Source organism: Kribbella sp. NPDC049227, assembly GCF_043197265.1.
Lineage (GTDB): Bacteria > Actinomycetota > Actinomycetes > Propionibacteriales > Kribbellaceae > Kribbella.
In genome coordinates, this window is sequence record NZ_JBICST010000001.1 from 1,059,613 (window position 1) to 1,116,809 (window position 57,197).

51 protein-coding genes (2 of these 51 only partly in view) are annotated in these 57,197 nt (G+C 68.9%); 23 read left to right on the forward strand and 28 right to left on the reverse strand.

The window, feature by feature from the left end; translation table 11 throughout:
• Together ACGFH6_RS05365 and ACGFH6_RS05370 are read right to left on the reverse strand one after the other, a co-directional pair.
• Nucleotides 1-1,678 carry the 5' end (the start) of a S8 family serine peptidase gene (locus ACGFH6_RS05365; RefSeq protein ID WP_393380680.1) on the reverse strand. The gene continues 2,042 nt to the left of window position 1, outside the view, so 1,678 of the gene's 3,720 nt are visible here — the first part of the coding sequence; it begins with the start codon at nucleotides 1,676-1,678; its stop codon lies beyond the left edge, outside the window.
• Between the two features lie 323 nt (nucleotides 1,679-2,001).
• Entirely contained in the window at nucleotides 2,002-2,964 is a 963-nt protein-coding gene (locus ACGFH6_RS05370; RefSeq protein WP_393380682.1) for an LLM class F420-dependent oxidoreductase, read from the reverse strand.
• Nucleotides 2,965-3,073: 109 nt separating this feature from the next.
• Between ACGFH6_RS05370 and ACGFH6_RS05375 the strand changes: the two genes are divergently transcribed.
• Nucleotides 3,074-3,739 carry a hypothetical protein gene (locus ACGFH6_RS05375; protein WP_393380684.1) on the forward strand — a complete coding sequence of 222 codons (666 nt, stop codon included), beginning with the start codon at nucleotides 3,074-3,076 and terminating at the stop codon, nucleotides 3,737-3,739.
• Between the two features lie 95 nt (nucleotides 3,740-3,834).
• Entirely contained in the window at nucleotides 3,835-6,981 is a 3,147-nt protein-coding gene (locus ACGFH6_RS05380; protein ID WP_393380686.1) for a glycoside hydrolase family 3 N-terminal domain-containing protein, read from the forward strand.
• On the opposite strand, the gene ACGFH6_RS05385 is transcribed toward ACGFH6_RS05380, so the two are convergent.
• From ACGFH6_RS05385 to ACGFH6_RS05400, 4 genes are all read right to left on the reverse strand, one after another.
• A complete protein-coding gene (locus ACGFH6_RS05385; protein WP_393380688.1) occupies nucleotides 6,971-7,618 on the reverse strand; it encodes a hypothetical protein in 648 nt (215 codons plus the stop codon). The genes ACGFH6_RS05380 and ACGFH6_RS05385 overlap by 11 nt on opposite strands.
• A gap of 70 nt (nucleotides 7,619-7,688) precedes the next feature.
• Nucleotides 7,689-9,833 (reverse strand): MMPL family transporter, encoded by a 2,145-nt coding sequence (locus ACGFH6_RS05390; protein WP_393380690.1) that lies wholly within the window; start codon nucleotides 9,831-9,833, stop codon nucleotides 7,689-7,691.
• A gap of 97 nt (nucleotides 9,834-9,930) precedes the next feature.
• On the reverse strand, nucleotides 9,931-10,860 hold the full coding sequence (locus ACGFH6_RS05395) for a GlxA family transcriptional regulator (RefSeq protein ID WP_393380692.1): 930 nt from the start codon (nucleotides 10,858-10,860) through the stop codon (nucleotides 9,931-9,933).
• 7 nt (nucleotides 10,861-10,867) lie between these two features.
• Entirely contained in the window at nucleotides 10,868-11,467 is a 600-nt protein-coding gene (locus ACGFH6_RS05400) for a cysteine hydrolase family protein (protein ID WP_393380693.1), read from the reverse strand.
• Nucleotides 11,468-11,691: 224 nt separating this feature from the next.
• Between ACGFH6_RS05400 and ACGFH6_RS05405 the strand changes: the two genes are divergently transcribed.
• The 5 genes from ACGFH6_RS05405 (at nucleotide 11,692) to ACGFH6_RS05425 (ending at nucleotide 18,339) form a co-directional block, all read left to right on the forward strand.
• Nucleotides 11,692-12,924 (forward strand): aldose epimerase family protein, encoded by a 1,233-nt coding sequence (locus ACGFH6_RS05405; protein WP_393380694.1) that lies wholly within the window; start codon nucleotides 11,692-11,694, stop codon nucleotides 12,922-12,924.
• Between the two features lie 184 nt (nucleotides 12,925-13,108).
• A complete protein-coding gene (locus ACGFH6_RS05410; RefSeq protein WP_393380696.1) occupies nucleotides 13,109-14,758 on the forward strand; it encodes a sensor histidine kinase in 1,650 nt (549 codons plus the stop codon).
• A complete protein-coding gene (locus ACGFH6_RS05415; protein WP_393380698.1) occupies nucleotides 14,749-15,393 on the forward strand; it encodes a response regulator in 645 nt (214 codons plus the stop codon). The genes ACGFH6_RS05410 and ACGFH6_RS05415 overlap by 10 nt, the downstream gene beginning before the upstream one ends.
• 196 nt (nucleotides 15,394-15,589) lie before the next feature.
• The gene (locus ACGFH6_RS05420; RefSeq protein WP_393380700.1) at nucleotides 15,590-16,390 is read left to right on the forward strand and encodes a CPBP family intramembrane glutamic endopeptidase; all 801 of its coding nucleotides are present in this window, start codon (nucleotides 15,590-15,592) and stop codon (nucleotides 16,388-16,390) included.
• A complete protein-coding gene (locus ACGFH6_RS05425; protein WP_393380702.1) occupies nucleotides 16,387-18,339 on the forward strand; it encodes a cytochrome P450 in 1,953 nt (650 codons plus the stop codon). The genes ACGFH6_RS05420 and ACGFH6_RS05425 overlap by 4 nt, the downstream gene beginning before the upstream one ends.
• A gap of 33 nt (nucleotides 18,340-18,372) precedes the next feature.
• Here the strand turns inward: ACGFH6_RS05425 and ACGFH6_RS05430 are convergent, their stop codons facing one another.
• Nucleotides 18,373-19,830 (reverse strand): hypothetical protein, encoded by a 1,458-nt coding sequence (locus ACGFH6_RS05430; RefSeq protein WP_393380704.1) that lies wholly within the window; start codon nucleotides 19,828-19,830, stop codon nucleotides 18,373-18,375.
• Between the two features lie 216 nt (nucleotides 19,831-20,046).
• Here ACGFH6_RS05430 and ACGFH6_RS05435 point away from each other — a divergent pair, with 216 nt between their 5' ends.
• Together ACGFH6_RS05435 and ACGFH6_RS05440 are read left to right on the forward strand one after the other, a co-directional pair.
• Nucleotides 20,047-20,967 carry a phosphotransferase enzyme family protein gene (locus ACGFH6_RS05435; protein ID WP_393380706.1) on the forward strand — a complete coding sequence of 307 codons (921 nt, stop codon included), beginning with the start codon at nucleotides 20,047-20,049 and terminating at the stop codon, nucleotides 20,965-20,967.
• 62 nt (nucleotides 20,968-21,029) lie between these two features.
• A complete protein-coding gene (locus tag ACGFH6_RS05440; RefSeq protein WP_393380707.1) occupies nucleotides 21,030-22,442 on the forward strand; it encodes a sensor histidine kinase in 1,413 nt (470 codons plus the stop codon).
• Nucleotides 22,443-22,449: 7 nt separating this feature from the next.
• On the opposite strand, the gene ACGFH6_RS05445 is transcribed toward ACGFH6_RS05440, so the two are convergent.
• Nucleotides 22,450-23,016, reverse strand: a complete 567-nt coding sequence (locus tag ACGFH6_RS05445) for a TetR/AcrR family transcriptional regulator (RefSeq protein WP_393380709.1) — start codon at nucleotides 23,014-23,016, stop codon at nucleotides 22,450-22,452.
• A gap of 78 nt (nucleotides 23,017-23,094) precedes the next feature.
• On the opposite strand from ACGFH6_RS05445, the gene ACGFH6_RS05450 reads away from it, so the two are divergent.
• Complete coding sequence (locus ACGFH6_RS05450) at nucleotides 23,095-23,856, forward strand: SDR family oxidoreductase (RefSeq protein ID WP_393380711.1); 762 nt, start codon at nucleotides 23,095-23,097, stop codon at nucleotides 23,854-23,856.
• A gap of 58 nt (nucleotides 23,857-23,914) precedes the next feature.
• On the opposite strand, the gene ACGFH6_RS05455 is transcribed toward ACGFH6_RS05450, so the two are convergent.
• Genes ACGFH6_RS05455 through ACGFH6_RS05470 form a run of 4 tightly spaced genes read right to left on the reverse strand, consistent with a single transcriptional unit; the run spans nucleotide 23,915 to nucleotide 28,264 of the window.
• Entirely contained in the window at nucleotides 23,915-25,054 is a 1,140-nt protein-coding gene (locus tag ACGFH6_RS05455; protein WP_393380713.1) for a Gfo/Idh/MocA family protein, read from the reverse strand.
• A 25-nt stretch (nucleotides 25,055-25,079) separates the two neighbouring features.
• Nucleotides 25,080-26,408 (reverse strand): ABC transporter substrate-binding protein, encoded by a 1,329-nt coding sequence (locus ACGFH6_RS05460; protein ID WP_393380715.1) that lies wholly within the window; start codon nucleotides 26,406-26,408, stop codon nucleotides 25,080-25,082.
• 22 nt (nucleotides 26,409-26,430) lie between these two features.
• Complete coding sequence (locus ACGFH6_RS05465) at nucleotides 26,431-27,315, reverse strand: carbohydrate ABC transporter permease (protein ID WP_393380717.1); 885 nt, start codon at nucleotides 27,313-27,315, stop codon at nucleotides 26,431-26,433.
• Nucleotides 27,305-28,264, reverse strand: a complete 960-nt coding sequence (locus ACGFH6_RS05470) for a carbohydrate ABC transporter permease (RefSeq protein ID WP_393380719.1) — start codon at nucleotides 28,262-28,264, stop codon at nucleotides 27,305-27,307. Before ACGFH6_RS05470 ends, ACGFH6_RS05465 begins: the two co-directional genes overlap by 11 nt.
• 214 nt (nucleotides 28,265-28,478) lie before the next feature.
• On the opposite strand from ACGFH6_RS05470, the gene ACGFH6_RS05475 reads away from it, so the two are divergent.
• Nucleotides 28,479-30,245, forward strand: a complete 1,767-nt coding sequence (locus ACGFH6_RS05475; RefSeq protein ID WP_393380721.1) for a hypothetical protein — start codon at nucleotides 28,479-28,481, stop codon at nucleotides 30,243-30,245.
• Here the strand turns inward: ACGFH6_RS05475 and ACGFH6_RS05480 are convergent.
• A complete protein-coding gene (locus tag ACGFH6_RS05480; protein ID WP_393380723.1) occupies nucleotides 30,242-31,186 on the reverse strand; it encodes a glycoside hydrolase family 26 protein in 945 nt (314 codons plus the stop codon). The two genes, ACGFH6_RS05475 and ACGFH6_RS05480, sit on opposite strands and share 4 nt — an antisense overlap.
• Complete coding sequence (locus tag ACGFH6_RS05485; protein WP_393380725.1) at nucleotides 31,183-33,357, reverse strand: glycosyl hydrolase family 28-related protein; 2,175 nt, start codon at nucleotides 33,355-33,357, stop codon at nucleotides 31,183-31,185. The genes ACGFH6_RS05480 and ACGFH6_RS05485 overlap by 4 nt, the downstream gene beginning before the upstream one ends.
• A gap of 170 nt (nucleotides 33,358-33,527) precedes the next feature.
• On the opposite strand from ACGFH6_RS05485, the gene ACGFH6_RS05490 reads away from it, so the two are divergent.
• The 6 genes from ACGFH6_RS05490 (at nucleotide 33,528) to ACGFH6_RS05515 (ending at nucleotide 40,089) form a co-directional block, all read left to right on the forward strand.
• Nucleotides 33,528-34,553: a LacI family DNA-binding transcriptional regulator gene (locus ACGFH6_RS05490; protein ID WP_393380727.1), complete on the forward strand. Its 1,026-nt coding sequence runs from the start codon at nucleotides 33,528-33,530 to the stop codon at nucleotides 34,551-34,553.
• Nucleotides 34,553-36,148 carry an FAD-dependent oxidoreductase gene (locus tag ACGFH6_RS05495; protein WP_393380729.1) on the forward strand — a complete coding sequence of 532 codons (1,596 nt, stop codon included), beginning with the start codon at nucleotides 34,553-34,555 and terminating at the stop codon, nucleotides 36,146-36,148. Before ACGFH6_RS05490 ends, ACGFH6_RS05495 begins: the two co-directional genes overlap by 1 nt.
• A 27-nt stretch (nucleotides 36,149-36,175) precedes the next feature.
• A complete protein-coding gene (locus ACGFH6_RS05500) occupies nucleotides 36,176-37,423 on the forward strand; it encodes an ABC transporter substrate-binding protein (protein WP_393380731.1) in 1,248 nt (415 codons plus the stop codon).
• Nucleotides 37,420-38,358, forward strand: a complete 939-nt coding sequence (locus tag ACGFH6_RS05505) for a carbohydrate ABC transporter permease (protein WP_393380733.1) — start codon at nucleotides 37,420-37,422, stop codon at nucleotides 38,356-38,358. Before ACGFH6_RS05500 ends, ACGFH6_RS05505 begins: the two co-directional genes overlap by 4 nt.
• Nucleotides 38,348-39,178: a carbohydrate ABC transporter permease gene (locus ACGFH6_RS05510; protein ID WP_393380735.1), complete on the forward strand. Its 831-nt coding sequence runs from the start codon at nucleotides 38,348-38,350 to the stop codon at nucleotides 39,176-39,178. Before ACGFH6_RS05505 ends, ACGFH6_RS05510 begins: the two co-directional genes overlap by 11 nt.
• A 71-nt stretch (nucleotides 39,179-39,249) precedes the next feature.
• Nucleotides 39,250-40,089, forward strand: a complete 840-nt coding sequence (locus ACGFH6_RS05515) for an alpha/beta hydrolase (protein ID WP_393380737.1) — start codon at nucleotides 39,250-39,252, stop codon at nucleotides 40,087-40,089.
• An 82-nt stretch (nucleotides 40,090-40,171) separates the two neighbouring features.
• On the opposite strand, the gene hemB is transcribed toward ACGFH6_RS05515, so the two are convergent.
• From hemB to ACGFH6_RS05550, 7 genes are all read right to left on the reverse strand, one after another.
• On the reverse strand, nucleotides 40,172-41,158 hold the full coding sequence (hemB, locus tag ACGFH6_RS05520) for a porphobilinogen synthase (protein WP_393380739.1): 987 nt from the start codon (nucleotides 41,156-41,158) through the stop codon (nucleotides 40,172-40,174).
• Nucleotides 41,159-41,162: 4 nt separating this feature from the next.
• Nucleotides 41,163-42,833 (reverse strand): uroporphyrinogen-III synthase, encoded by a 1,671-nt coding sequence (locus ACGFH6_RS05525; RefSeq protein ID WP_393380740.1) that lies wholly within the window; start codon nucleotides 42,831-42,833, stop codon nucleotides 41,163-41,165.
• Between the two features lie 89 nt (nucleotides 42,834-42,922).
• Nucleotides 42,923-43,804, reverse strand: a complete 882-nt coding sequence (hemC, locus tag ACGFH6_RS05530) for a hydroxymethylbilane synthase (protein WP_393380742.1) — start codon at nucleotides 43,802-43,804, stop codon at nucleotides 42,923-42,925.
• Nucleotides 43,801-45,084: a glutamyl-tRNA reductase gene (locus tag ACGFH6_RS05535; RefSeq protein WP_393380744.1), complete on the reverse strand. Its 1,284-nt coding sequence runs from the start codon at nucleotides 45,082-45,084 to the stop codon at nucleotides 43,801-43,803. Before ACGFH6_RS05535 ends, hemC begins: the two co-directional genes overlap by 4 nt.
• Entirely contained in the window at nucleotides 45,081-45,833 is a 753-nt protein-coding gene (locus tag ACGFH6_RS05540) for a redox-sensing transcriptional repressor Rex (protein ID WP_393380746.1), read from the reverse strand. The genes ACGFH6_RS05535 and ACGFH6_RS05540 overlap by 4 nt, the downstream gene beginning before the upstream one ends.
• Nucleotides 45,834-45,942: 109 nt before the next feature.
• Nucleotides 45,943-46,179: a glutaredoxin family protein gene (locus ACGFH6_RS05545; RefSeq protein WP_393380748.1), complete on the reverse strand. Its 237-nt coding sequence runs from the start codon at nucleotides 46,177-46,179 to the stop codon at nucleotides 45,943-45,945.
• Complete coding sequence (locus ACGFH6_RS05550; RefSeq protein WP_393380750.1) at nucleotides 46,176-47,627, reverse strand: class I adenylate-forming enzyme family protein; 1,452 nt, start codon at nucleotides 47,625-47,627, stop codon at nucleotides 46,176-46,178. The genes ACGFH6_RS05545 and ACGFH6_RS05550 overlap by 4 nt, the downstream gene beginning before the upstream one ends.
• Before the next feature lie 366 nt (nucleotides 47,628-47,993).
• Between ACGFH6_RS05550 and ACGFH6_RS05555 the strand changes: the two genes are divergently transcribed.
• The gene (locus ACGFH6_RS05555; protein ID WP_238162892.1) at nucleotides 47,994-48,566 is read left to right on the forward strand and encodes a sigma-70 family RNA polymerase sigma factor; all 573 of its coding nucleotides are present in this window, start codon (nucleotides 47,994-47,996) and stop codon (nucleotides 48,564-48,566) included.
• Between the two features lie 209 nt (nucleotides 48,567-48,775).
• Complete coding sequence (locus ACGFH6_RS05560; RefSeq protein ID WP_393380752.1) at nucleotides 48,776-49,858, forward strand: DUF5667 domain-containing protein; 1,083 nt, start codon at nucleotides 48,776-48,778, stop codon at nucleotides 49,856-49,858.
• Nucleotides 49,859-49,924: 66 nt separating this feature from the next.
• Here the strand turns inward: ACGFH6_RS05560 and ACGFH6_RS05565 are convergent, their stop codons facing one another.
• From ACGFH6_RS05565 to ACGFH6_RS05575, 3 genes are all read right to left on the reverse strand, one after another.
• Entirely contained in the window at nucleotides 49,925-51,013 is a 1,089-nt protein-coding gene (locus ACGFH6_RS05565; RefSeq protein WP_393380753.1) for a lysophospholipid acyltransferase family protein, read from the reverse strand.
• Nucleotides 51,006-51,998 (reverse strand): NAD-dependent epimerase/dehydratase family protein, encoded by a 993-nt coding sequence (locus tag ACGFH6_RS05570; RefSeq protein ID WP_393381158.1) that lies wholly within the window; start codon nucleotides 51,996-51,998, stop codon nucleotides 51,006-51,008. The genes ACGFH6_RS05565 and ACGFH6_RS05570 overlap by 8 nt, the downstream gene beginning before the upstream one ends.
• An 82-nt stretch (nucleotides 51,999-52,080) precedes the next feature.
• Entirely contained in the window at nucleotides 52,081-52,182 is a 102-nt protein-coding gene (locus ACGFH6_RS05575) for a 30S ribosomal protein bS22 (protein WP_008356322.1), read from the reverse strand.
• Nucleotides 52,183-52,293: 111 nt separating this feature from the next.
• Here ACGFH6_RS05575 and ACGFH6_RS05580 point away from each other — a divergent pair, with 111 nt between their 5' ends.
• On the forward strand, nucleotides 52,294-52,965 hold the full coding sequence (locus tag ACGFH6_RS05580; protein WP_393380755.1) for a class I SAM-dependent methyltransferase: 672 nt from the start codon (nucleotides 52,294-52,296) through the stop codon (nucleotides 52,963-52,965).
• Nucleotides 52,966-53,002: 37 nt separating this feature from the next.
• Nucleotides 53,003-53,485 carry a GNAT family N-acetyltransferase gene (locus ACGFH6_RS05585; protein WP_393380757.1) on the forward strand — a complete coding sequence of 161 codons (483 nt, stop codon included), beginning with the start codon at nucleotides 53,003-53,005 and terminating at the stop codon, nucleotides 53,483-53,485.
• Here ACGFH6_RS05585 and ACGFH6_RS05590 read toward each other — a convergent pair.
• The 3 genes from ACGFH6_RS05590 to ACGFH6_RS05600 all read right to left on the reverse strand — a co-directional run bounded on the left by ACGFH6_RS05590 (nucleotide 53,482) and on the right by ACGFH6_RS05600 (nucleotide 55,002).
• Nucleotides 53,482-53,652: a hypothetical protein gene (locus ACGFH6_RS05590; protein WP_393380758.1), complete on the reverse strand. Its 171-nt coding sequence runs from the start codon at nucleotides 53,650-53,652 to the stop codon at nucleotides 53,482-53,484. The two genes, ACGFH6_RS05585 and ACGFH6_RS05590, sit on opposite strands and share 4 nt — an antisense overlap.
• A gap of 94 nt (nucleotides 53,653-53,746) precedes the next feature.
• Entirely contained in the window at nucleotides 53,747-54,601 is an 855-nt protein-coding gene (locus tag ACGFH6_RS05595) for an LLM class flavin-dependent oxidoreductase (RefSeq protein ID WP_393380760.1), read from the reverse strand.
• Nucleotides 54,598-55,002 (reverse strand): nuclear transport factor 2 family protein, encoded by a 405-nt coding sequence (locus tag ACGFH6_RS05600; protein WP_393380762.1) that lies wholly within the window; start codon nucleotides 55,000-55,002, stop codon nucleotides 54,598-54,600. Before ACGFH6_RS05600 ends, ACGFH6_RS05595 begins: the two co-directional genes overlap by 4 nt.
• Before the next feature lie 67 nt (nucleotides 55,003-55,069).
• Between ACGFH6_RS05600 and ACGFH6_RS05605 the strand changes: the two genes are divergently transcribed.
• Nucleotides 55,070-55,687, forward strand: a complete 618-nt coding sequence (locus ACGFH6_RS05605; RefSeq protein WP_393380764.1) for a TetR/AcrR family transcriptional regulator — start codon at nucleotides 55,070-55,072, stop codon at nucleotides 55,685-55,687.
• 16 nt (nucleotides 55,688-55,703) lie between these two features.
• Complete coding sequence (locus ACGFH6_RS05610; protein WP_393380766.1) at nucleotides 55,704-55,925, forward strand: hypothetical protein; 222 nt, start codon at nucleotides 55,704-55,706, stop codon at nucleotides 55,923-55,925.
• Here the strand turns inward: ACGFH6_RS05610 and ACGFH6_RS05615 are convergent.
• A protein-coding gene (locus tag ACGFH6_RS05615) for a BTAD domain-containing putative transcriptional regulator (RefSeq protein WP_393380768.1) crosses the window boundary here: on the reverse strand, nucleotides 55,922-57,197 show its 3' portion. 611 nt of this gene lie beyond the right edge of the window; the window shows 1,276 of its 1,887 coding nt (coding positions 612-1,887); its start codon lies beyond the right edge, outside the window — the gene reads right to left on this strand; the stop codon is at nucleotides 55,922-55,924. The two genes, ACGFH6_RS05610 and ACGFH6_RS05615, sit on opposite strands and share 4 nt — an antisense overlap.

The following is a 57,197-nucleotide window of genomic DNA, read 5'->3' on the forward strand; positions in this document are numbered from 1 at the left end:
TGACTGCCGCGTTCACCTTGCCGGGCGACTGCGCGCCGACGCTCAGGTCCAGCGTCACGGTCCGGGTGGAGTTGTTGCGGTAAGCAACCGTACGGCTGACCGGTGCCGGGGCGGTCGTACCGCTCCAGGAGAGATCACCGAAGAACAGGCTGGCCGCGTCCGGGAGGATCACCGGGTCGAGGGCGTTCGGGATGTCGATCCGGCCGAGGCCCTGCTGGGCGGGGGTCGCGTCCTTGGACGGCACCGCTGTCGCGGCGAGCACGGCCTTCAGCTGCTGACCGGACCAGTCCGGGTGCCGCTGGGCCAGGATCGCTGCGGCACCGGCCACGTGTGGCGTGGCCATCGAGGTGCCGCTCAGCCTGGTGTAGTACTGGCCGAGCACGTGACCTTGTTCGGTGCCGGCCGCGCGGGCGGCCGCGATCTCGACGCCGGGCGCGGTCACCTCGGGCTTCAGTGCACCGTCGCCGAGCCGCGGACCCCGGCTGGAGAAACTCGCCAGCTTGTCGTCACGGTCGACGGCGCCCACGGTCAGCGCCTCCGACGCCGCACCGAGCGAACTGACGGAGTCCTCCGTACCCGCGTTGCCTGCGGCAACGACGAACAGCGCACCACTCGACTTCGACAACCTGTCGACAGCCTGGCTCATCGGATCGGAACCGTCGGACGGCTTGCCGCCGAGGCTCATGCTGACGACCTTGGCACCCTGCTGCACCGCCCACTCCATGCCGGCGATCGCCTCGGAGTCGAGACCGTGGCCGCTGTTGTCGAGCACCTTGCCGATCAGCAGGTCGGCACCCGGCGCGACCCCCTTGCGCTCACCGTCGGACGCCGTACCGAGGCCGGCGACGATCGACGCGGTGTGGGTGCCGTGGCCGTGCAGGTCCTGGACCGGCTGGTCCGGCACGAAGCTCTGGGACGCGACTACCTGCTGGGCGAGGTCCGGGTGGCCCGCGTCGTAGCCGGTGTCGAGCACCGCCACCTTGACGCCCCGGCCGTCGTACCCGGACCGCCAGGCGGTCGGGGCACCGATCTGTTGCGTGGACTGGTCGAGGGTCGCCTCAGTCCGGCCGTCGAGCCAGATCTTGGACACCTGGCTGCCGGTCTTGAAGGTGGTCGGGCCGCTGATGCTGTTCCAGAAGGTCTTCGCGTCGGCCTTCTCCACGCTGACCGCGGTGCTGCCGACGCTGGGGAGAGTACGGCGTACTGTCGCGGCCTGCGGGGCGGCCGGCGTACTGCGCAGGGTGGACGGCGCGGCCAGGAGGAGTGGCAGTTCGTCGCTGCTCGCGTCGTCGTACCCCTGTTCGACCAGCTCGGTGAGGTTGAAGAGGCGCTCGTCCAGGCGGCCCTCGCTCAGCAGCGGGTACGCCGAGGCGGGGACCACGCTGAGGTCACCGTCGAAGCTGCCGAAGTAGTACGGCTCGTCGCTGGTCAGATAGGCCGAGACCTGGCCGTTGGAGCTCGTGGTCAGTTCAGCGACGTCACCGGTCACCAGCGTGATCCGGTGGGTGCTGCCGGCCGGCGTCGCGTGCGCGGTCGTGGCTCCAGCGTGCACGGTCGTGGCTCCGGCGTGCACGGTCGTGGCTCCGGCGTGCGCCGGGGTGGTCGCCAGCAGCAGGGAACCGGCGACCACCGCCGTCGCGAGCAGGCCTGCGGCGAGGCGTGGCGATCGAGTAGTCACGGGGCGGTCCTCCCGAGGCCCCGACCCTCGCGGGGCCATCCTCGCGAGCCTGTCAGTTGCCCCCGGCCCGGTCCACCGATGCCGGTGACGGACTCCCGCCATGGCCGATTCTGGTCAGCCCGCAAGCACACCGAACGGCGCTCCCGTCCTGACCGTGTTCCTGCTGGTCAACTGCCCCCACCTCGCGACCATTTCACCGGATATCCCCTGAACTTGCCGGTTCTCCCCTCGAAATACGACCCAAGAAGGGTGCATTTGAACGGATATCCGCTCAAATGCACCCCGGAGGGCGTGGGGCCGGGGAGGACGGGGTGGGGTGGGGTTCAGGCGAAGCGCTTGGTGACCTGCTCGACGCGGTCCACCAGATCCAGGTCGTAGGCGACGCCGGGGACGTAGAAGATGACATAGTCGGCGCCGGCCTCGAGTGCGGCCTCGACCTTGTCGGCGATCTCGTCCTCGGTGCCGATCAGGTTGTCCTGGTCGAACTTGTCCCGGTTCATCGGGCCGAGCGCCCTCTCGGTCGCCTTCTGCGGGTCGTCACCCTTGTCGATCGGGAACACGTTGAAGCTGGTCGACTTGATGATCTCGTCGTAGTCGCGGCCGACCTTCTCGCAGTGGCCCCGGAGGATGTCGGCCTTCTCCTTGATCACCTGCGGGTTGCCGCCGCCGATGTTCGCCGCGTCGCCGTACTGCGCGACCAGCTTCAGCGTGACCTTCGGGCCACCTCCACCGATCCAGAACGAAGGGTGCGGCTTGCGCACGCCCTTCGGCTCGTTGATCGGCTCGTTGATCGAGTAGTGCTTGCCGTTGTAGACCGGCTTGTCCTCGGTCCACATCTTGTAGATGATCTCGGTGGCCTCCCGGAACGCGGCCATCCGCGGCGGGATGTCGGTCCACTCGTAGCCGTAGGCCTTCCACTCGTGCTCGTACCAGCCCGCGCCGATGCCGGCGTACAGGCGGCCGTGGCTGGCGACGTCGACGGTGGACGCGATCTTCGCGTACAGCGCGGGGTTGCGGTACCCGTTGCAGCCGACCATCTGGCCGATGTTCACCCGGCTGGTGTCGCGGGCCAGCGCGGCGGTCGCACTCCAGCACTCGAAGGTGGTGTTGTCAGTGGGCTCCGGCACGGTGTGGAAGTGGTCGAACAACCAGATCGAGTCCCAGGACTGCTCATCGGCCCGCTTGGCGACGTCCGTCATCGCCTCCCACTGCTCCACCGGATCCGCGATCTGCGCCAGATCCATCTTCCAGCCCTGCGGTACGAAAATCCCGAAACGTGTAGTCATGCCCTCATCTTTTCCGGCCACCCCGGTCAGGGTCCATCACTCTGGATACTGAATTCGTTCTCAATCAGACCACTGCAACTTCTGAATCCCGTCCGGCGTCGTACCGCCCGTGACCAAGTTCGACGATCTGTTCGCCACGGCCGCTCCACTGATCGCCCGCGGAGACCATCAGCGCGACGAACCTCCCCGCGAGGGCGGCCGCTGGCCAGTGAGCGTCGTACTGCGTCCTCCGACCGATAGTGATCTAGCCCAATGTCTGGACGCCATGACCGCCGAGGCGGCGGAGCTCGCCGGTCCGGGGCACTGGCAGACGGGTCAACTGGGCTCGGCCCACCTCACCGTCCGCGCGCTGGAGGGCTACCGCGCCACCATCGCCCCGGACGACCCCGCGATCGGGCGCTATCTGTCCGCTCTGCGGCGGGCCACCGCCGGGCCGACTCGCTTCCGTGTCACCGGTCTCACCCTGACCCCGGGATCCGTGATGGCCTCCGCGATCCCCCTCGACGGAGCAGCCGACGCCTTCATGGACCGGTTCGCCACCGAACTCGGCCCCGACGACTGGTTCGAGCGCCCACACGGCCGCCGCGACATCTGGTACCTGAACCTCCTGCACTTCACCTCCGGCATCGCGAACCCGCTGAAGCTGATCGACTGGGTCGCCGAGCGCCGGACCACCACGATCGGCGAGGTCGAGGTCGACGCGCCCGAGCTCGTTCGTTTCTGCCTTCAGGACGGAGATCGCGCACACATGCGGCCGATCGTGAGAGCGCTCTAGTTCCGGAACCGGTGAGGTCTTGACCGGCGGGTGGGGAGAGCTGAGAGTCAGGGCCGAACGCGGGTGTGAGGCTCGCGCGGAGTGGGGAGTCGGCCATGCGTGGTTTCCGTCAGACAGCACTGGTCGCGGCAGCGGCCCTGATCACCGGGCTACTCCCGCTGCCGGCGGTGGGCGCCGACGACCCGGCACCGATCGTGCTGGCCGCGTTCGAAGGTGCGGAGCCGTTCGCGTCGCCGCCGAACCCGGGGATCTTCGGCTGGGGCAGCGACGCCGACGACCCGCCGACGATGGAACTGCAGGCGCGCGCCGACGCGCCGTCCGGCGAGAAGGTGCTGCACGGCACCTACAACATCAGCGGGTACGGCGGGTTCAGCCACGACGTGACGTTCGACCAGAACCCCGGCGACTGGTCCGCGCACAAGGGCATCCGGTTCTGGTGGTACGGCCAGAACACCGCACCACTGCCACCCGGCTCGGGCAAGCGGATCTTCTTCGAGATCAAGGACGGCGGCGCCAACGCCGAGGCCTCCGAACTGTGGAACACCAGCTTCACCGACGACTGGCAGGGCTGGCACCTGGTCGAGATCCCGTTCAGCGACCTGGTGTACCGCACCGACTACCAGCCAGTCGGAGGCATCGACCAGGTGCTGAACCTGACCCAGATGTGGGGTTACGCGATCACCATGCCGGTCGGGTCCCCGGGTGAGTTCGCGATCGACCAGGTCGAGATCTACGGCAAGGCCGACCCCGCCCTGAAGGCGAGCGTCGTCACCGACGCCGGCGTCTACCCGGTCAAGGAGGGCGGCACCGCGCAGGTCAGGATCTCCGTCGCGACCACCGGCAGCACCCCGCTGGAGGAGCCGGTCACCGTCGAGTACCGCACCGGCACCGGGTCCGCCGGCGCCGACGACTACAACCCGGTCACCGGCACGATCACCTTTCCGGCCGGTACGGCGTCCGGCACCGCGCAGACCGTGGCCGTCACCACCCGCAAGGACCACTCCGCGGAGGCCGCCGAGACCATCCCGCTCGAGCTCACCGTCACCGGCGCGAAGGCACCGTCGACCCAGCCGGTCGTCGTGATCAACGCCCATGACCTGCCGTATCTGAACAGCAGGCTCCCGGTGAAGAAGCGGGTCGCCGACCTGCTCGCCCGGATGACGACGGCCGAGAAGGTTGGCCAGATGACCCAGGCCGAGCGCAACGCACTCCGGTCGCGCACCGACATCGCGTCGTACGCGCTCGGCTCGCTGCTGTCCGGTGGTGGCTCGGTGCCGACGCCGAACACCCCGGCGGCGTGGGCGGCGATGATCGACAACTTCCAGCTCAACGCCCAGGCCACTCGGCTGCAGATCCCGCTGATCTATGGCGTCGACGCGGTGCACGGGCACAACAACGTGGTCGGCGCGACGATTCTGCCGCACAACATCGGCATCGGCGCGACCCGCGATCCGGACCTGGCCCGCCGGACCGGTGAGGTGACCGCGACCGAGGTGCGCGCGACCGGCATCCCGTGGGACTTCTCGCCGTGCGTCTGCGTGGTCCGCGACGACCGCTGGGGCCGGGCGTACGAGGGGTACGGCGAGGACCCGGCGCTCGTGCAGTCGATGGCGACGGTGATCACCGGCATGCAGGGCAAGGCGGACGGCAGCCAGCTCGCGCAGAACACCCGTGTGCTGGCGACCGCGAAGCACTTCGTCGGCGACGGAGGTACGACGTACGGATCGTCGACCACCGGTAGCTACAAGATCGACCAGGGCATCACCGAGGTCACCCGACAGCAGCTGGAGACGCTGCACCTGGCGCCGTTCGGGACAGCGGTGGATCTCGGGGTCGGGACCGTGATGCCGTCGTACTCCAGCGTCGCCATCGACGGCCAGGCTCCGGTCAAGATGCACGGGGACGGCGAGCTGATCAACGGCGTACTCAAGCAGCGGATGGGCTTCGGCGGGTTCGTGATCAGCGACTGGCAGGCGATCGACCAGCTGCCCGGCGACTACGCGAGCGACATCCGGACCTCGATCAACGCCGGGCTCGACATGATCATGGTGCCGACCAACTACCAGGGCTTCACCCAGGGCCTGACCGACGAGATCGCCGCCGGCCGGGTGCCGATGACCCGGGTCGACGACGCGGTCCGGCGGATCCTGACCGAGAAGTTCAAGCTCGGGCTGTTCGAGCACCCGTACGCCGACACGTCGCACCTCACCGACATCGGGTCGGCCGCACACCGTGCGGTCGGCCGGGAGGCGGCCGCGAAGTCCCAGGTGCTGCTGAAGAACGACGGCAACCTGTTGCCGCTGGCATCCACCTCGAAGGTCTACGTGGCCGGCAGCAACGCGAGCGACCTGGGTAACCAGATGGGCGGCTGGAGCATCACCTGGCAGGGCGGCTCCGGTACGACGACCACCGGTACGACGATCCTGGACGGGATCAAGCAGGTGGTGCCGACGGCAACGTTCAGCGCGGACGCCTCGGCGCCACTGGAGGGTCACGACGTCGGCGTGGTCGTCGTCGGCGAACGCCCGTACGCCGAGGGGATCGGTGACGTCGGCAACGGTCACGACCTGCTGCTGTCGGACCCCGACAAGGCCGCGGTGGACAAGGTGTGCGGTGCGATGAAGTGTGTCGTGCTGATCGTGTCCGGCCGGCCGCAGGCGATCGCCGACCAGCTCGGCAAGATGAACGCGGTGGTCGCGTCGTGGCTGCCGGGCACCGAGGGCGCCGGAGTCGCGGACGTTCTGTTCGGCAAGCGGCCGTTCACCGGTCGGCTGCCGGTCACCTGGCCGCGGACGGAAGCGCAGGAGCCGCTGAACGTCGGTGACGCCTCCTACGATCCGCAGTACCCCTACGGTTGGGGTCTGACCACTCAGGCGACGGCTCGGCAGAAGCTGACGGAGGCCCGGAACACCCTTCTGCAGAAGCATGATCCGTATGCCTTGGCAGCCGCGGTCGCCGCCTCGGTGGCTCTCCAGGCGAAGGACTGGTCGGGGCCGCAAGCAACTATTGCTCTCGCCGCTCTGACCCAGTCCGCCAAGTACCTCGAGCGCACCAAAGCGGACTCCTTCACCGAGGGCGACGCGGTGGTCGGCGCGGCCCGCTGGATCGCTCAGAACCACATCGGTCAGAACGTCACCGAGCCGGCATCCAAACTCACGTCGGACGCCGAGCACCTGCTCCTGACCGGACAGCTGAGTGCCGCCGTCAGCAAACTGACGGCGGCGTCGAGGCTCAGCGGGTGATCTTCGCGGCGGCCAGACGGGCCACCTTGTCGACGTTCGGCCGCGACATGCCCTGTCCCATCGAGCTGAACGCCAGCACCGAGACGGTGCGTCCCTTCAACGTGACGGCGTACGGGAACGCACCGTCCTCGCTGCCCGGGTCACTCGGCAGCGGGTAGTCGTACCAGCGGATCACCACGGTCCCATCGCCGGCGGCCCCCGCTACAACGCGGTTGACGGTGAGCCTGCGTGTGTGCGTGGGCGCCGGCTTGCCCGCCGGACAACTCTTCAACGTCGCCTTGATCGAGGCGTACGCCGCCTTCGCGGTCGCCGTGTCGGGATACCGGCTCACGTACTGCGCGCCGTACTTGGCCATGTCGTCGGTGAAGCCTCGGGCCATCCGTTCCGAGACCCGCTTCCCCTCGGTCGACGTCGGTCCGCAGTACGTCTTCGGCAGGATGCCGCGGTCGACCTGCTTGATCCATTTGCCACCGGGATCCGCGGTCGCCACCTGCTGGATCGTCAGCAGTTGCGTCCGGTTCAGCACCGGCGCAGCCACCTGCTCGGTGGACGCAGCCGCGGTCCCCAGTCCCGCGGCTGCGATTCCTCCGGCGGCTACCAGAGCCAACGCCGCCCGCATCGTCTTTCCAGTCTTCATTGTGCGATTCCCCCTTGCTGGTTGGTCCGCCTGAGTAGACGACGCCGTCGCGGGGAAAGTTCGCACAGGACTAGACCGTCACCAGCTCCCGTTCCGGGTCCACCGGCTGCTGCCGGTGGAGACGGTTCGGCCACCAGGCCTTGCGGCCCAGGAGGACGAGGACGGAGGGAAGCATCACGATCCGGACCAGGGTCGCGTCGATGAGAACGGCGACGGCCAGGCCGATGCCCATCTGCTTCATCTCGAGCATGCCGAGGGTGGCGAACACGGCGAAGACCGACACCATCACCGCGGCAGCGCTGGTCACCACACCGGCCGATTCGGTGACGCCCTTCCGGACCGCCTCGCGAGGCGTCAGCCCTTCGGCCACTCCTTCGCGGATCCGGCCGAGGACGAACACGTGGTAGTCCATCGACAGCCCGACCAGGATCACGAACAGGAACAGCGGGATCCACGACACCACGAAGCCCGAGGACGTGAACCCGAGCAGCCCTTCGGCCCAGCTGTGCTGGAACACCAGCGCCAGTATCCCGAAGCACGCCGCCACCGAGGCGAGGTTGAGCACCGTGGTCAGCAGCGCGATCGCCAGGCTCCGGAACGTGATCGCCATCATCACCAGCGTCAGCGCCAGCACGAACGCGATCACCCACGGCAGCTTGTCCCGCTGATTGTTGCCGTAGTCAACCGATTCCGCCTGCTCCCCACCGACCGCCCAGGCCGGCACGGACCCGAGCGAGGCCGGTACGAAGTCCGACCGCAACTGGTTCAACGCGGTCTCGGCGTTCGCACTGCTCTCCGGCAGAACCGAGACGAGCGTCAGCACCGCGGTCCCGTCCGCCTGCCGGATCGCGTCTCCTTGCGGTACGACGAACTTGCCGCTCTGTACCGCGGAATCCTGCAGCCCGGTCAACGCCGCGACCGCATCCTCGCCACGCGCGACCACGTCGTACGAGAGACCGCCCTGCGACGGGAAGTTCTCCTGCAGGGCCTTGAACGTGCGTACCTCGGGGATGCTCTGGGGCAGCGTGTTCAGGTCGGACGGTTCGGTCTTCATCCCCAGTGCCGGTACGGCGAGAGCGGCCACGGCGAGGATCGACACGGACAGCGCCGCCCGCGGATGGCTCAGTACCGGAGCCAGGATGCGACGGCTGATCCCGCCGGGACCGATGCGCCGGTTCAGCCGCCAGAGCAGCGGGACGCGCGGCCGGTCGACCCGGTGCCCCAGCTTCGCGAGCAGCGCGGGCAGCACGGTCAGGGAGCCGAGGACCGCCACGGCGACGACCACGATCGTTGCCGTTGCCATCGAAGCGAACGTCATGTCCTTAGCGACGTACAGGCCGGCCATCGAGACGATCACGGCGAGACCGGAGACGACCACCGAGTGTCCGGAGGTCGCAGCGGCGATCTCGACGGCGTCCAGGGTGCTGCGACCCTTGCGGCGTTCCTCGCGTTCTCGCTTGAGGTAGAACAGCGAGTAGTCGACGCCGACCGCCATCCCGATCAGCAGGACGACGTTGGCGACCGAACCGCCGTCGGGGAAGAGGAACGACAGCGGCGCGTAGAAGCCGAGCGCGGCGCCGACCGCCGAGAACGCCAGCAGGACAGGGATCCCGGCCGCGATCAGCGCACCGAACGCCAGCAGCATCAGCACGAACGTGATCGGCAGGCTGAGCTTCTCCGCCTTGGCGAGGTCGGACCCGACCTGCTTCCAGATCCCCGCGTCCAGGGAGGCCGTACCGGCCTGGGCGATGCTGAGGTCCGGGTTGGCCTGCTGCACCTCGGCGGTGGTGGCGACGACCTTCTCGATCGCGTCGGCCGCGTCGTCCGCCGTTCCCTTCAGCTCGATCGGCAGCAAGGCGGCCTTGCCGTTGCCCGACCAGACCGGCTGACCGACCGCCTGGACCGAGTCCAGCGCGGTGAGTTTCTGCCGGAGCTGGGTCATCGCGGTCGTCGCGGCCGCCTTGTCCAGCCGACCGTCGGGATCGGTCAGCAGGACGGTCTCCGCGGGCCGGTCGCCCAGCCCGGCTTGTTCGATCATCTCGGCTGCCTGGCCGGACTGGCCGACCCAGGTGTCCTTGCTCTGCATCTGCTGCTTCGGGATGACCACCGACATCCCGACCGCGACGACGACGAGCAGCAGCCAGAGGCCGATCGCTCGCCATGGATGGATCGCACTCCACCGTGCAACCCGCACGGTCACGCCACCAGCGCTCACGCTGTCCCCACCTCTCGTTGTTCCGGACACAACGAGCCTCGTGGGACGGCGGGCGGAACTCAGGAGCGCTGAGTCCCCCGGCCGGGTGGACCTAGGTCTACCCCGCGACCGGCTCCGCGGTGCGGGCGCGGAGACGGCGGAGCATCCGGGCATCCTCGAAGCCGACGGTGCGGGCGGCTGCCTCGACAGTGGCGCCGTGGCCGATCAGGTGTTCGGCCCGCTCGAGGCGGAGGAGTTGCTGGTACCGCAGCGGGGTCAGACCCGTGGCATTGGTGAAGATCCGGGTCAGGGTCCGTTCGCTCACACCCACCTCGTGGGCGAGCTCGGCGAGCAGGAGGCGGTCGGCGTACCGGGCGTCGATGACGTCCTGCACCCGGTGGGCGAGGTCGCTCAGGTGACCGCGGTGCCGCAGCATCACGCTGTCCTGCAGTTCGTCGCCGTTGCGCCGCGCGTACACGACCATCTCTCGAGCCACCCGGGCCGCGGCCTCGGCGCCCCGCTCGACCGCGACCAGGTGCAGCGCCAGATCGATCCCGCTCGCGATCCCGGCGGAGGTGATGACGCGGTCGTCCACGACGTACAGGACGTCCCGCACGATGGTCGCCTTCGGATAGCGCGCGGCCAGCTCCTCGGTCAGGTCGTGGTGCGTGGTGTAGCGATGGCCGTCGAGCAGCCCGGCCGCGCCGAGTGCATCCGCACCGGAACACACGCTGGCCACCGATCCCCCGGCCGCGTGATGGCTGCGCAACCGCTGCCTGGTCTCCGGCCCGATCGGCGGCACCGGCGACAGCCGCGGCGACCGCCAACCGGGTACGACGATCAGGTCGTCCGGATCGAGGTCGGGCCAGTCCAGCCGCGCCTTCACCGGCACGCCCTGGGCGGTGGCGATCTCCTCGGCCTCCGCCACGTAGCTCAGCTGGTAGCCGTAGCCGAGGTCGTTCGCGGTCGAGAAGACCTGCGCCGGCCCGGCCAGATCCAGCAGGTGCAGCTTCGGCACCAGCAGGAAGACGACCCGAGTACTACTCATGATCCGGTCAGGATGGCACGGGTACGCCGGTCAGTTCGTCGAGTGTCCGAATGGTGGCGAACCGGCCCGCCAGCGCGTACTCGGTCCGCTCGGTGACGAGCTCGGGACTGAGCGTGCGCGGATCCGCCAGGATCTCGTCCAGGGTCGCGTCGGCCGGCATCGTCCAGTGCGGCAACGGGGTCGTCGCCGTGGCCTCGGTGACGAACACGACGTCGTAGCCGAGGTCCGAGGCGATCCGGGTGGTGGTCTCGCAGCACTGCTCGGTCCGGATGCCGCCGATCACCAGCTCGGTGACGCCGTGCTGGGTCAGGAGTTGCTGCAGATTCGTTGTGGTGAAGGCGTTGTGCGAGGTCTTGGTGATGACCGGCTCGCCGTCGATCGGCTCGAGTCCTTCGATCAGCCGGACGTGGCCGTTGGCCGGATCGAACGCGCCGCCGGTGCCCGGCTCGGTGTGCAGCACCCAGACCACGAGGTCGCCCTGGTCCCGGGCGGCGCGGACCAGGCGGCCGACCCGGTCGGCGATGTCGGGGTGGTTGACGGCCTGCCAGTTCGGCCGGACGCGGAAGGATTCCTGGACGTCGATCACGATCAGTGCGGTTGCGCTCATAGCGTCCATGCTCGCGTGCTGCCGGCGTACCGGAGAAGACCCGATCGGGGCCGGGACCGGACCGATCCGGTCAACGGCCGGCGGACCTTTCGCTACCCGTGCAGTCATCGGACGAATTCAAACCGTTACGAACTGTTCCAAACACTGGACAGCCGTGCGTATCGTGCCCGGGTCGGCGTGGAAACGCTCTCGCCGACGACCGTCGACTCAGTGAGGGGAATGCGATGCCCGACCACCTGCCCCGCCGCCAGGTCCTGCGTACGGCCGGCGCCCTGGGTCTGGGTGCCGCCGCCGCGGGCGCTCTGAGCAGCACCGCGGAGGCGACCACCCGGGCCAGTTCGGTCGCTGGTACGCCGGATAAGTTGGCCGCCATGGGCGCACACCACGGCAAGCTGGAGATCCGCAAGGACCCGTTCGGCACCACCCCGGAGGGCGTTGCGGTGGACGTCTACACGTTCACCAACGGCCGGGTCACGATCTCGATGCTGACCTGGGGCGCCACCATCCAGCGGGTCGAGACCCCGGACCGGCGCGGCCGGACCAGGAACATCAGCCTGGGCTTCGACAACCTGCCCGACTACGCGGCCCTCAGCCCGTACTTCGGCGCCACCATCGGCCGCTACGGCAACCGGATCGCGAAGGGCCGGTTCACGCTGGACGGGACGACGTACCAGATCCCGGTCAACAACGGCGAGAACGCGTTGCACGGCGGCACCATCGGCTTCGACAAGAAGGTGTGGAAGGCCAAGACCGTCCGCACCGACGACTCGGTCGGGGTCGCGTTCAGCTACGTCAGCCCGGACGGCGAGATGGGCTTCCCGGGTGAGCTCAGCACCACGGTGACCTACACGCTGGACCGGCGCGACAACCTGCGGATCGACTACCACGCGACCGTCGCGGGCAAGCCGACCGTGGTGAACCTGACCAACCACGTGTACTTCAACCTGGCCGGCGAGGGCAGCGGCTCCATCGACGACCACGTGCTCGAGCTGAAAGCGTCCTCGTACACCCCGGTCGACGCCGGCCTGATCCCGACCGGCGAGATCGCCCCGGTCGCGGGTACGCCGTTCGACTTCAACAAGCCGACGGCGATCGGCGCCCGGCTGCGCGGCGACCACCCGCAACTCATCGTCGGCCGCGGCTACGACCACAACTTCGTCCTGGACGGCAAGACCGATCACGACGGTCTCCGCTTCGCCGCGCGCTTCTGGGAACCCGAGGACGGCCGCACCGTCACGGTCCACACCGACCAGCCGGGCGCGCAGTTCTACAGCGGCAACTTCCTCGACGGCACGTTCCTGGGCATCGGCAACAAGGCCTACCGCCAGGGCGACGCCTTCGCCTTCGAGACGCAGCACTTCCCGGACTCCCCCAACCAGCCCAACTTCCCGTCCACGGTCCTCCGCCCCGGCCAGACCTACGCCACCACCACCATCTACACCTTCGGCACCAAGTAGTCGCCCCGCAGTCCATCTCCCCACCCCTTCTCCGCCAGGCCGAAGCATTGTGCGGGGTGGGAGGTGGATGCAGGGTGGCAGGTAGGGGTGGGAGGGTGGTGGCCGTGTGGAGGGGTGGGCGGCGCGGGGAGCGCCGCGGCCGTGGGCCCTGTGGGCGACCGTTGTGGCAGGGTTCGGCACTCTGGTGGTTTCGGTAGCTCTCGCGATGGCCGGCGACGAGCTGGTCCGGCCGGGTCTGCAGGCACTGCTGTTCAACTGGATCACCATTCCGTACCTGATCAGCGGCACCCTGGCGTGGTGGCGCCGGCCGGAGAGCCGCCTCGGTCCACTGATGATCGCCACGGCCTTCGTGATGGCGCTGACCGCTCTGCAGTGGTCCTCGGTGCCTGCCTTGCACTCGTTCGGCCACCTGCTCGACATGGTTCCGTCGGCCATGTTCCTGCACGTGTTCCTCGCGTATCCGACCGGACGACTGGAGACCCGGCCACGCCAGGTGGTCGTCATCGCCGGCTACGTGAACGTCGTACTGCTCCAACTGGTGAAGATCCTGCTCGGCGGCAATCCGGACAGCCTGCTCGCGATCGCCTCCGAGCCCGCACTGGCGGCCCGGATCGAACAGATCCAGCTGATCACCATGAGCGTTCTGCTCCTGACCGGCACCGTTCTGCTCTTCGTACGACGCCCTGCCGCGGGCGGCACGCGCAGACGTCCCGTGACACTGCTGGTGGACACGTTCGGACTGGCCCTGATCGCGCTCGCGGTCCTGTTCGTCGCAGGTCTGCGCGCCTGGCCGCAGGTCGAAACGGTCCGCCACATCGCCTTCGCCGCACTCGGGCTCGCCCCGGTCGCGTTCCTGCTCGGCCTGCTGGACGCCCGGCTGGCCCGGACCGACGTCGGCGCGCTCCTGATGGAGTTGCGCGCCCACCCGGCCGACGATCTACGCGAACCACTGGCGCGGGCACTGCACGATCCCTCCCTGACGCTTGCGTACTGGTTGCCTCAGTACGGCACCTGGGCGGACCACGAGGGACGGGCCATCACGTTGCGGGGAGCCGAGGAGGGGCGGGCGACGCGGGTCATCAACCGCGACGACGAACCGATCATCGCGCTGGAGTTCGACCGGTCGCTCGAGGACGAGCGGGAGTTGCTGGACGCCGTCGCCGCGGCGGCGGGCATCGCGCTGGAGAACAACCGCCTGCAGGTGGAGCTCCGCGCCCGGCTGCAGGAACTGCAGGGCTCGCGGGCCCGGGTCATCGACGCCGGCCAGAAAGAGCGGCAGCGACTCGAGCGCAATCTCCACGACGGTGCCCAGCAGCGGTTGGTCGCCCTGTCGCTCGAACTCGGTCTGCTCGCCGGCAGCTCCGGGGGTGAGACCTCGGAACGGCTGCTGCAGGCCAAGCGTGAGGTCAGCGTCTCGCTCGACGAGTTGCGAGATGTTGCCCGCGGCATCCATCCTGCCGTGCTCACCGGCCACGGCCTGGCCGTCGCGCTGGAGTCGCTGGCCGCACAGGCCGCCGTACCCGTCGAACTCGACGTCGCGGTCGGCGGACGGCTGACCGAGCGGATCGAGGTCGCCGCGTACTACGTCGTCAGCGAGAGCCTGACCAACATCGCCAAGCACGCCCACGCGACCGTGGCCTCGGTCCACGTCACACGGTCGGCGGACACGGTCGTGGTCGAGGTCGTCGACGACGGCGCCGGCGGGGCGGACACGGAGCGCGGGACCGGGCTTCGCGGACTTGCCGATCGGGTCGAGGCGGTCGGAGGCCGGCTGCGGATCTGGAGCCCGGCCGGGCACGGGACCCGGCTCGAAGCGGAGTTCCCGTGCGAGTAGCGATCGCCGAGGACAGCGTGCTGCTGCGCGAGGGGCTCACCCGGATCCTGACCGGCGCCGGCCTCGAGGTGGTCGCGGCGTACGACAACGCCGACGACCTGCTGCGGTACGTCCGCAGCTTCCCGCCGCAGGTCGCGATCCTCGACATCCGGTTGCCACCGACGCACAACGACGAAGGGATGCGCGCCGCTCTGCGGATCCGCGCGCAGCATCCGGGGGTCGGCGTACTCGTGCTGTCGCAGTACCTCGAACTCGGCCTCGCGATGCAGTTGCTGTCGGAGTCCGCCGAGGGCGTCGGCTACCTGCTCAAGGACCGGATCAGCGACGTCGAGGACTTCGTCGCCGCGGTACGGCGGGTGGCCACCGGCGGCTCGGCCATCGACCCGAAGATCGTCTCCACCCTGCTGAAGCGCCGGCGTGGTGACGATCCGCTCGCGGTGCTCACGCCGCGCGAGCGCGAGGCGCTGGAGCTGATGGCGACCGGCGCCTCCAACCAGGGCATCGCGGACGCGCTGACGATCACGCTGCGCGCCGCGGAGAAGTACGTCTCCGGCATCTTCACCAAGCTCGGCATCCCGTCCACCCGCAGCGAATCCCGCCGGGTGCTGGCCGTGCTGCTCTACCTGCGCGCCTGACACCAGAAACCCGAACCATTCCTCCACCGGTCGACCGGTCTCCCGAACGCGCCCAGGAGCGCGAGTCTCGGACGTAGACCGAGTCCCTGGAGGAGCAGTGCACAAGTCCCGCGTGATCCAGAACGACCCCGAGCCTCCACGCCGGCCGAGCCAAGACCCCAGTCCGCAGCCGCCCCCGATCCGCAGGAGAACCGTCATGACCTTCATCCGCAACCACCCCGTGCTCAGCTTCTTCGTGCTCGCCTACGTCCTCGCCTGGGGCGCCGTCCCGTTCGGGAGCTTCTTCGCCCCGGGCGCCCTGATCGCCGCTCTCGTCGTCGTCTCCCTGACCGAGGGCGTGGCCGGCCTGAAATCCATCGGAGCCCGCCTGATCCGCTGGCGGGTCCGCTGGGTCTGGTACGTCGCCGCGCTCGCGGTACCGCTCCTCGTGCACTTCGTGACGATCTCGATGAACCAGGCCCTCGGGGCGTCCGCACCGGACACCGGCCAGTTCACGCCGTGGTACGGCCTCGCGTTCGTCATCGGCATGAACATGGTCGATCCGATGGGCGGACCCTTCAGCGAAGAGCCGAGCTTCCGTGGTTACGCGCAGCCGAGGCTGCAGGCCAAGCGCACACCGCTCGCCGCGACCGCGATCATGGCCGTGGCCATCACCGGTTGGCACCTGCCGCTCTTCCTGATCTCCTCGTTCGGCTTGCAGCCGTTCGAAGCGCTGACCACGGTCGCCGTCACCTTCTGGTACGCGTGGCTGTTCAACCACGCCGCGGGCAGCGTGCTCATCACCCTCATCGCCCACGCCACCGAAGGCAGCATCAACACCGAAGACCTCTGGCCGGCCGGCGCCGACGCGACCCGCGAGACGTGGCTGTACGTCGCCGTGTGGTGCGCGGTCGCCGTGGTCCTGCTGGTCGCCAACCGCCGCTTCTGGACCAGCCCCGCACCTGCCGAAGCCGTCCACCCGCGCCCCAGTGCCCACGCCAAGGAGACAGTCTCATGACCACCACTCCGAGCCTTACGCCAACAGTCCAGCGCTCGTGGAGCGGCCGCCGTACCCTGCTGGTTGTCGTCGGCGCCTTCTTCGGCATGGTCAGCCTCATCCTGTTCGCGATCGGCGGCTTCGGTCTCTGGGCGCAGCAGCAACGCGACAACGGCTACTTCACCGCCGGACCGGAGCGCGTCACGACCAGCTCCTACGCTCTGCTGGCGCCGTCACTCGATGTCGGCGGCACCGGGCCGGACGCCTTGTACGCCGACGACTTCCTCGGCGACGTCCGCATCGACGTCGAGTCGAAGAACGGCACGCCGGTGTTCGTCGGGATCGGTCCGGCCGCCGAGGTTGCGAAGTACCTGAACGGTGTCAGCCACGACGAGGTCGCGGACTTCGACGTCGATCCGTTCAAGCTGTCGACCACAGCACACGCCGGAGACAAGCCGGTGGCCGCACCCGCCGACCAGTCGTTCTGGGTCGCTTCTGGCTCCAGCACGCTCGACTGGAACGCCGTCGGAGGCGACTGGTCCGTCGTCGTCATGAACGCCGACGGTTCGCCGAACGTCGACGCCGAGCTCAGCCTGGGCGGCACCCTGCCCGCGGTCGAGGGCATCACCATCGGATCCCTCATCGGCGCGGTCCTGATGCTGCTCATCGCAGCCGCCTTCATCGTCCCGACCATCGCGACCCGCCGCTCCCCCGACGACGCGCTGAGCCGCGGGCAAGGGTTACCTAAGTCGCTTAGGGTCGAAGACATGTCGGAGCCGGTGCTGGAGATTCCGTTCGAGGATGCCTTTCAGTTCGATCCCTCGCCGACGTTCGCCGAGCTGCGGGAGAGCCGTCCCGTGGCTCGGGTGCGGACGCTGGCGGGGGCCGAGGTCTGGCTGGTGACGCGGTACGACGACGTACGGATGGTGCTCGCGGACCCGCGGTTCTCGCGGGCCGCGGTGGTCAAGCAAGGAGCACCCCGGGTCGCGCTGGCGAAACCGATGCCGAACAGCCTGACCACGACCGACCCGCCCGAGCACACCCGGCTGCGCAGGCTGGTCGTGCCGACGTTCGCGCATCGGAAGATCGAGCAGACCCGGCCGTGGGTGGCGGAGTTGTCGGCGCAGCTCGCGGACGATGTCGCGGCAGCCGGCGACGGTGCGGACATCCGGCAACTGGTCGCGCTGCCGTTGCCGATCCAGGTGATCTGCCAGCTGCTCGGCGTACCGTACGCGGACCGCGCGCAGTTCCGTGAGTGGACCGAGCTCGGGTACAGCATGAAGATGGCGGAGAAGGACCTGGTCGAGGACGCGATGACCAACCTCACCGCGTACATCGAGGACCTGGTCACGAAGAAGCTGGCGAACACCGACCAGCCCGCGGAGGACCTGCTGGACGAACTGGTCCGGGCCCGCGAGGAGGGCGACCGGCTCAGCCAGGAAGAGCTGATCGCGTTCGGTGTGAACCTGCTGGTTGCCGGCCATGAGACCTCGGCGAACCAGATCTCGAGCTGCGTCGCGACCCTGCTGCGCTGGCCGGAGAACTGGGCCAAGCTGGTCGCCGATCCCAGTCTGGTCCCGCCTGCGATCGAGGAGCTGCTGCGCTTCAACCGCTTCAGCGAGGTCGGCCAGTTGCGCGTCGCCCTCGAGGACGTCGAGCTGCACGGCGTACGGATCACGGCCGGAGAAGGCGTGATGGCCGCGCTGAACTCGGCCAACCGGGATCCCCGCGCGTACGACGCTCCCGACGAGCTGCGGCTGGACCGGAAGGACAACAAGCACCTGTCGTTCGGGTTCGGGCCGCACTTCTGCCTCGGGGCACAGCTGGCCCGGATCGAACTGCAGGAGTCGTTGCTGGCCCTGGTACGGCGGTTCCCGCGGATGAGCCTGGCCAAGCCGGCCGAGGACCTCCAGTGGCGCCGCGTCCTGGTCAGCGGCCTCGCCGAACTACCGGTCAACCTCGGGAACTGAACCCGCGCCGGGGTGCGGCCGGCGCGGGGTCCGTCAGTTCTGCGAGCTGAAGACCAGTCCGTGCTCGGCCTCGTACTGCTCGATGAAGCGTGCGGCCATCGGCTCGCTCGACGCGATCGCGTCGGCGAGCTTCTTCGCCGTCCGCTCGTGCCCCTCCGGCCAGTCGGACAGCAGCGCCCACGCCCGCATCCGCTTCTTCTCCAGTGCGGTCGGTTCGGCGGCCGGCTCCTCGATCTTCACCGACTCCATCGCCGGCTTCGCCACCACCGACTCGTCCACGACCGACTTCCGCGCCACCGGCTCGGCGGGCGCCGTCGTGATCAGCGCCGGCGGCTGGGTGTCCGTCGCGTCCGCGAACGGCGACGGCGGCTGCGGCTTCTGCACCACCGGCTCGGCCTTCGGCTGCGGCGCCAGCGGCTTGAGCTTGCCGTTCACCGACGCCGTCACCGACCCGTTGACCGCACCGTTGGACGCACCGTTGGACGCGCCGTTCTGGACGACGTGCTCCGGCTCGCTCTCGTCCTCGACGACGACCGCCTCGGCGACCGACTCGTCGTTGGGGACCTGGTAGTCGACAGCCATCAGTTCGCCGGTCCAGGCGTCCTCGTCGCGCAACGACACCCCGGTGCTCTCGGCCCGGCGCGGCTGCCCACCCTCGAGCACCCAGACCGCAGCCGGTACGGCCGGACGCTCCTCGGGCTCCGGCGGCGGCGAGATCGCCTTGGTCAGCTTGCTGGTGATGACCTCGTAGTTGATCCGCTCCTCGAGCATCCCGGCGAGCCGGTCCGGGTCGTACGTCGTCTCGGCGATCTTCGCGAGCCGCTCGTCCTGGTGCTCGGAACGGATGTACTCGGCAACGGTCCCGGCGATGGCGTCGCGCCGGGACTTGTTCCGGATCTGGTGATGGGCCGCGCGCAGGCTCTCGTACAGGCTGTACCCGTGCTCGATCGCCAGCGACCGCGCCAGCCAGGTCACGCGCGGCTCGCGCACCCACTGGACCACGCCGTACACCGGGCCAGTCTCGCGCATCTGCCCCGCCCGGCGCAGTGCGTCGCGGCGGCGGGCCGAGCTGTGGATCAGCCAGAGCACGTAGGCGAACGCGGACAGGCCGCCGAAGCCGAAGGCGAGGAACCGCTCCTCGGGGCGCCAGTGACCGACGACGTTGAAGACGACCGCGACCAGCGCCGCGAAGAACGACATCGCGCGGTAGGCGTAGGCCTGCTCACCCTTGCGCCGGCGCAGGTCGGCCAGCGCTGCGGTGGCGACACCACCGAGCTCGAGCACGGCCACCGCGGGCGTCACGACGGCGATCTTGAGGAACTGCGAGAAGCCTTCCTCGGGCCAGGGGATATGGGTCACGCCGGCCCAGACCTGGCCGACTAGTGCGGCCGCGGCCGCAGTGGCGTAGAAGGCATAGGCGACCTTGTCCGCACCGGTAAGGGGTACGTTCGCCAGTTCGCCAGTACTGGGATTGCTGGTGTTCTCCTGCAAGACGTGGTCTCCTGACCGGTTTGGGCTCTCCGGCAGTTCGTCGGGATGGATGCGGTGGCTCGGTAGGCCTCCCCCAAGGACCGCTGAACGAGGCTACCGGTTCCCGGCCCCAGAAGGGGAGGCGAATCCGGAAACATTGCGAACCTCCCCATTCCGTCCGGACTTCACACCTCGAATTCAGAGGAATTACGGAACCCCGTCTCCTAGGGTCAGGCCATGGTCCGGACCCTGCGATCGTTGCCTGACCCACGCGCTCTGAGCGCTCACCTCGGCGAGCTCTACGGCCTCCGCTTCACCGGCTGCGAGCTGCGGCGGTCACTGGTCAACGACGTCTATGTGCTGACCACCGGGGACGTCCGGTACGTCGTCAAGCTTTATCGGTACGACGGACGCCACCCGGACGAAATCCGTTGGGAGGCAGGGCTTTCGGAACATCTGCGCTCCACCGGACTGCTCGTTCCAGCAATTCGCCCGTTGCCTTCCGGTGACCTTGTCGGCGTCCTCGATGCACCTGAGGGACCACGACCGTTCACCCTGTCCGAGTTCGTCGACGGCACCACGCCACAGCCGCCGTTCGACGACGAGCTGTACGCTGCCTTCGGCGCGCAACTGGCCGCGTTCCACGATGCCGCCGACAACTACTCGTCGCCGTACCGGCGTCGTCCGGCGGATGTCGCGCATCGGCTCGACGAACCGCTCGAACAGATCCTCGCGATCGACCGCGCGGAGGAAAACCTGCTCCGCGAGCTTGCCGCCGCAGTACGGAACAACGTCACGCAGTACTCCGACAATGGTGTCTGCCATGGCGACGCGAGTCTCGACAACGTTTTGCTGACGCCGCAGGGACTGCTCTTGCTCGACTTCGACCTGGCCGCGATCGGTCCCCGGGCCGCGGACTTCACGGGCGTCGCGTCGACGCCGTACTGGTCCTCGTTCAAGTCGGGATACACGAAGCGGCGGCCGATCGTGGCGGCCGACGAAGCCGCCATTCCGTACCTGCGGGTCGTCGGCCGGATCTTCAACCTGCGCTTCCACCTGGTCGACAAGCCGGCGTTCCGGGGCACCGAGTCGCGGACCGAGGGGTGGGCCGCGGACGAGCTCGAGGCGCTGCGGCAGGACGCGGCCGAGATCCTCTGATTCACAGCATTTCCCCAGCCGGCGCGGAGGTTCCTCCAGGGCTGGTTGCTCATGCTGGGTCTATGACGCGGTTCGTGCCTGCCTCGCTGACCGCACGAGTCGCGGCCGCGGTCGTCCTGCTGGTCGCGGTCGTGAGTGTGCTGATCAGTGTGCTGACGACGGCTGCCATCAGCTCGTACCTGACCAAGCAACTCGACTCCAAGGTGATGGCGACGCACGGGCGGGCGCTCGGCGTACTGACCAACGGCGGCGGGAACAAGCCGCCGCCGGACGTTCCGCACGGGCAGGACGCCGGCACGGTGACCGTCTACCGCAGCGTGTCGGATGCCATCGGCAACGTGATCACCACCGCCGGCGAGGTCACCACCCTGCCCGACCCGGACCTCGCTGTCCTCGAGGCCGTACCCGCCGGTGGCACGAACGCGACCGTGGACGTTCCCGGTCTGGGGCAGTACCGGGTGCACGCTTCCCGGATCGGCGACGTCACGGTCATCACCGGGTTGCCGACCAAGGACATCGACGACACGGTCAACAGTCTGATCGGATGGGAGGTGCTGTTCGGCGGCGTCGGCGTGCTGGCTGCGGGCGGTGCCGCGGTGTTCGTCGTACGACGGCAACTGCGGCCGCTGCGGCGAGTCGCGCAGACGGCTCGGGAGGTGGCTGGGTTGCCGCTGGACACCGGTGAGATCGGGGTGACCGCGCGGGTGCCGTCACGGCTGACGGACGAACGGACCGAGGTCGGTCAGGTCGCGGTCGCGTTGAACACGTTGCTGGGCCACATGGAGCGGTCGCTGGACGCGCGGCACCGGAGTGAGCTGCAGGTGCGGCAGTTCGTTGCCGATGCGTCCCATGAGCTGCGGACACCGCTGACCACGATTCACGGGTATGCGCAGTTGAGTCTGCAGCGGCGGGATCCCGAGTTGTACACGCAGGCGATGGGCAAGGTGATGGTCGAGGCGACCCGGATGGCGGCGCTCGTGGAGGACCTCCTGCTGCTGGCTCGCCTCGATGCGGGCCGTCCGCTCGACCGTCGTCCGGTGGACCTCAGCCGGCTGGCACGCGACTCGATCGCCGACGCGCGGATCGTAGCGCCCGAGCACGTATGGCGGTTGAGCCTGCCGCCGGATCCCGTTGTCGTCGTCGGCGACGAGCAACGCCTGCACCAGGTCGTCACCAACCTCCTCGGCAACGCCCGCCGTCACACGCCTCCGGGTACGACGGTCACGGTCGCCCTGACCGCGTCCGCCCACTCCGCCGTCCTCACCATCCACGACGACGGACCCGGCATCCCCGCCGACCTGCAACCCACCGTCTTCCAGCGCTTCACCCGAGCCGACACCTCCCGCACCCGAACCTCCGGCGGCGCCGGCCTGGGCCTCTCCCTAGCCCACTCGATCACCCAAGCCCACCAAGGCACCCTGACCCTCACCTCCCAGCCCGAGAGCACGACCTTCACTCTCGCACTGCCCCGCTGACGCTCGCCTACTTCAGGAGGCTCTCCACCAGCGGGCGGGCCTGGGCTGCCGGCCCGACGCTGCCGAGCGCCTGGACCGAGGCGTAGGCGCCCTCGAAGATCAGCGTGAGATGCGCAGCCAACTGGTCCGGATCATCGGCCTCCAGGTCGTTGGCCAAGGCAACGAACTGGTCGCGGACCCACTCCTTCAACTGGATCGCCCGCTGGTGCCCGGCCAGCTTCTCGTCCGGGAACTCGGTCAGCACCATCAGGAACGGGCAGCCCCGGCAGATTTCGGGCTGGAGCATCGCGTTCTGCTCGGAGAAGAGCGCCAGCACCCGGTCGCGCGGGTCGTCGCCACCACGTTCGAGCGACGTACGGAACCACTCGCGGTACGCCTCGTAGGCGCGGTCGACGTACGCCGCGACCAGATCGTCCTTGGACGCGAACAGGCGGTACAGCGTGGTCGGGGCGATGCCGGCCTCGGCGGCGATCCGGTCCACACCGATCGCCCGGATCCCCTGCCAGTAGAACAGCTCGTGCGCGATCTCCAGCACGTGTGCGCGGGTCTCGTCCGAGCTTCTACGGGTCCTCATGAGAACAGAGTAGCAATGTTAGGGATCGTTCCCTTACATTGATGTTAGGGATCGTTCCACTTCGAGGAAGGCCACGATATGAGCTTGCAGGGAAAGACGGCGTTGGTGACCGGTGGATCACGCGGGATCGGGCGGGCCGCGGCCGAGCGGCTGGCCGCGGACGGTGCGCGCGTCGGGGTGCATTACGGCACGAACGAGGCGGCAGCCAAGGAGACCGTGCAGGCGATCGCCGCCGCCGGCGGGGACGCGTTCGCCGTCGGCGCGGAGTTCGGCACCGACGGCGACGTCGACACGTTGTACGACGGCCTGGTCGCCGGACTCGACGGCGCCGGTCTCGACATCCTGGTCAACAACGCCGCCGTCATCGACTACGCCGACAGCATCGACGGCATCACGCCCGAAGCGTTCGACCGGCTGATCGCGGTGAACGTCAAGGCGCCGCTCTTCGTCACCCAGCGGGTCCTGCCACTGATGCCCGACGGCGGCCGCATCGTCAACGTGTCGTCGGGTGTCACCTGGTTCGCCCAGCCGGAGATCGGCTACGGCATGACCAAGGGAGCACTGAACGTCTTCACCCGCTCGCTCGCCCGGACCCTCGGCCCGCGCCAGATCACCGTGAACACGGTGTCTCCCGGCATCACCGAGACCGACATGAACGGCTGGCTGCAGGACCCGCACTCCGCCGCACTGGTGGCCGGCATGGTCGCCCTCGGCCGGCACGGTCAGTCCGCCGACCTCGCCGACGTGATCGCGTTCTTCGCGTCCGCCGACGCGCGCTGGGTCACCGGCCAGGTCCTCGAAGCCAACGGCGGCCTCTGGCTCGGCCCGAACGAACGCTGACACCGGACCGCCAGGCCATCACAATCACGAGCCAACCGCGGCGTCAGGCGGAGCTGGCCTACGCCGAGGACGATTGTGATGGCCTGGGCGTCCACGGCGCGCCGAGTTCGCTGAACACGGCGAGTTCGTCGGCGGCCCGATCCACCCACTTCTCCACGTCGAGCACGATCGGCCGCCGCTCGAGTCCCTCGCCCTCCCATCGGACCAGCCCGCCCGGGATCTCGGCCGGCTCCTCCGCCACTCGTACGGCTTCGACGACGCGAGTGAATCCCCCGGTCGCGGCCAGCGGGACATACAGCGGTACGCCGGGGTCCGCCCGATGATCGAGCAGGTTCTCCAGCAACCCGGCCCGGTCGTACGTCGTCTCGGTCGTACCGCTGCCATCGGTGATCTCGAGCATGTCCGTCGTGTACCGCAGTTCGGCGCGACCAGCGGACCCGTGCACGATCACCCGCGGCTCGAGATGTTCCGACGCGCACAGCGTCACCGCGATCAGGATCGTCGTACCGCGACTCGTCACGATCCGCACCGTGGACGTGTCGTCGGACTCGATCGGGTTCGCGCGGAACAACTCCGTCTCGACGGACCGTACGTCGTCCACCCCGGTCGACCCGTCGAGCAACAACGCGGCCGCGGTCGCATGGGCCAGCGGGTTCGTCACCGCGCCGTCGACCACCGCGATGCCGTCGAGCGTCCGTCGACCGGCCCACCGCGCCCGCTGGAAGTACTGCGCCTTCCGCACCCACTTACCGACCGCGCTGATCCCCCGGATCTCGCCCAGCCGCCCGTCGGCAATCATCGACGCCAACGTCAAGGTGGCCTTCGACGCCTGAGCCTGGAAGCCGACCTGGCAGGCCCGGCCCGTCTCAGCGACGACCGCGGACAACTTCTCGAACTCCGCCAGCGACGCCGTCGGAGGTTTCTCCAGCAGTACGTCGGCCCCGGACCGCAACGCCGCCTCGGCCAGCGCAACGTGCGTCTGGATCGGCGTACTGATGATCACCACGTCGACCGCCGTCGACGCGAGCACCTCGTCCAGCCCAGCGAAGACCTCGACCCCTGCGGGCAGATCCTCGGCCGGCCGAGGGTCGGCGACAGCGACGAGCTGCGCCTTCCCCTCGGCGGCCAGTCGTACGACGTTGCGGACGTGGGACGCCCCGTGGCCGTGGACACCTGCCACGGCCACGCGAGGCGTCATCGCCAATCAGTTGCCGTCAGCAACACTATTTGAGCTCCCCGTTGACCTCGTCGATGAACTGCTGGGCCGCCTTGTCGGGCGTCAGCCGTCCGAACAGTACTTCGGTCGTGTAGCGCTGGGTGATCTTCTCCACCTGACCACCACCGACCGGCGGCGCCGGCGACGGGTCACCGAGCTCCTTGCCGATGTCCTGGATGAACTTCGACGAGGCGGCGTCGGCCGGCTGCAGCTTCGGGTCGACCGCCGCGCGGATCTCGGTGTTCGGCGGCACGCCCCGCTCGGCCAGCAGGATGTTGCCGGCGGCGGTGCTGTTGGCCAGGAAGTTGACGAACTCGGTCGCCTCCTTCTGGTGCTTCGACCGCGACGAGATCGACCAGAACATCGAGCCCTTGTAGTACGAGCCGTTGTCGGCCGCCTGGCCGTCGGTGCTCGGGATCCGGAGCAGCTTGAGCTCGGTCCCGGCCGCCTTGCTGAACGCGACCAGCTGGTTGCTCCAGATGAAGCTCATGCCCAGCTTGCCGGTCGCCATCGCGGACTGGTCCAGCGGCGCGTTCATGTCCTGCGAGATGGACTCGGCCGACGGGATCGCCTTCGCGTCGCGCATCTTCAGCAGGTTCTTGTAGAAGTCGGTCACCTGACCGGCCGAGATACCGAGCTTGCCGTCCTGGGTCCACAGCGACTCGCCGTGCTGGCGTGCCCACAGGTTCAGCGCGGCCTCGTTGGTACCGGGTGCACCGGTCCCGAACACCTTGCCGCCCGACTTGGCGGTGATCTCCGCGGCGATCCGGGTGTAGTCGTCCCAGGTCCACTTGGTGTCGTCGGGCAGGGCGACCCCGGCGGCCTTGAACACGGCCGGGTTGGCGACCACGGCGAACGAGTTGATCCCGGCGTTCAGCCCGTAGAGACCACCGTCGAACTCACCGGCGCTGAGGGTGTCCTTCTCGAACTTGCCGGTGTCCAGGCCGTCGGCCTTCTTCAGATCCTGCAGCGCGCCGCGGTCGGCGTACTCACGCAGGTACTTCTCGTCCATCTGGATGATGTCCGGCGCGTCGTTGGCCGCGACGGTGGTGGCGAGCTTGTCCCAGTACCCGGACCATTCGCCGAACTCACCCTTGATCTTGATGTTCGGGTGGTCCTTCTGGAAGGCCTCGATGGCCTGCTGGGTCATCTTCTGCCGGGTGTCGCCGCCCCACCAGGTGAAGCGGAGGGTGACCTCGCCGTTGGCGGAGTCGCCAGCGCCGCCACCGCCGGAGTCACCACCGCACGCGCTGGCGGCCAGCAGGGTGGAAGCGATCGCGACGGCGGCCAGGGCCCGCAGGCGCCGGCCTGCGGTGGGTGGGATGAGCGGCCTCATGATGTGTGCACCTTTCGGGGAGTTACTTGATGCCGGTGGTGGCGATGCCCTTGATCAGGAACCGCTGGCCGAGCAGGAATGCGAGGAAGACGGGAACGAGGGAGACGACCGACATCGCGAACATCGACCCCCAGTTCGTACTCGAGGTCGCGTCGACGAACGACCGCAGCGCGACCGGCACGGTGTACATCTTCGGATCGGTCAGGTAGATCAGCTGGCTGAAGAAGTCGTTCCAGGTCCAGATGAAGGTGAAGATCGCCGTGGTGGCCAGGGCCGGCGTCATCAGCGGCAGGATCACCCGCAGGAAGATCCCGGCCCGGCCGCAGCCGTCGATCCGGGCCGCCTCGTCCAGCTCGCGCGGGATGCCGCGGATGAACTGCACCATCAAGAAGACGAAGAACGCGTCGGTGGCCAGCAGCTTCGGCACCACCAGCGGCAGGAACGTGTTGATCCAGCCGGCCTGCGAGAACAAGATGTACTGCGGCACGATCACCACGTGGATCGGCAGCATGATGCTGACCAGCATGATCGCGAACCAGAACTTCTTGCCGTTGAAGTCGAGCCGGGCGAACGCGTACGCCGCCATCGAGCACGACACCAGGTTGCCGAGGATCGCGCCGAGCACCACCGCCGCCGAGTTCAGCAGGTAGCGGGTGAACGGTTCGGCCAGCGCGTTCCAGCCGAGCCGGTAGTTGTCGATGTGCAGGTCCCTCACCAGGATCCCGGGCTCGCGGAAGATCTCGTTGCCCGGCCGCAGTGAGCTGACCACCATCCAGATCAACGGGTAGAGCATCACCAGGGCGGCCGCGGCCAGCGCGACGTGGATCAGGACCGGGCGGACCCGGGCCCAGCTCACACCGGTGGTCCGCCGCGCGGCGAGGCTGCTGCGGATCGTCTCAGTCGTCATAGAACACCCAGTACTTCGAGGCGAAGAAGTTCGCCGCGGTGAAGACCCCGATGATCACGAGCAGGAACCACGCCATCGCGGACGCGTAGCCCATGTCGAAATTGCCGAAGCCCCGGTCGTAGAGGTAGAGCGTGAAGAACATGGTCGAGTCCGACGGCCCGCCGCTTCCCCCGGAGACCACGAAGGCCTGGGTGAACGACTGGAACGCGTGGATGATCTGCAGCACCAGGTTGAAGAAGATGATCGGGGTGAGCAGCGGCAGCGTGATGCTGAAGAACCGGCGCAGTACGCCGGCGCCGTCCACCGAGGCCGCCTCGTAGTACATCGTCGGGATCTGCCGCAGGCCGGCCAGGAAGATCACCATCGGCGACCCGAACGTCCACACGTTCAGCACCACCAGCGTGCCGAGCGCCGTACTCGGGTCGGAGATCCAGCCCTTGCCGTCGATGCCGACCAGGCCGAGCAACTGGTTGAACAGACCCTCGGTGCCGAACACCTGCCGCCACAGGACCGCGATCGCGACGCTCGAGCCGAGCAGCGACGGCAGGTAGAAGACCGAACGGTAGAACGCCATCCCCCGGACGCCGCGGTCGAGTACGACGGCGAGCAGCAAGGCGATCGCCAGTTGCAGCGGGACCGAGACGAACACGTAGGTGAAGGTCACCCGCAGCGAGTTGTGCAGCCGCTCGTCGGACAGCATCCGGGTGAAGTTCTCCAGCCCGATCCACTTCGGCGCCTGGATCAGGTTGTAGTCCGTGAACGACAGGTAGAGCGAGGCCAGCATCGGCCCGATGGTGATCAGGAACAGCCCGAGCAGCCACGGCGTCAGGAACAGGTACGCGGACAGGTTGTCCTTCTTCTTCACCTTCCCGGTCCAACGACCCCGGTTCGGCTGCTGCCCGGCCACTTTCTTCCGCCGGAGGCTGCCGAGCTCACCCAGCGCACTCATACTTTCTTCCCTCCGGAAAGCTCCAGGCGGTTGCCGGAAAGCGTTTGCCTTGGCCGGTCAAGCTAGTACGAGAAACCGGTTTACGCAAGACCTCGGAAACGGCCGGACTGACCGGATGCGGTCAGCTGCGAGCTCTTGACAGGACAAACTCCCGAGGCAACAGTTCTGCGCAATGGGAAACCGCTTTCCTGTGATTCTCCGTGGAGGCCGCCCGATGCAGCGCCGTACCTTTCTCGCTGGTTCGCTGACCACTCTCACGGTCGGCGCACTGCACTCGACCACCCAGCACCCCACCGCCGCGGCGACCGCCGCAGGAGCCACCGTGGACGACGACTTCCTGACCGTTCTCACCAACGCCAACCAGAAGCAGATCCCGCTGGTGCTCGGCAACTACCAGAACGCCTCCGACAGCATCCGGACCGTGGCCCGCAAGGCGCGGCGCCTCATCTCCGGGTACGTCTGGGGCCGGTCGTCGTACCACCACGACGGCTCGCTGCTGGCCCCGCTGCAGTGGCTGGTCGAGCAGTTGGCCGCGCGGCAGCACGACGACGGCCTGTACGACGTCGGCAACCTGCACTCACCGCCGGACAGCGCGTTCGCGATCCAGGACGTCTGCATGCTCTACGCCCTGCTCGACGCCGACGACCAGCCGGCCACGCTGCCGCACCGCACGATCCTCGATCAGGTACTGCGGAAGGCCGGCCCGGCACTGGCCAGCGGTGGTGTGCACACGCCCAACCACCGCTGGGAAGTCTCCGCCGCCCTGGCGCGGACCCACCACCTGTTCCCGGATCGCCGGTACGCCGCCCGGATCGACGACTGGCTCGACGAGGGCATCGACGCGACTCCGGAAGGCTTCTACAGCGAGCGGAGTTCGACGTACGCCGCCGAGGTGACGAACCCTTGTCTGCTGACGATCGCCTGGTTGCGGGACAAGCCGGAACTGCTCGGGTACGTCCGGCGCAACCTGGACTCGACGCTGTACCTGCTGGAGCCGAACGGGGAGGTCGACACGACCGCGTCGCGCCGGCAGGACCAGAAGGGGATCCGCGAGGTCTGGTGGTACCTGACGCAGTACCGCGAGCTCGCGCTGCACGACCGGGACGGACGGTTCGCGACCGTTGCCAAGAGCATCGAGCAGCGCGGGACCGGTGAGCTCGGCGACTTCCTCGCCGAGGTGCTCGAGCGGCCGGAGCTGTCCGCGGTCCTGCCCGCCGCCGAGCCCGTACCGACCGACTTCTCCCAGCACTTCCCGACCCAGGGGTCAGCCCGGATCCGGCGCGGCGACCGGACCGCGACCGTGTTCGGCGGGACCGACTTCCACGACCTCCCGGTGATCTCGTCCGGGCTGTCCACCAACCCGACCTTCTTCAAGCTCCGCCAGGGTGCCGCAATCCTCGACTCGGTCCGGTTGTCGCCACAGTTCTTCAGTACCGGCCATTTCCGCAGCGACGGACTGCGCCGTACGGGCGATCGCAGCTTCAAGCTCGCGGACGAGGTGAAGGTGCCGTACCACCTGCCGCTGCCCAAGCGGTACCGGCGCAAGGACGGGCTGTACGCGCTGACGCCAGACGGCCGGTTCTACGCGTCGATGGACTTCCCGCACCGGCCGAAGCAGTTCCGCACGCTGCGGACCGAGGTCACCGTCGTCGAGGTCGGCAACGGTTTCGACCTGACCTTCGATCTCGACGGCGACGAGACGTCGTACGCGATCGAGCTCTGTTTCCGGCCCGGCGGCACGCTGGCCGGCGTCGAGGCCTTGGATGCCCCAGGCAACTACCAGCTGGTGAGCGGCACCGGCAGCTACACCGTCGGCTCCGACCGGATCGAGTTCGGCCCTGGCTCGGGCGCCGCCCGGGTCGGCATGGACCCGGGCGAGCGCTACACCTACCTCGGCGGCAACCTGACCCCGGACGGCCTCCGCGTGTACCTCACCGGCCGCATCCCGACCCGTCAAGTGCTCCGGCTGCGGACGGCCTAGGGATTGAAGTACGGATCGGAGGCGAACCCGGCCAGCGAGCTCAACGCCGGGTTCGCCGCCGGTGTGTCGACCCGCCAGTGGTTGTCGGTGTCGTCGCCGTCGGTGTGGAAGTACAGGAACGCCTTGAGCTGCGGGTACGACGCCTTGACGTCGGCGCGGGTGGTGTCGAGCCAGTCGGCCTGGCGGGTCAGGTCCGTGTCGTCGCGGTGCACGCCGGTCTCACCGACCATGAAGGGCTTCCCGTGCTCGACGGCGAAGGTGTGGGCGGCGCGGAACATCGAGTCGAAGGAGCGGTAGTTGTACTCGGGCTTGTCGGGTTTGGGGCGGGAGTAGCCGTCGGCGGCGATCCAGTCGACGTACTGATCGCCGGGGTAGAACGGCACCGCCTTGTTCGTCTCGCTGAAGGCGCGCCAGGTGGGGTTCCAGACGAAGGCGACGTTCGGGGCCCGGGTGGCGAAGATGTTGCGGACCCGGATCCAGACCCGCTTGAACAGGTCGGTGTCGACGTAGCGGAGATCGAACTCCCAGGTGAAGCGGAAGAAGATCGGAACGCAGTACCCGGCCAGGGCTTCTGCTTCGTCGATCGCTCGCTGGTCGAGTGCGCCGGTGTCCCACTCTTGCGCCAGCGCGACCTCGTCACCCGCGGCGAACGAGATCATCGGGATCCGGCCGTCCGCGATGTCGGCCGCGATCCGCTGGCGCGGCAGTTCGCCGGGCTGGAAGTTGTGGTTGATCCGCAACTGGTGACCTATCTTCGCCTCCAGCGCTTCCGGCTGGGACAGGTCGCCGACCCCTTCGTACGCATAGGCACCGAAGAGCGCACCTTGAGCCGGGATCAGGTCGCCTGCCGGACCACAGGTCGCCGCCGCGGTGGCGGGTGGGGCGGCGAGCGGCGTCACCAGGAGCGCTGTTGCCAGGAGGATCGCGAGTCGCCGGATCATCGGATGTCCAGGACGGTGAACTCCGGGTCGGGGACGACGCGGGCGGTGCGGACACCGGCGGCGGACGCACCCCACTGGGTGAACTCGGGGGTCTTGTCGCGGTAGCCGCGATTGCCGCGGAACATGATGTCGCGGGACTGCTCGAGGCCGACGCCGTACGGAGACGGGCCGAGAACCGTGGCGACGCGGAAGAGGACGGAGTTGGCGAAGAGCAGGTCGTGGCAGTGGTCGAGTTCCACGGCCTGGGACTGCCAGCCGTAGATGTGGTCCTCGGTCTGCAGGCCGAAGAACCGCCAGCCGGACACGTGCCGGAGGACGACTTCGCGGTACTGGTGGTGTTCGATCGAGAGCTCGTACGCCGACGTCGGGACGCTCGATGACTCGATCAGGAGTCCGTTGTCGGCCCAGCCGGCCGCACTCCAGATGTTCGACAGGACGCCTCCGCCACCGCGGACCCAGACGCCGTACTTGTGCTTGCCCTTGTAGGTGTAGCCGGGATCGCCGCTGGCGACGTCGTCGGGATGCCACTTCACGAACTGGGTGGTGATGTCGGCCAGGTAGGACCCACGTCCCGACCGCCAACTGAGGTTCACCGAACCCGGCGTGTTCCGGGCGGTGTCCAGCCCCAGGCCGTGCACGATGTTGCGCCCGCCGGCCGGGGTCTCGACCAACGCCCGCGGCCGCTCGGGATCACCGAAGTACGCCGTACCGTCCGGTGTGCGTAGCCACGTCTGACGGGGATGCAGGCCGATCAGGTTGGAGTTCTTCCGCAGCCGCAACGTCCCGGCGAGAACATACGCACCGATCGGCACGAAGACTGTGTCATGCCGATCCACGGCGGCTTGGAAGACAGCAAGATCGTCACCCCCCGAGCCGACGGTCCGTCCCATCCGCGCAGCCACGTCGGTGATGCTGACCCACCCGGACACCGGCGGAAGATCGGGTACGTCGGACTCCAGCAACTCACCGATCCGGGTATCGCGGGATCCGAACGACACCACGACACCGTCGGCACGCGACTCACGCGACGAGAGCCCGCGAGTGATCCGCAGGCCGTAGGTGAGTTCTCGCACGACGCCGTCCCGGGCCGGGGTCCGTCGACCGCTCTGAGCCAGTGTGAGCAGAGTCGGTGTGCCGCGGACGACACTGTCGATCAGGTTGACCTGGTTGCTGTTCCGGATTCGTGGATCGGTGGCCCCGGGCAACTGATCGCTGTCGTTCATGACGATGCCTTCGGCAACGTCGTCGAGAACGCAGTTCTCCAGGTAGAGATGGAGGAACTGGCCGGGAACGCACTCGACACCGCGCGGAGCGCCGCCCAGGACGGTGCGAACGAGGACCAGCTTCGCATCGTTGTTCGCCCGGACCGCGGTCTCGCGCTGTCCGGTGAAGCGGCAGTCCAGCACGGTGGTCGGCCACCCGGCCGAGGCGGCGTACGCGTTGAAGCCGACCGCGCCGCCGCGGACGCGGACCCGCTGGATCAGGTTCGCGTTGTGGTCGATCCCGGCCCGGCCGTCGCCCACGTCCAGGTCGAGATCCTGCAGGACACACAACTGCGCGCCGCCGAACCGGACAGCGATCGCCTGCGGGTTGCCGGCGCCGATCGTGACGTCCAGGTTCATCAGTCCGGAGCCGAAGGTGTCGTTGTTCGCGTAGGTGATCGGCCCACCGACCGGCCGGCGCCGGAACGAGAACACGTCGCGTGGCGTGGGCCCGGCGTACCCGGGACTGTTCTCCGCCAGCACGAACCGCGGGCGTTGCCCGCCGAAGCCGATGATGCGCACCGAGTCGTGCACGTCGATCGGCGCGGACAGGCGGTAGGTGCCGGGCGGGACGAGGACGATGCCGCCACCGTCGCCGAGCGGGAAGTCGCGGCCACCGCCGAGGATGTCGCCGAGCCGGTTGACGGTGCCGCGCCGGGAAGCCTCGTCGACTGCCGCCTGCAGTGCGGCCGTCGCGTCACCGGACACCTCGAAGCCTGGTGATCCGAGCACGACCGCGGTCGGATCGGGTGGGCAGGCGTCGTACGCCGACCGGAAGCCGACCGGGTCGCGGTCGGGCCCGTGGGAGTCGGCGCCGACCGGGCTCGCCGACGCCGGCTGGGAGAGGAGCACGACAGGGCTTGCGACGGCTGCGGCGGCCAGACCGGTGAAGTGGCGACGACTCAGCATGGAGACCTCCTCGCGATGAGCGGACTGCCGTGAGTGTTCTTCGCCGCCGCACCGCAGGTCAAGATCCTGGCAATGGTAATTCGCATTATCAGCACTATCGGGCTCTTGACGACGATTCGGCGGCTGCTCTACGGTTCACGGCAATGCGTATTACTGCGAAGGATTGATCGATGCCGGACAAGGCGACCACCCGACTCACCCAGCGCGACATCGCGCGGCTGGCCAAGGTCAGTCAGACCACGGTGTCGCTGGTGCTGAACAACCGCAGCGACGCCACCGCACGGATCCCGGCCGAGACCCGCGACCGGGTCCTCAAGGTGATCCGCGAGACCGGCTACCAGGCCGATCCGCTGGCCCGCCGGATGCTGAAGCAGCGCAACCAGATCCTTGGCGTGTTCACCTACGAATCGGTGTTCCCGAGCGCGAGCGGCGACTTCTACCACCCGTTCCTGGCCGGCATCGAGGACTGCGCGGAGCAGCTGGGACTGGACCTGCTGCTGTTCACCAGTGCGCCGGTGACGTCCGGACGGCGGCAGATCTTCCATGAGAACAACCGGCTCCGGATCGCCGACGGCTGCCTGCTCCTCGGTCGTCAGATCCCGGCCGACGAGCTGGCCCGGCTGATCGCGGAGGAGTATCCGTTCGTCTCCGTCGGGCGCCGCGACGACGCCGGCGGCCCGGTCCCGTACGTCGGAGCCGACTATGTCGAGGCCACGCGGGTCGTGGTGGAGAAGGCGCTGGCGCTCGGGCACCGGCGGATCGCCTTCGCCGGCCCGGGGGCCGGTGCCGAATCGTCGGCCGACAGGCTGCTCGGCTTCCGGGCGGCCGCCGGAGCACGCGCGCCGTGGCTGCCGGGAGCCGATCCCGGCGCACTGCTCGACGCTCTGCTGGAGCGGAAGGTCACCGCTGTCTTCGTGGAGGAGCGGGCCGATGCCGTCGCCCTGCTCGCGACCGCGACCGCGCGGGGCGTCCAGGTCCCGGCCGACCTGTCCGTCATCGCCCTCGGTGACTCGACCCGGCCGGCCGAGAGCGACATCGACTTCACCGGCTTCCACGTACCGCGGCGGGCGATGGGGCTGCAGGCGGTCGAGTTGCTGGAGGCGATCCTGAGCGGCACCGCCACCGAGCGCCAACTGCTGCTCCCCTGCGAGCTGACCGACGGCACCACCCTCACTCCACCCAGCAAAGGGGTCTGATGCATACAGATGTTCTCGTGGTCGGCGGCGGGCTCGGCGGAGTCGCCGCAGCCCTGGCCGCGCTGCGCGCCGGTCGCTCGGTCGTCCTGACCGAGGAGTTCGACTGGCTCGGCGGGCAGTTGACCAGCCAGGCCGTCCCGCCGGACGAGCACAGCTGGGTCGAGCAGTTCGGCGTCACCGCGTCGTACCGAGCGTTGCGGGAGGGCATCCGGGCCTACTACCGCCGCCACTATCCGCTGACCTCGGCGTCGCGTGCGGATGTCCACCTCAACCCTGGTGCCGGGTACGTGTCGAAGCTCTGTCACGAGCCGCGGGTGGCGCTGGCTGTGCTGGAGGCGATGCTCGCGCCGTACCGGGCGAGTGGGCGGTTGCAGGTCCTGCAGCCGTACCGTCCGGTGGCCGCTGACACCGACGGCGATCGGGTCACCGCGGTGACCGTGCAGCATCGCGTCGGCGACGAGCAGGTCACCGTGACGGCGCCGTACATCCTGGACGCGACCGAGACCGGGGAGTTGCTGCCGCTGACCGGGACGGAGTACGTCACCGGGTTCGAGGCGCAGAGCGAGACCGGTGAGCCGAGTGCGCCGGCGCAGGCACAGCCACTCAACATGCAGGCGGTGTCGTACTGCTTCGCGGTCGACCACGTCGACGGTGACCACGTCGGGGACAAGCCGGCCAACTACGCCTTCTGGCGGAACTACCAGCCGTCGTTCTGGGGCGATCGGCTGCTGTCCTGGACGGCGCCGAATCCGCGCACGCTGGAGAGCTCACGGCGTACGTTCACGCCGAACCCCGACGACGACCCGCTCGCTGTGGTCGCCGATCAGCGGCGGACCGGCGGCGACACGAACCTGTGGACCTTCCGCCGGATCGCGGCCCGCCGGCACTTCGTTCCCGGTGCCTACGACAGCGACATCTGCCTGGTGAACTGGCCGATGATCGACTACTTCGAGGGCCCGGTCATCGACGTACCGGATGCGGCGAAGCACCTGGCCGCGGCCAAGGAGTTGTCGCACGCGGTCCTCTACTGGCTCCAGACCGAGGCGCCCCGCGCCGATGGTGGCGCCGGCTTCCCCGGGCTGCGGTTGCGGGGCGATCTGCTCGGGTCCACCGACGGCCTCGCCCAGGCGCCGTACATCCGGGAGTCCCGGCGGATCAAGGCGGAGTACACGATCGTCGAGCAGGATCTGTCGGCCGCCACGCGCGGCGACCGCGGTGCGGTCGAGTACGACGACAGCGTCGGGATCGGGATGTACCGGATCGACCTGCACCCGTCGACCGGCGGGGACAACTACATCGACGTGGCCAGCAGCCCGTTCCGGATCCCGCTCGGCGCGCTGATCCCACAACGCGTCGAGAACCTGCTGCCGGCGAACAAGAACCTCGGCACCACCCACATCACCAACGGCTGCTACCGGTTGCACCCGGTCGAGTGGAACGTCGGCGAGGCCGCCGGTCTGCTCGCAGCCTTCTGCCTGGACCGCGACGTCAGCCCGCGTGCGGTTCGCGGCACCCCCGCCCTGCTCGGCCAGTTCCAGGACCGGCTGATTGCCCAGGGCATCGAACTCGACTGGCCGGCCATCACAGGCTACTGAGTACCGGCTACTGATGGAGGACACCTGATGAAGACGCTGACAGCGGCACTGTCCGCCGCGGCCCTGCTGGCGTTGGCCGGCTGTGGCGGTGGCGGGTCCAGCTCGGCCGACGACGGACCGGTCGACCTGCGGATGACGATCTGGAGCGCGAACGCCAAGCACCTGGCGCTGTTCGACCAGATCGCGGCCGGCTACAAGAAGGATCATCCCGAGGTCGGGAAGATCACGTTCGAGCCGATCCCGTTCGACAGCTACACGACCACCCTGACCACCCAGATCGGCGGCGGCAACGTGCCGGACCTGGCCTGGATCTTCGAGAGCAGCGCCCCCGACTTCGTCACCTCGGGCGCGCTCGAGCCGATCGACAAGGACGCCGACCTGGTGCCCAGTACGACGGCCAACTGGGAGAAGGACGGCAAGCTGTACGCCTACCCGTTCTCGACCTCGCCACTCGGGGTCTTCGTCAACACCGACCTGGTGAAGGCGGCCGGGCGGCCGGCGCCGGCCGAGCAGATCGCGGCCGGGACCTGGACCTGGGACGAGGCCGCGAAGACCGCCGCCGCGGTTCAGGCTCGCGGCAGCAAGGGTGGGCTGGTGGTCGGCGACTTCGACTACAAGGGCTGGGACACGCTGAACGCGGTCTGGGCCGGCTGGGGTGCGCGGCCATGGAGCGAGGACGGCAAGACGTGCCAGTTCGACCAGCCGGCGATGGCGGACGCGATGACGTTCCTGCACAAACTGGTCTTCACCGACAAGGGCATGCCGGGCCCGGGCGTGACGAAGGACTTCTTCGCGGGCGACTCCGGGATGATTCTGACCCAGATCAGCCGGGCCGCACTGCTGGAGAAGGCGAAGTTCAAGTGGGACCTCGTCCCGCTCCCCAAGGGTCCGGCGGGTGACTACTCCGTCGTCGGGCAGGCTGGAATCGGCGTGTTCAAGCGCGGCAAGCACGCCGACGCGGCCAAGCAGTTCCTGGCCTACTTCACCAACGCGGAGAACTCGGCCAAGCTCGCGCAGTTCTTCCCGCCGCCCCGCAAGTCGCAGCTGAACGCTGCCACGCTGGGCAAGGCCAATCCCCTGCTCAAGCCGGCGCAGCTGGACAGTGTCGTTGTCCAGGGCATCGAACGCGGCACGATCAAACCCAGCCACACCGGGTACGCCGAGATCCAGCAGACCGTCCGTGCATCCCTCGACCCGCTGTGGAAGCCGGACGCGGACGTCAAGGCCGTGCTGGCCGGGGTGTGCTCGAAGATCAACCCGTTGCTGGCGAAATGACCCTGCTCCTGGAGAAGCCGGCCCGGGCGCCGGCGCTGACGGACAAAGCGCCATACTGGACGATGCGGCGGCGCGACGAGTTGGCCGGATGGCTGATGGTCGCGCCGCAGCTCGCCGGGATCGTTGCCTTCGTCATCGTCCCGCTCGGGCTGGTGGTCTGGTACAGCCTGCACGAGTGGAATGTGCTGGCCGGATCCTTCACCTTCATCGGAGCGGACAACTACACGGCGCTCACGAACGACCAGCAGCTCGGACCGGTGCTCAGGGCAACGGGATTGTTCTCGGCCGGTCTGGTAGTGCTGAACCTCAGCCTGGCGTTGTTCCTGGCCGTGCTGCTGAATCAGAAACTCCGGGGCACGGTGGTGTTCCGCACGCTGTTCTTCTCGCCGGTCGTGGTGACGCTGGTCGCCTGGACGATCGTGTGGGGGTTCCTGCTCCAGGACAACGGTGGGGTCAACGCGTTCCTCGACGTACTCGGGATCGACGGGCCGAACTGGCTGCGGTCCGGCGGCACGGCGATGGCGTCGGTGATCGTGGTCCAGCTGTTCAAGAACGTCGGTCTCAACATGGTCCTGTTCCTCGCCGCGCTGCAGGGTGTGCCGGCGGAGCTGTACGAGGCGGCGCGGATCGACGGAGCGTCGGCATGGGCGCGGTTCCGCCGGGTGACCGTGCCGCTGATCAGTCCGACGATCCTGCTGACGATGATCCTGACGATCGTCGGCTCGCTCCAGGTCTTCGCGCAGATCGCCGTACTGACGCAGGGAGGGCCCGGGACGTCGACGACCGTGCTGGTCTACTACCTGTACCAGCAGGCGTTCCAGTTCCACCACTTCGGGTACGGCGCGACGCTCTCGCTGCTGCTGTTCCTGATTGTTCTCGTGCTGACAGTCGTGCAGTGGCGGATGCGGCGAAGGTGGGTGTTCCATGAGTCCTAAGCTCAAGGTGCTGCTGTACGGCGTACTGCTGGTGTGCTGTGTTCCGTTCGTGTTCCCGATCTGGTGGATGGCGACGACGTCGCTGAAGCCGCTGTCCGAGATCTTCGCGTTCCCGCCGTCGCTGTTGCCGGGGTCGCCGACGCTGGACGCCTACCGGCAGGTGTTCGAGCTGCAGCCGTTCGGCCGGCAGTATCTGAACAGTCTCTACATCGCAGCGGTGGTCACACTCGGGACGCTGGCGGTGTCGGCACTGGCTGGGTACGCCTTCGCGCGGATCCGGTTCCGGGGCGCCGGCATCGTGTTCGTGATCGTGCTGACCGGGCTGCTGGTGCCGAACGAGGTGACGATCATCCCGCTGTACCGGATGTTCGACACGCTCGGGCTGGTGGACACCCACTGGCCGCTCATCCTGATCCCGATGCTGGGTGCGCCCAGCGTGCTGGCGACGTTCATCATGCGGCAGTTCTTCATCACGCTCCCCGCGGAGCTCGAGGAAGCCGGTCGCGTGGACGGTCTCGGCCGCTTCGGCCTGTTCTGGCGGGTCTGCCTCCCGCTGGCCCGGCCGGCGATCGGCGCGGTCGCCATCTTCACCTTCCTGCACAGCTGGAACCTCTACCTGGAGCCGATCGTCTTCCTGTCCAGCAAGTCCAAGTTCACCATCCCGCAGGCGCTGACCCAGTACGTCGACGCGTACGGCGGCCCGATGTGGAACACCCAACTCGCCGCCGCCACCCTGTCGGCGCTGCCGGTGCTGATCATCTTCGTACTGGCCCAACGCCAGTTCGTCGAGGGCCTGGCCCAGACCGGTCTGAAGGGCTGATCGCCCCGCGGCCCGTCCGCTTCTCCGCGCGTGGGGATTGTGGTCTACTGCGCGAAAGGGGGTGCGGGCGGATGGCCACAGCACGAGAGTTGGGCGAGGTCGAGATCGCGAACACCTCGGGGCGGCCGGTGGTGATGTTCGTGCATGGGCTGTGGTTGCTGGCCGGGAGCTGGCAGCGGTGGCGGGAGAAGTTCGAGGCGGCCGGGTACGCGACGGTGGCGCCGGGCTGGCCGGATGATCCGGAGAGCGTCGGCGAAGGGCGGGCGAATCCCGCGAGCTTCGCGGGGAAGTCGGTCGGCGCGATCACGGAGTACTACGCGGACATGATCTCGCGGCTGGAGCGGAAGCCGGCGATCGTCGGGCACTCGTTCGGCGGGCTGATCACGCAGAAGCTGGCCGGGATGGGCCTCGCGACTGTCTCGGTCCCGATCGACCCAGCGCCTGGGCGAGGCATCCTGCCGTTGCCTCTGTCCGCGCTGCGGGCGTCCTTCCCGGCCCTACGGAATCCGGCGAACCGGAACAAGGCCGTGATGCTGACCTACCGCCAGTTCCGGTACGCCTTCGTCAACGCCGTACCGGAGGACGAGGCCCGGAAACTGTACGACGAGTTCCCAGTGCCGGGGCCCGGGCTGCCGCTGTTCCAGGCGGCGGTCGCCAACTTCAACCCGAACAGCGAGACGGCGGTCGACCGAGCCAACCCGAACCGCGGCCCGATGAAGTTCCTCTCCGGCGAGAAGGACCACACCATCCCCTGGGCCATCACCAACGCGTCGTACCGCAAGCAACTCGACAACCCGTCCATCACCGAAATCGAGGAACTCCCCGCCCGAGGCCACTCCCTGGTCATCGACTCCGCGTGGGAACCCGTAGCCGAAACCACCCTCACCTTCATCCAGAACCACCACTCCTGATCCGCAGACCGCACAGAGACCTGATCGTTGCTCAAAGCAACGAGTCTGCCGATCCGCCAGGCGTAGTCGTCGGGCGCCTACCTCAGTGGTGGTTCAGGAGGTGTACGGCTTCTGCTGCCCAGTAGGTGAGGATGGTGTCGGCGCCGGCCCGGCGGATGGAGGTCAGGGTCTCCAGGATCGCGCGGTCGCGGTCGATCCAGCCGTTGGCGGCCGCGGCCTCGACCATCGCGTACTCGCCGGAGATGTTGTACGCCGCGACCGGGACGTTCACGTGGTCGCGGACCTGGCGGATGATGTCGAGGTACGCCAGGGCCGGCTTCACCATCACGATGTCGGCGCCTTCGGCGATGTCGAGGTCGACCTCGCGGATCGCGTCGCGGGCGTTCGCGCTGTCCTGCTGGTACGTCTTCCGATCACCCTGCAGCGACGAGTCCACCGCCTCGCGGAACGGACCGAAGAACGCGGACGCGTACTTCACGGCGTACGCCAGGATGACCGTGTCCAGGTGACCGGCCGCGTCGAGCGCCGTACGGATCGCGCCGACCTGGCCGTCCATCATCCCGGACGGGCCGACCACGTGCGCGCCGGCCGAAGCCTGCGCGACGCCCATCTCCGCGTAGATCGACAGCGTCGCGTCGTTGTCAACGCGCCCGGAGGAGTCGAGTACGCCGCAGTGCCCGTGCGAGGTGAACTCGTCCAGGCACAGGTCCGACATCACCAGCAACGCGTCGCCGGCCTCCGAGACAGCGTCCCGGATCGCGACGTTGAGGATCCCGTCCGGATCCAGTGCACCGGACCCGACCTCGTCCTTGACGGCAGGTATGCCGAACAGCATCACGCCGCCGAGTCCGAGCTGAGCCGCCTCGGCGATCGCCTTCCGCGCGGTGTCGCGGGTGTGCTGCACGACGCCCGGCATGGACTTGATCGCGATCGGCTCCCGGGCGCCTTCCCGGATGAACATCGGCAGGATCAGCTGCCGCGGCTCCAGCGTGGTCTCCGCGACCAGCCTGCGCACCGCCGCCGACGACCGAAGCCGCCGCGGCCTGACCTCCGGGAAACCACCAGACACGGACCTAGCTCTTCCTGCGTGAGCCCGAGCGCCGCTCGGACGGGCGGGTGACCGGTTCACCGGCCTCGACCATGGTGTCACGCCGGTCCGCACCGAACCGGGCGAGGGCGTCGGCCAGCTCCTCGGCGGCCGGCGTCTCGGCCATCGCGTCGACCCGCAGGCCGTGCTCCTCGGCCGTCTTCAGCGTGGCCGGGCCGATGACCGCGATCACCGTGGACGCGTGCGGCTTGCCGGCGATGCCGACCAGGTTGCGCACCGTCGAGGAGGAGGTGAACACGACCGCGTCGAACTTGCCGGACTTGATCGCCTCGCGGGTCGGCGCGGGCGGCGGCGCGGCCCGGACGGTCCGGTACGCCGTCACGTCGTCGACCTCCCAGCCGAGATCGGTCAGCCCCGCGACCAGCGTCTCGGTGGCGATGTCCGCGCGCGGCAGGAACACCCGGTTGATCGGGTCCAGCACCTCGTCGAACGGCGGCCAGTCCTCGACCAGACCGGCGGCCGACTGCTCACCGGACGGGACCAGGTCGGGACGGATGCCCCAGGCACCGATCGCCTCGGCGGTCTTGTCGCCGACCGCGGCGATCTTCAGCCCGGAGAACGCCCGCGCGTCCAGGCCGTACTCGTCGAACTTCTCCCGGACCGCCTTCACCGCGTTGACCGAAGTGAACGCGACCCACTCGTACCGGCCCTCGACCAGGCCGCGGATGGCCTTGTCCATCTGCTGCGGGTTGCGCGGCGGCTCGACGGAGATGGTGGGCACTTCCTCCGGCATCGCGCCGTAGCGCCTCAGCCGATCCATCAAAGGCCCGGCCTGGTCCTTGGTGCGCGGCACCAGGATCCGCCAGCCGAACAGCGGCTTGGTCTCGAACCAGGACAGCGCCTCGCGCTGCTCGACCACGGCGCCGACCACGATCACGGCCTCGCCGGTCACCTTGGCCGCGCGCAGGTCCGCGACGATCGTCTCCAAGGTCCCGACCACACTGGTCTGTGCGGTCGTCGTACCGCCGACAGTCACCGCGACCGGCGTGCTGCCGTCGAAGCCGGACTCGACCAGAGCGCTGACGGTGTCCTTCAGAACGTCCATGGCGTTCAGCAGCACCAGCGTCTGCTTCGGGTGCAGCCGGCCGAGGTCGAGCTTGGCCTCGGCCAGGTCGAGCACGGTGACCTCGCGGTCACCCTTCATCGTCAGCGGGATGCCGGCGTACGTCGGAACGGCGCTGACCTCGCTGACCCCGGGGATGACGTTGAAGCCGATGCCGGCCTTCCGGCACGCCGACGCCTCCTCGGCTCCGCTGGAGAAGGTGAACGGGTCGCCGGTGAGTAGGCGCACCACGTTCGCCGAGGTCTTGGCCGTCTTCACCACCAGTCGGGCCCGGGCGGCGACCTTCAGCGCCCGGCTGCCCTCGGCGCCGGACCCGTCGATCACCTCGACGCCCGGCCGGCAGTACGCCAGGAACGGGTTGTGCTCGGGGCCCTCGACAACGACCGCGTCGGCGTTCGCCAGAACGTCGCGGCCGGCCAAGGTCAGCAGGGACGGGTCACCCGGCCCGACGCCGACGAACGTGACATGGCCGAGTGGTCTGGTCTGCTTGACCGTGGTGGTGGCGGCGGCCTTCGCCGGCACTTTCTGAGGTGTGCTGGATGCTGCGGTGGCCGCTGTCTTCGCGCTGCTCACGTCTGCCTTCGCCCTCGTCCTCGTCCTGCTCGTCTTGTGCGCCGTCTCATGGGCCCCCTTGTGGGCGGCCGTCGTTCCCCGTGCCGGTGTCATGTTCGCTCCAGCAACTCGTTCGCCAGCGCTTTGCCCAGGGCAACCGGATCGTCCACCGGCCCGTTCGCGGAGAGCCGCCGTACGCCGTCGTCCTGGCCGAGCGCGCCCCGCAGCCACAGCTCGGGGCCGTCCTCACCGTCGACCACCTCCGCGAGGGCGCCGACCGGAGCCGTGCAGCCCGCCTCGAGCGTGGCCAGCAGTTGCCGTTCCGCCGTGACCGCGGCCCGGGTGGCCGCATCGTCCAGCGGAGCCAGGGCGGCCAGCACCTCGGTGTCGCCCGCCCGGCATTCGATGCCCAGGGCACCTTGTCCCGGTGCGGGCAGGACCTGGATCGGATCCAGGGTCTCGGTCACCTCGGCGAGCCGTCCCAACCGGGACAACCCTGCCCTCGCGAGGACCACCGCGTCCAATTTGCCGTCGGTGACCATCCCGATCCGGGTGTCCACGTTGCCGCGGATCCCGGTGCATTCGATGCCGAGGCCGAGCGCGTCGAGCTGCGCCACCCGGCGAGCCGCGCCGGTGCCGACGAGTGCGCCCGTTGGCAGCTCTCCCAGGGTGAGCCCGTCGCGGGCGACCAGCACGTCGCGCGGGTCCTCGCGGACCGGGATCGCACCGATGGCCAGGCTCTCGAGCGGTTGGGTCGGCAGATCCTTCAAGGAGTGCACGGCGATGTCGATCTCGTCGGCCAGCAAGGCGTCGCGCAGTGCGCTGACGAAGATGCCGGTACCGCCGATCTGCTCCACCGGCGCCCTGTTGACGTCCCCGGTCGTGACGATCGGCACCAGCTCGACCTCGTGGCCGAGCTCGCGCAGCCAGTCGGCGACCATGGTTGCCTGTACGGTCGCCAGCGCGGACCGCCGGGTGCCGAGCCTGATCATGCGTGCTCACCTCCTGGCGCCTTCGGCGTGGTCACCGCGTCGACCGTCGCCTGATCGAGGGCGAAGAGTTCGCGCAGCGCGTCCGCGTACGTCGGCCCGCCCGGATCAGCGGCGAGCTCTTTCACCCGGACCGTCGGGTTGTGCAGCACCTTGTCGACCACGCGGCGGATCGTCCGGGTGACCTCTTCCCGCTGGACGTCGTCCAGGCCGGGCAGCCTGCGCTCCAGCCGGGCCAGCTCGGAGTCGACCAGCTCGGTCGCCATCGCCCGCAGCGCGACCACCGTCGGCGCCACCGACGCGGCCCGCCGGGTCGCCTCGAACGCCCCGGTCTCCTCGCTGACGATCCGGCGTACCTCGTCGATGTCGGCCTCACTGCCGCCGGCCGTCCCCGCGATGTCGGCGAGGGTGATCAGCGTGACGCCAGGGATGCGCGCGGCCTCGGGAGCCACGTCCCGCGGCAGAGCGACGTCCAGTACGCCGAACGGCTGCCCGTCCGTCGCGTTCCGGATCATCTCCTCGGTCAGTACGACGCCCCGCGCGCCGGTGCACGACACGACCAGCTCGGCCTCGGCCAGCGCGTCGGGCACGCTCGCGAGCTGGATCGCCGTACCGCCGACCCGCTCGGCCAGCGCGACCGCGCGGTCATAGTTGCGGTTGGCAATGGTCACGCTCTTCGCGCCGCCGTTGAGCAGCGTCTGCGCGGCCAGCGAGGCCATCGAACCGGCGCCGACGACGAGCGCGCGGCGGCCTTCGAACCCGCCGAGTGCTTCCAGCCCGGCCGACACGACCGAGCGCCCGGCCGAGTCGATGCCGGTCTCGGCATGCGCCCGCTTGCCGACCCGCAACGCGTGCTGGAGCAGGGCGTTCAGGTCGGTGCCGATGGTCTCCAGGTCCTGGCCGACGCGCAGCGTCTCCTTCACCTGGCCGAGGATCTGGCTCTCGCCGACGACCATCGAGTCCAGCCCGACCGCGACCTGGAACAGGTGTGCGACGGCGCCTTCCTCGAAGTGCACGTAGAGGTGCTCGGCCAGATCCAGCAGCGGTACGCCGGTGACGTCGGACAGGATCGCGGTGACCTCGTCCATGCCCGCGTGGAAGCGGTCGACGGTCGCGTAGACCTCGGTCCGGTTGCAGGTGGCGATCACCGCGGACTCGGCGACGGCCGGGGTGTTCTTGACCGCCAGGGCCAGCTTGGTCGCCGCGTCCGGATCGAGCGCCACGCGCTCGAGGACGTTGATGTCAGCTGAGCGGTGGCTGATACCGACGACCAGGTAACTCATGCGCCGACACCCCCCACACTCGGCAGGTCCGTCAGACCGTTCATCGCTGGTAGCTCGGGCACCTGGGGGAGCGCCGCCTCTCCGGACTTTCGTTGTTCGTGGTACGCCAGGATCTGCAACTCGATCGAGAGGTCCACCTTGCGGATGTCGACACCGGTGGGCACGGACAGCACCACCGGCGCGAAGTTCAGGATGCTGGTCACCCCGGCGGCGACCAACCGGTCGCACACCCCCTGGGCCGGACCGGCGGGAGTGGTGATGACACCGATCGAGACCCGGTCGGCCTTGACGATGTCCTCCAGCTCGGCGAAGTCGCGGACCTCCATGTCGCCGATCCGCTCGCCGATCAGGTTCGGGTCGGCGTCCAGCAGCGCCACGATCCGGAACCCGCGGGTGCCGAAACCGGAGTAGTTCGCCAGCGCGTGGCCCAGGTTTCCGATCCCGACGATGACGACGGCCCAGTCCTGGGTGACGCCGATCTCACGGGCGATCTGGTAGCGCAGGTACTCGACGTCGTACCCGACGCCGCGGGTGCCGTACGAGCCCAGGTAGGACAGATCCTTGCGCAGCTTGGCCGAGTTGACTCCGGCGGCGGTGGCCAGGTCCTCGCTCGAGGCGGTCGCGATCCCGCTGTCCGACAGTGCGGTCAGGGCCCGCAGGTAGACCGGCAAGCGCGCGACAGTCGCCTCGGGGATACCGCGTTCGGTTCTCGTCGGCGGGCCCGGTCGACGGCTGCTGGCACGCGTCACAATTCTCCTGGGAACGGTTGCTCGGCCGCGGTCTGACGGCCGGCGGCCCGTTCCTTACTCTAGGAGCTTGTGAACGTGAGAACAAAATCGGCGAGAGTGACCCAGCGCACTATGCCGTGAGTGCCTTCCGGAGGCGGGCCGGGTCGACGCGCCAGAAGTCGTGCTGCTTGCCGTCCACGAAGGTGACCGGGATCTGTTCGCCGTACTCCGTGAACAGCCGGTCGTCCTGGGTGATGTCGACCTCGGTCCACTCCACCCCGAGCTCAGTACAGACCGCGCGGACGATCTCGCGGGCGTCGTCACACAGGTGACAGCCGGGCTTCCCGTACAGCGTGACCCTGCTCATCGGTCCGCCTCCCGGAGCCGGCCCTTGGCGACCTTGCCGGTGACCGAGTGCGGCAGATGGTCGACCACCTCGATCTCCACCGGGCACTTGAACCTGGCCAGCCGGGTCCCGGCGTACTCCCGGACCTCGGCGGTGTCGACGGTCGCGCCGGCCCGCGGTACGACGAACGCCTTCACCGCTTCGCCGGTCTCCTCGGACGGTACGCCGATGACCGCGGCCTCACGGACCCCGGGCGCACCGACCAGCACCTCCTCGACCTCGCTCGGGAAGACGTTGAAGCCGGACACGATGATCAACTCGCGGAGCCGATCGACCAGGAACAGGTCGCCGTCGGCATCCAGGAACCCGACGTCGCCGGTGCGGTACCACCCGTCGCGGTCCGGGCCTTCGGCCCCGTCCGGCCAGTAGCCGGAGAACAGGTTGCCGCCGCGGATCACGATCTCGCCGGGGTCGTCGCCCTCGACGTCCTCACCCTGCTCGTCGGCGATCCGGAGTTCGACGTTCGGCAACGGGCGGCCGACCGAACCGGGCTTCGGCTCGCTCTCCCCCAACGTGGTGGTGACACCGGGCGAAGCCTCGGTCAGGCCGTAGCCCTGGTGCACGAACTTGCCGGTCTCCCGCTCGAACCGGTCCGCCGTCTCGCGGTCGAGGGTGGACGCGCCCGTCAGCACGACCTTGATCGACTTCAGCGCATCCCGCAGGTCCGATCGGGCCAGCAGAGCATTCAGTGCCGGCGGCGCGAGTGGCAGCCGCGTCACGCCGTACTCGCGGATCAGGTCGAGCGTGTGAGCGGAGTCGAACCGCTGGTCGATCACGAGCGCGGCGCCGGTGGCGACGGCCCAGCCCAGTACGGCGTTCAGCCCGAACGCGTGGAACATCGGCAGGACCCCGAGGACGACGTCCTCCGGGCCCATCCGGTCCTCGCCGAGCTCGGAAAGGTTCTTGACGTTCGCAGCCAGTGCCCGATGGCTGAGCATCGCCGCCCGCGGATCGCCACTGGTTCCGGAGGTGTACAGCAGGACCGCGAGTGTCTCAGGGTCGATCGACGGAAGTAACGGAGCGTCACCCTGGAGCTCGCCCGGACGCACCGTCCGGACCCCCTCGCCGACCTTCGCCGCGAGGTCCGGGCCGGTGACCGCGAGACGGGCTCCGGAGTGCTTCAGGACGGCCGCGATCTCGGGCTCGGTCAGCCCGGTGTTCAGCGGTACGGCGACCAGCCCGGCGCGGAGAATCCCCAGGTAGGACGTGACGAACTCGATGCTGTTGGCCATCAGCAGGACGACCCGGTACCCGGGCACCAGGCCGGCCGCGGCGTACCCCTGCGCGGTCGCGCCGACGATCTCGTCGAGTTCGCGCCAGGTCAGCCGCCGGTCCCCGTCGACCAGCGCCGGACGTTCACCGTGACGTTGCGCTGTGTCACGAAGAATGTCAGCGAAATTGAAGTTCACCAGGCGAGTCTGTCATGTCGCCGGGGCGTGCTTCCGGCACGGTTGGGGAGTTCGGCTCGCTCGGAACGGTTGCAGCAGAGCGTGACGGGCGATATACAGGTGAACTCGTGGGCGGGCTTCTGCTGAACCTCACACTGCAGAAACCGTCCGGCCGGGGTACCTATGCGCAATTACCCCCGGCAGCAGGCTGCGCCGTTGTCCGGTGCCGGCCCGCTGGCGCATTCGTGACGACTCGGACCGGACGGAAGGCGGCACGCCTCAGGCTGTTGACAGCGAGTGCTTAAGGCATAACGCTCGGTGCTGTCTCAGCCGCTGTGGCCATTCGCGGATGTGTCAGACGACGTGTCAGTTGAACGGGGAGAAATCTTGACGACGCCGGAGCCAAGCCCGGACGGGATGAGACGTGCGGAGCTCGTCGATCGCGCCCAGGCCGGGGACGTCGGTGCCTTCGGTGAGCTGTACGACGAGTACTCGCTCACCGTCTATCGCTACATCTACGCACGGGTGTCGTCCTCGGCACTCGCCGAGGACCTGACCAGCGAGACGTTCGTCCGGGCGCTGCGCGCACTGGACTCGTTCCGCTGGCAGGGCCGGGACTTCGGCGCCTGGCTGGTGACGATCGCCCGGAACCTGATCACCGACCACTACAAGTCCGGCCGGGTCCGGCTCGAGGTGGTCACGGACGAGATCGAGACGCACGACCGGCAGACCGAGGGGCCGGAGGTCGACGTACTGGCCGCCGCCACCGCCGAGGTCCTGCGGGACGCCGTCGCGGCCTTGCCCGAGGAGCAACGCGACTGCCTGACGATGCGATTCTTCGCCGGATTGTCGATCGCGGAAACGGCCAAGGCGCTGGAGAAGTCCGAAGGCGCCGTCAAGCAACTGCAACTGAGGGCCGTACGGCACTTGGCGAAGGTTATCCCCAAGGACTTGAGGTGAGGAGGATGACAACGAATGTCTTTCGTAACCCGTCAGCGAGTTTCCTCGTTCTCCTTCGTGAGGACCTGTCGGTGACCCCGGCTGGCCATTGAGGAGAACGAGAACACATGAGTGACCTACACAGGGCTCGAGCGCGCGCGGAGGCATTCGCGCACGCCATCGATCACGGGCCCCGTCACTCTTCGCGACTGAGCGATGACCCGGAGCTTGTGGAGGCTGTGGAGCTGGTCGGACGGCTGAGGACCGCCGGCGCAGTGGCACCGCGTCCGGAGTTCAGTGCCGAACTACGGCACCGCCTGATGGAACAGGCGGCCGCCCGCGCGGCGACGACTCCGATGGTGGTGCACAGCACTCCGGACGGTCCGGACGACCCGCCGACCCGCGAGGACGTCGACGCGTCCGTGACACCTATCCGCCATCGTCACCGCCGGCGCATCCGGCTCGTGGCCAGTACCGCCGCGCTGGTCCTGCTCGGGGGTGGCATCGGTTCCGCCGCCGCCGCTCAGCAGGCGATGCCCGGCGACACCTTGTACGGGATGAAGCGCAGCATCGAGAACGTGGCCACCAACGTGGGTGTCGGGGACGACTCCCGCGGCCGGCGCGATCTCGAGCACGCGATGACCCGACTGTCCGAGGTCCGCGCGCTGGCCGAGCACGGCGGCGACGTGGGCACGATCAACGGCACTCTGGACGACTTCTCGGCGCAGGCCCGCAAAGGCGTGTCCCGCCTGGTCGCGTCGTACCAGCAGGACGGCGACGAGGGTTCGATCACGGCGATCACCACCTTCATCACGAACGCCCGCCAGGCTCTTGGTGAGCTCGCGCCGAAACTGCCCCCGGAGTCGCTGAAGTCCGCCGTGGAGGCGCTGGCAACGATCGAGCAACTGGCCCAGCACACCACGGCCGCCTGCCCGAAGTGCGACCAGCCGAAGCCGGCCAAGGGCACCCAGCCTGCCGGTCCGGGCGTGGGCACCGAGCCGAGCAATCCGTCCAACGGATCGCCCAGCTCGAAGGCGTCCACCGCGCCGGCCCCTGGTGCGTCAACGCAGCCGAGTGGGTCGCCGACCAAGCTGCCGAACACCACGATCGTCGAGGAGTCCAACACTCCCCCGCCGAGCCTGAAGACGCCCCCGAAGCCCAACACCCCGAACTCGTCGACGACCCCCACGATCGTCCCGAGCCTCCCGACGCCAGGCACACCGTCGTGGCCCTGGCCCTTCCCGACCCTCAGCGTCCCGACTCTGATCAATCTCCCCGGCGTCCTCCAGACCTTGCTCCCACCCTGGAAGTAGGCCCAGACGCACAGAAGCCCGGCACACACGCTGTGCCGGGCTTCTTCTCTGCTCGCCGGGATGCTGTCAGAAGAAGACCGAGCGGCGTTGCATGAGGAGGGTGTAGAGGGTCTGCTGGATGGTTTCGCGGACCTGGTCGGTGACGTTGAAGACCAGCATCGGGTCGTCGGCGGCGCCGTCGGGGAAGTCGTCGGTCCGGATCGGCTCGCCGAACTCGATCAGCCACTTGGACGGGAGCGGGATCAGCCCCAGCGGTCCGAGCAGCGGGAAGAACGGCGTGATCGGGATGTACGGAACGCCGAGCAACCGCGCCAGCGACGCGATGTTGCCGACCAGTGGATAGATCTCCTCGGCGCCGACGATCGAGCACGGAATGATCGGTACGCCGGTCCGCATCGCGGCGCTGACGAATCCACCCCGCCCGAAGCGCTGGAGTTTGTACCGCTCGGAGAACGGCTTGCCGAGACCTTTGAACCCCTCCGGCCAGACACCGACCAGATTGCCCTGCCGCAGCAGCCGCTCGGCGTCGTCGTTGCTCGCCAGCGTCGCCCCGCCCTTGCGGGCCAACTCCCCGACGAACGGCGTCTGGAACACGAGGTCGGCCGCGAGCGTACGCAGCGGCCGGTTCGTGTGATCCGCGACGACCACCTGGGTGACCAGCCCGTCGAGCGGCATCGTGCCGGAGTGGTTCGCGACCACCAGGGCGCTGCCGGTGTCCGGGATGTTCTCGATCCCGCGCACCTCGACCCGGAACCACTTCTCCACCATCGGCCGCAGCATCGGCAGCAGCACCTGGTCGGTCAGGTCGGAGTCGTACCCGAACTCGTCGAGCTCGTACTCCCCGCTCACCCGCCGCCGCAGGAACGCGAGCCACTCCGCGACCCGCCGCTCCCCGTCCTCGCCGAACAGCTCGCGCACGACCCGCTCGAGTCCCGCGAAGTCCAGGGGTGCGGCCTCGACGACCGGCACCTGCGGTCCCGCTCCGGCCTCGACCTGCTCCGCCACGGGCGGCTCCACCGGCCGCTTGCCCTTCTTCTTCAACCGCGTTCCGGGCCCCGCGAGTGCGCGAGCAGCCGCGGACGGCGTCGTACGGCGTCCTGATCCGCGGCCCGGACGCCCGCCGGCACCGATCGGGATCACTTCGGCGTCAACCACGCAACGCTCCCAGTCCGGCGGTCAGCAGCGACGCCGCACGGGCGACCGCGCCGGGGCCGAGCGCGTCACGGAAGTCGTCGAAGGCGGCCGCGGTCGTGTACTTCGGCTCGAACCCGAACTCGGCCCGCATCCGGGTGGTGTCCACCGCGCGGCCGTAGGTCAGGAAGGTGATCTGGTCCGGCGAGAAGTCCGCGAGCCGGGCCCGGCGGACGGCGGCCGCGGTACTGGACGCGGTGAAGGACGGCAGCCGGAGCGTGGGACGGCCGAGTTTGCGGATCGCCTGGGACAGCGAGAGCACTCCGTCGCCGGCCAGGTTGAAGGTCCCGGGCAGGTCGTTCACGGTGGCGTGGTGGATCGCCTCGACGCCGTCGTCCTCGTGCAGGAACTGCAGGCGGGCGTCGTACCCGAAGACGGTCGGTACCACGGGCATCGCGAAGTAGCGGGTGATCGGGGAGTCGGTCCTGGGGCCGATCCAGTTCGCCATCCGGAGCGTGGAGACGCGGACGTCGGGGCGGCGCCGGGCGAAGCCGCGCACGTACCCCTCGACCTCGACAGCGTCCTTGCTCAGCCCGGTCTGGTGGATCGCCCGCGGCGCCATCTCCTCGGTGAACATGGCCGGATCCCGCGGACCGGCGCCGTACACCGTGGTCGACGACTTCACCACCAGCTTGGCCACGCCGGGCGCCTTCTGGCAGGCGGCGAGCAGCTGCATGGTGCCGATGACGTTGATCTCCTTCATCGACGAGCGGCCGCCGGCGCTGCCGGGGGTGGCCACGACGCCGGTGTGGACGACCGTGTCGACGCCCTCGGCGGCGATCACCTTCGCGATCACGGGGTTGCGAATGTCGGCCCGAACGAACCGGACCCGGCCCAGCTCGGCCCGTGGCGGCACCACATCGACGCCGAGCACCGTGCCGATCGACGGATCGTCGGCCAGTCTGCGGGCACAGCGAGCACCGGCGTCCCGGGAGACGCCGGTCACCATCACTACCTGTGCCACGAGAAACCCCCAGCCAGACAGCAACCCCACAAGTGGCCGCGCCGGCCCCCGGCGCGGCGGGAACTGCTTACTTGCCGAGCTTGCGGCGCTGCACCCGCGTCTTCTTCAGCAGCTTGCGGTGCTTCTTCTTCGCCATACGCTTACGGCGCTTCTTGATAACAGAACCCACAGTGGACCATCCAAACTCAAAGAGAACGTCGGCAAAGCTTACCCGCAGGTCAGGCGGTGAACCTAAAGCAGGCTGCCTCGGTAGGCTGGGCGGTGACCTGGGGAGGCGCCGATGACAAGCGGTACGACGGCCCGGTACGACGGTCTGGCCGACTGGTACGACGCGAAGTACGTGGCCGGAGCGGAACCACATCAGCCGGGTCTGCTCGAGCTCCTCGGGCCTGGATCCGGCCCGTGCCTGGACATCGGGTGTGGCACCGGGCGCAACTTCGAAACCATCCGTGCGAGTGGGCGCAGTGTGGTCGGGATGGACTTCTCCGCCGACCAGTTGCGGCTGGCACGGAGCCGGACCGACGGTCCGCTGATGGTCGCGGACGCCGCCGTCCTCCCGTTCGCCGACAAGTCCTTCGACACCGCGATGGTGATGTGGATCTCCACCGACGTGGATGACTTCGCCCAGGTCGTGCGCGAGGCGACGCGGGTGCTCCGGCCGGACGGGGTGCTCGTCGTGTACGGCGTACATCCGTGCTTCAACGGCCCGCACGTCGTCTGGAACGAGGACGGCAGCCGCCTCATCCACCCCTCCTACCGCCGGCCGGGCTGGCACGAGGAGTCGCCGTACTGGGGCGACGGGATCCGCCGTCACGTCGGCATGCACCACCTCACGCTCGCCGACTACCTGAACGCCTTCCTCACCACCGGCTTGACCCTCGAACGCTTCGAGGAACCGGACTCAAGAGGCGTCCCTCACTCCCTCGCCGCGCGCGCCCGCCGCTCCACCTGAGCAACGGCTGTCGGTGCGGGCTGGTTGACTGGTCGGCATGGTGACGCTGGACTCGTGGAGTGAGCAGGACTTCACCCTGCTCGAGGGCTGCAACACGCCCGAGATGACCGCTCACCTGGGCGGCCCAGAGACCCCGGCCAAGCTGCGCGAGAGGCAGCAGCGGTACGTCGAGAACGCCTTCACGGGTCAGATGTTCGTGATCGTCACCGACGACGGCGATCGGGCCGGGTTGGTCGGCTACTGGGAGCACACCGAGGCGGCCGAGACGGTCTGGGAGACCGGCTGGGCGATCCTGCCGGAGTTCCAGGGGCGTGGGCTGGCGACCGCCGCGGTAGCCGAGGTGGCGAAGGTCGCCGCCGCGGCCGGCAGGCACAGCACGCTGCACGCGTACCCCGGCGTGACGAACGCCGCTTCCAACGCGCTGTGCCGCAAGGCCGGCTTCGTCCTGCTCGGCGATCGCGACTTCGAGTATCCCAAGGGTCACTGGATGCGTTGCAACGACTGGTCCCTCGACCTCTAGGCGGCTTTGCGGGTGGGGAGCTGGACGGGTTCGGTGAGGACGACCAGGTGTGGGGTGGCGCTCTGGTTGGTGGTCGAGGCGTAGGCGGCGGGCGTGAAGGCGACGGCGGCGAGGCCGAGCGTGATGATGGTGCCTGTGGCAACGGTCTTGACGATCGTGAGCTGCATGGTGGGCTCCTGGAGGTGATGGATCCGGCTGTGATTCCATCCTCAGGGCCGGTACTGCGACCGTTCTGGGAGGAAGCTGGGAGCTTCCTGGCAGTCACAGCCCCGCGACCTCCGGACCCGCGGCGGTGAGGATCCCGAGCGACTCCGGCGTCCAGGGTCCGGTACGGATCACGATCGCGTGATCGACACCCCATGATGCTTGCTCGCGGCAACGTTCAACGAAGGTGCCGACGGTGTCGTCCGGGGTGAGCCGGGTCGACAGCGTCTTCTCGATCTCGCCGTACCGGCGGCCGAGTTCGTCGCAGTGCGCGCGGAGTACGTCGAGCTTGTGGCGCACCGTCGTCCCTGCGTCGGGCAGGTCGAACAGGTTGCAGGCATCGGCCCGCCGCGCCACCATCCGCAGTGTCTTCTGCTCGCCCGTCCCACCGATCAGCACCGGCGGACGCCGTTCCGGCCGCGGGCTGCAGATCGGCCCCTCGAGCTGGAAATGCTTGCCCTGGTACGGCGAACTGTCGCCGGCGAACATGCGGTCCGCGATGTCCAGCAACTCCTCGAGCTGCTCGAACCGATCCTTGGTCGGCCCGAGCGGGATCCCCATTGCCCGCGCCTCCTCGCCTTCCCACCCGATCCCGACCCCGAACCACGCCCGCCCACGGGTGAGCGCGTCCAGCGTCGCGATCGCCTTCACCTGAACAGCGGGGGGCCGGAACGGCACCGGCGACACGAGCATCCCGAGCCGCGCCCGGCTGGTCGTCGCGGCCAGGAACCCGAGCATCGTGATCGCCTCGTACAACTCGGCCTGCGGATGACTCGTCGGATCCGCCTGGAACAGGTGATCCGGCACCCAGATCGTGTCCAGCCCACCCTCGTCCGCGATCGACGCGATCCGCCGCAGCCCCTCCACGCCGTCCGGCCAGGCGTGATCCGTCACCGTGACACTGACCTTCACGCGCCCGCCTCCACAATCCCGGCCGCGGCGGCAGCTTCAGCGGCAAGCGCCGTGTACTGGACGCCGGCCAGCCGCCAGTCACCGTCCCGGGCGAGCCAAATGCTCATCACCCGGAACAGCCCCTTGATCGTCTCCCCGTGGAACCGGCACTCCGACCGCTGGATCTCGGTCCGCATGGCTGTCTCACCGTGGGCGACGACCTCCGACTGCAGCAACTCCAGCGAGACCTGCTCGAACACGCCACTGGTGTGCACGCCGATCCACTCGTCGGGATCGATCATGAAGCCCTTCGGTCCGACGATCCGGCAGTCCGGGTCGACGAGCAGCTTCAGTGCGGCGGTGTCCTGGGCGATCAGGCTCCGCACCAGCCGCTGCGGGGCGTCGCCGAGCTCCGTGGACATGTGGCGCCCCCAAATTCTTAGGGTGACCCTATATTTATGGTCACTCTAGAACGACTACCCTGACCGTGTGAAGGACGCGGACGGACTGCGGGCGCGGAAGAAGCGCGAGACGCGGGAGCGGATCGCTGCGGCGGCGCGGGAGTTGTTCGTCGCGCACGGGTTCGACGCGGTCACCGTGGTCGATGTCGCCCGGGCGGCCCAGGTGTCCGAGGCAACGGTCTTCAACTACTTCCCGACCAAGGACGATCTGTTCTTCGGCGGCGGGCTGGAACAGTTCCAGGCGGCGACGCTGGCCGCGGTCGGCGACCGCCCGGCCGGAGAGTCGGCGATCGGCGCGTTCCGCCGGTTCACGATCGCCAACGTCGCGCACGCCGCCGACCCGGGCGCGGCCGACCTCATCACCACCGCAGCCCGGGTCGTGGCCGGCAGCCCGTCGCTGCAGGCCCGCGAGCGCGAGATCGTCGCCGCCACCACCGACGCACTCGCCACCCTGCTGCGCTCGGAGGGAACGGGACGGATGGAGTCGTGGGCGATCGCCAACGCCTTGGTCGGTGTCCAGCGATCGATCGTCACCGAGGTCCGGGCCGAGGTCCTGGCCGGACGCCACGGCCCGCAACTCGTCGCCCGTGTCCAGCACGGCGCCGACATCCTCCTGACTCGACTCGAGTCCGCCTTCAACCGTTGACGGGTAGCCTGCGGACATGGCCTACGTGGTGTTCCTCGGCGGACTCGTCGTCGTACTGACGGGGCTGACCTGGTTCGCCTCCTGGGCCAAGCGGCGTGGTCACGGCTCCGGCGTCGCCGGCGCGTTGGCGGCGTACGAGGAGGCCTACCGTACGACGGCGCACCAGTCGCACCACGAGATCCGGCGAGCCGCCGACCGCAAGGCCGAGACCGGCACGCCCGACGATCTCCAGGGCTAGAGGTATCTCGCAACGGGTCCGAGGGTTAGTAGGCCGGACCCGGCTCCTGCTTGTTCTGTTGCGGCTGGCGCCAGCGCGGCTCGGGCACGTGCCAGTCGTTGCTGGTGGTTGAGGGTCTTGGCCGCCGCGGCGATGAGGCCCCAGTGGGCTTCCAGGAGCAGGCCAGGTGGTGGGTCGGGTATGTGGTCGAGCGCCTCGGCTGCTTCGGCGGGGTGGTTCTGCGACAGCAGCACGAGCGGACGGACCCACGGCCAGTGGGGACCATAGTCAGCTTCGAGGACCGGCTGGTCGTGCCGGATGTCGTAGCAGGCCACGGCTAGTGGGAGAAGCCCGGACTGCAGGCCGGGCATGGACGCGTTGTCGAGGAGGGCGCCGGCCTGGCGATAGGCATCGGGAGTGTCTTGACGGAGGGCGGCGTACCACCGAGTGAAGACGGCGACCAGCGGCAACTCATGCCGGGAGGCCAGCTCGTCAGCGGCTTCGGCGTGATGGTCGGCGGCCGCATAGTCCGCCACAGCGCACGACGACTGCAGCCGGATGAGATGGCCCAGAACCTCGTAGGTAAAGAGCCCGTGGCGTTGGGACAGCTCGACCAACTCAGCCCCGATCGCGTCGCGGTCGCGGGAGAGGCCGGCGCGATAGCACGTCTGCAGGAAGACGCCGTTCAGCGCAAACGCCAGCAAAACAGGATCATCCAGGCCCCGCGCGATCGACTCAGCCTCACGCGCCGCCTCCCGCGCTCGCGGATCTCGCGAACCACGCGACTCGAGCGCAATCGTCGTCAGCAACCGCGCCCGCACCCCCGGATGCTCCTGCGTAGGCAACACCCGCTCCGCGGCCGCCACAATCGCTGCGGCGTGGGACTCATCGTCCGACCGCGTCCAGATCGCCGGTACGTCGTACGCACCGATGACTCGCGCAGTCAGATCCGGATCACCCAACTCCTCAGCCGCGGCGATCGACGCGAGACGGTGCTGGCGCGCAGCCTCGAGACCGCCTCCACCGGTGACGGCGAGATTCCGGAGCAGCCCCACGGTCGACTCCAACCGGGCCCGAGTGCCTCCAACCGCCCGGTCGTACGCCGCAGCAGCCTCGACCCAGACCTGTCCGGCCGACGCCGGCTCCAGATGCGCGGCCTGGTTGAGGATGTCGGTCTCCAACCGACCAAGCGCCGGCCCGGGATCCACGCCGAGCTGACCGACCAGCATCGCCCGAGCCCGACGCAGTACGGCGAGAGCGTCGCCCTGCCGACCAGTCCGGTACAGAGCGAGC

Coding starts and splice junctions, on each gene's coding strand:
- ACGFH6_RS05370 (WP_393380682.1), bottom strand. CDS start 2,964: ATGACTACACGTTTCGGGATTTTCGTACCGCAGGGCTGGAAGATGGAT.
- ACGFH6_RS05380 (WP_393380686.1), top strand. CDS start 3,835: ATGCGTGGTTTCCGTCAGACAGCACTGGTCGCGGCAGCGGCCCTGATC.
- ACGFH6_RS05385 (WP_393380688.1), bottom strand. CDS start 7,618: ATGAAGACTGGAAAGACGATGCGGGCGGCGTTGGCTCTGGTAGCCGCC.
- ACGFH6_RS05395 (WP_393380692.1), bottom strand. CDS start 10,860: ATGAGTAGTACTCGGGTCGTCTTCCTGCTGGTGCCGAAGCTGCACCTG.
- ACGFH6_RS05400 (WP_393380693.1), bottom strand. CDS start 11,467: ATGAGCGCAACCGCACTGATCGTGATCGACGTCCAGGAATCCTTCCGC.
- ACGFH6_RS05405 (WP_393380694.1), top strand. CDS start 11,692: ATGCCCGACCACCTGCCCCGCCGCCAGGTCCTGCGTACGGCCGGCGCC.
- ACGFH6_RS05420 (WP_393380700.1), top strand. CDS start 15,590: ATGACCTTCATCCGCAACCACCCCGTGCTCAGCTTCTTCGTGCTCGCC.
- ACGFH6_RS05425 (WP_393380702.1), top strand. CDS start 16,387: ATGACCACCACTCCGAGCCTTACGCCAACAGTCCAGCGCTCGTGGAGC.
- ACGFH6_RS05435 (WP_393380706.1), top strand. CDS start 20,047: ATGGTCCGGACCCTGCGATCGTTGCCTGACCCACGCGCTCTGAGCGCT.
- ACGFH6_RS05440 (WP_393380707.1), top strand. CDS start 21,030: ATGACGCGGTTCGTGCCTGCCTCGCTGACCGCACGAGTCGCGGCCGCG.
- ACGFH6_RS05445 (WP_393380709.1), bottom strand. CDS start 23,016: ATGAGGACCCGTAGAAGCTCGGACGAGACCCGCGCACACGTGCTGGAG.
- ACGFH6_RS05450 (WP_393380711.1), top strand. CDS start 23,095: ATGAGCTTGCAGGGAAAGACGGCGTTGGTGACCGGTGGATCACGCGGG.
- ACGFH6_RS05455 (WP_393380713.1), bottom strand. CDS start 25,054: ATGACGCCTCGCGTGGCCGTGGCAGGTGTCCACGGCCACGGGGCGTCC.
- ACGFH6_RS05460 (WP_393380715.1), bottom strand. CDS start 26,408: ATGAGGCCGCTCATCCCACCCACCGCAGGCCGGCGCCTGCGGGCCCTG.
- ACGFH6_RS05465 (WP_393380717.1), bottom strand. CDS start 27,315: ATGACGACTGAGACGATCCGCAGCAGCCTCGCCGCGCGGCGGACCACC.
- ACGFH6_RS05470 (WP_393380719.1), bottom strand. CDS start 28,264: ATGAGTGCGCTGGGTGAGCTCGGCAGCCTCCGGCGGAAGAAAGTGGCC.
- ACGFH6_RS05475 (WP_393380721.1), top strand. CDS start 28,479: ATGCAGCGCCGTACCTTTCTCGCTGGTTCGCTGACCACTCTCACGGTC.
- ACGFH6_RS05480 (WP_393380723.1), bottom strand. CDS start 31,186: ATGATCCGGCGACTCGCGATCCTCCTGGCAACAGCGCTCCTGGTGACG.
- ACGFH6_RS05485 (WP_393380725.1), bottom strand. CDS start 33,357: ATGCTGAGTCGTCGCCACTTCACCGGTCTGGCCGCCGCAGCCGTCGCA.
- ACGFH6_RS05490 (WP_393380727.1), top strand. CDS start 33,528: ATGCCGGACAAGGCGACCACCCGACTCACCCAGCGCGACATCGCGCGG.
- ACGFH6_RS05495 (WP_393380729.1), top strand. CDS start 34,553: ATGCATACAGATGTTCTCGTGGTCGGCGGCGGGCTCGGCGGAGTCGCC.
- ACGFH6_RS05500 (WP_393380731.1), top strand. CDS start 36,176: ATGAAGACGCTGACAGCGGCACTGTCCGCCGCGGCCCTGCTGGCGTTG.
- ACGFH6_RS05505 (WP_393380733.1), top strand. CDS start 37,420: ATGACCCTGCTCCTGGAGAAGCCGGCCCGGGCGCCGGCGCTGACGGAC.
- ACGFH6_RS05510 (WP_393380735.1), top strand. CDS start 38,348: ATGAGTCCTAAGCTCAAGGTGCTGCTGTACGGCGTACTGCTGGTGTGC.
- ACGFH6_RS05515 (WP_393380737.1), top strand. CDS start 39,250: ATGGCCACAGCACGAGAGTTGGGCGAGGTCGAGATCGCGAACACCTCG.
- hemC (WP_393380742.1), bottom strand. CDS start 43,804: ATGATCAGGCTCGGCACCCGGCGGTCCGCGCTGGCGACCGTACAGGCA.
- ACGFH6_RS05535 (WP_393380744.1), bottom strand. CDS start 45,084: ATGAGTTACCTGGTCGTCGGTATCAGCCACCGCTCAGCTGACATCAAC.
- ACGFH6_RS05545 (WP_393380748.1), bottom strand. CDS start 46,179: ATGAGCAGGGTCACGCTGTACGGGAAGCCCGGCTGTCACCTGTGTGAC.
- ACGFH6_RS05570 (WP_393381158.1), bottom strand. CDS start 51,998: ATGGTGACCGGCGTCTCCCGGGACGCCGGTGCTCGCTGTGCCCGCAGA.
- ACGFH6_RS05580 (WP_393380755.1), top strand. CDS start 52,294: ATGACAAGCGGTACGACGGCCCGGTACGACGGTCTGGCCGACTGGTAC.
- ACGFH6_RS05585 (WP_393380757.1), top strand. CDS start 53,003: ATGGTGACGCTGGACTCGTGGAGTGAGCAGGACTTCACCCTGCTCGAG.
- ACGFH6_RS05590 (WP_393380758.1), bottom strand. CDS start 53,652: ATGCAGCTCACGATCGTCAAGACCGTTGCCACAGGCACCATCATCACG.
- ACGFH6_RS05600 (WP_393380762.1), bottom strand. CDS start 55,002: ATGTCCACGGAGCTCGGCGACGCCCCGCAGCGGCTGGTGCGGAGCCTG.
- ACGFH6_RS05610 (WP_393380766.1), top strand. CDS start 55,704: ATGGCCTACGTGGTGTTCCTCGGCGGACTCGTCGTCGTACTGACGGGG.